Origin of the sequence: Staphylococcus cornubiensis, from assembly GCF_900183575.1 — a bacterium.
GTDB lineage: Bacteria > Bacillota > Bacilli > Staphylococcales > Staphylococcaceae > Staphylococcus > Staphylococcus cornubiensis.
Genome location: NZ_FXUZ01000009.1, coordinates 1 through 57,671, shown reverse-complemented (window position 1 = coordinate 57,671; position 57,671 = coordinate 1). Strand labels below are relative to the sequence as shown.

55 protein-coding genes and 1 tRNA gene (1 of these 56 running past the window's edge) are annotated in these 57,671 nt (G+C 38.0%); 8 read left to right on the top strand and 48 right to left on the bottom strand.

Annotated elements, in window-relative coordinates:
* From CCE82_RS09275 to bshC, 26 genes are all read right to left on the bottom strand, one after another.
* Positions 1-702, bottom strand: the 5' portion of a protein-coding gene (locus tag CCE82_RS09275) for a uracil-xanthine permease family protein (RefSeq protein ID WP_086429116.1). The gene continues 591 nt to the left of window position 1, outside the view; 702 of the gene's 1,293 nt are visible here — the first part of the coding sequence; it begins with the start codon at positions 700-702; the stop codon falls past the left edge of the window.
* Positions 703-878: 176 nt separating this feature from the next.
* Entirely contained in the window at positions 879-1,403 is a 525-nt protein-coding gene (pyrR, locus tag CCE82_RS09270; protein ID WP_086429115.1) for a bifunctional pyr operon transcriptional regulator/uracil phosphoribosyltransferase PyrR, read from the bottom strand.
* A gap of 292 nt (positions 1,404-1,695) precedes the next feature.
* Entirely contained in the window at positions 1,696-2,613 is a 918-nt protein-coding gene (locus CCE82_RS09265) for an RluA family pseudouridine synthase (protein ID WP_086429114.1), read from the bottom strand.
* A complete protein-coding gene (gene lspA / locus CCE82_RS09260) occupies positions 2,613-3,098 on the bottom strand; it encodes a signal peptidase II (protein WP_086429113.1) in 486 nt (161 codons plus the stop codon). Before lspA ends, CCE82_RS09265 begins: the two co-directional genes overlap by 1 nt.
* Positions 3,099-3,576: 478 nt before the next feature.
* The gene (gene ileS, locus CCE82_RS09255; RefSeq protein ID WP_086429112.1) at positions 3,577-6,324 is read right to left on the bottom strand and encodes an isoleucine--tRNA ligase; all 2,748 of its coding nucleotides are present in this window, start codon (positions 6,322-6,324) and stop codon (positions 3,577-3,579) included.
* Between the two features lie 202 nt (positions 6,325-6,526).
* On the bottom strand, positions 6,527-7,126 hold the full coding sequence (locus CCE82_RS09250; protein WP_086429111.1) for a DivIVA domain-containing protein: 600 nt from the start codon (positions 7,124-7,126) through the stop codon (positions 6,527-6,529).
* Positions 7,127-7,149: 23 nt separating this feature from the next.
* Positions 7,150-7,920, bottom strand: coding sequence for a YlmH family RNA-binding protein (locus CCE82_RS09245; protein WP_086429110.1), 771 nt, complete (start codon positions 7,918-7,920; stop codon positions 7,150-7,152).
* 295 nt (positions 7,921-8,215) lie between these two features.
* A complete protein-coding gene (locus CCE82_RS09240; RefSeq protein ID WP_086429109.1) occupies positions 8,216-9,328 on the bottom strand; it encodes a Gfo/Idh/MocA family protein in 1,113 nt (370 codons plus the stop codon).
* Between the two features lie 38 nt (positions 9,329-9,366).
* A complete protein-coding gene (locus CCE82_RS09235) occupies positions 9,367-9,819 on the bottom strand; it encodes a NanQ anomerase/TabA/YiaL family protein (protein WP_086429108.1) in 453 nt (150 codons plus the stop codon).
* A 20-nt stretch (positions 9,820-9,839) separates the two neighbouring features.
* Positions 9,840-11,381: a sodium:solute symporter family protein gene (locus CCE82_RS09230; protein WP_086429107.1), complete on the bottom strand. Its 1,542-nt coding sequence runs from the start codon at positions 11,379-11,381 to the stop codon at positions 9,840-9,842.
* 27 nt (positions 11,382-11,408) lie between these two features.
* Positions 11,409-12,332, bottom strand: coding sequence for a dihydrodipicolinate synthase family protein (locus tag CCE82_RS09225; protein WP_086429106.1), 924 nt, complete (start codon positions 12,330-12,332; stop codon positions 11,409-11,411).
* Between the two features lie 213 nt (positions 12,333-12,545).
* Positions 12,546-13,376: a MurR/RpiR family transcriptional regulator gene (locus CCE82_RS09220; RefSeq protein WP_086429105.1), complete on the bottom strand. Its 831-nt coding sequence runs from the start codon at positions 13,374-13,376 to the stop codon at positions 12,546-12,548.
* 244 nt (positions 13,377-13,620) lie between these two features.
* The gene (locus tag CCE82_RS09215; RefSeq protein ID WP_086429104.1) at positions 13,621-13,911 is read right to left on the bottom strand and encodes a YggT family protein; all 291 of its coding nucleotides are present in this window, start codon (positions 13,909-13,911) and stop codon (positions 13,621-13,623) included.
* An 11-nt stretch (positions 13,912-13,922) separates the two neighbouring features.
* Positions 13,923-14,483, bottom strand: a complete 561-nt coding sequence (locus CCE82_RS09210) for a cell division protein SepF (RefSeq protein ID WP_086429103.1) — start codon at positions 14,481-14,483, stop codon at positions 13,923-13,925.
* A 5-nt stretch (positions 14,484-14,488) separates the two neighbouring features.
* Positions 14,489-15,163, bottom strand: a complete 675-nt coding sequence (locus CCE82_RS09205) for a YggS family pyridoxal phosphate-dependent enzyme (RefSeq protein ID WP_086429102.1) — start codon at positions 15,161-15,163, stop codon at positions 14,489-14,491.
* Entirely contained in the window at positions 15,164-15,979 is an 816-nt protein-coding gene (gene pgeF, locus CCE82_RS09200; RefSeq protein ID WP_167370974.1) for a peptidoglycan editing factor PgeF, read from the bottom strand.
* A 147-nt stretch (positions 15,980-16,126) separates the two neighbouring features.
* Positions 16,127-17,296, bottom strand: coding sequence for a cell division protein FtsZ (gene ftsZ, locus CCE82_RS09195; RefSeq protein WP_086429100.1), 1,170 nt, complete (start codon positions 17,294-17,296; stop codon positions 16,127-16,129).
* Between the two features lie 29 nt (positions 17,297-17,325).
* Entirely contained in the window at positions 17,326-18,726 is a 1,401-nt protein-coding gene (gene ftsA / locus CCE82_RS09190) for a cell division protein FtsA (RefSeq protein WP_086429099.1), read from the bottom strand.
* 215 nt (positions 18,727-18,941) lie between these two features.
* A complete protein-coding gene (locus tag CCE82_RS09185) occupies positions 18,942-19,832 on the bottom strand; it encodes a cell division protein FtsQ/DivIB (RefSeq protein WP_086429098.1) in 891 nt (296 codons plus the stop codon).
* Between the two features lie 15 nt (positions 19,833-19,847).
* Positions 19,848-21,197 (bottom strand): UDP-N-acetylmuramoyl-L-alanine--D-glutamate ligase, encoded by a 1,350-nt coding sequence (gene murD / locus CCE82_RS09180; RefSeq protein WP_086429097.1) that lies wholly within the window; start codon positions 21,195-21,197, stop codon positions 19,848-19,850.
* Positions 21,198-22,163, bottom strand: coding sequence for a phospho-N-acetylmuramoyl-pentapeptide-transferase (gene mraY / locus CCE82_RS09175; RefSeq protein WP_086429096.1), 966 nt, complete (start codon positions 22,161-22,163; stop codon positions 21,198-21,200).
* A 179-nt stretch (positions 22,164-22,342) separates the two neighbouring features.
* Complete coding sequence (locus tag CCE82_RS09170) at positions 22,343-24,496, bottom strand: penicillin-binding protein (RefSeq protein WP_086429095.1); 2,154 nt, start codon at positions 24,494-24,496, stop codon at positions 22,343-22,345.
* Positions 24,477-24,863: a cell division protein FtsL gene (ftsL, locus tag CCE82_RS09165; RefSeq protein ID WP_086429094.1), complete on the bottom strand. Its 387-nt coding sequence runs from the start codon at positions 24,861-24,863 to the stop codon at positions 24,477-24,479. The genes CCE82_RS09170 and ftsL overlap by 20 nt, the downstream gene beginning before the upstream one ends.
* Positions 24,864-24,881: 18 nt before the next feature.
* Positions 24,882-25,817, bottom strand: a complete 936-nt coding sequence (gene rsmH / locus CCE82_RS09160; RefSeq protein ID WP_086429125.1) for a 16S rRNA (cytosine(1402)-N(4))-methyltransferase RsmH — start codon at positions 25,815-25,817, stop codon at positions 24,882-24,884.
* Between the two features lie 16 nt (positions 25,818-25,833).
* Complete coding sequence (gene mraZ, locus CCE82_RS09155; RefSeq protein WP_086429093.1) at positions 25,834-26,265, bottom strand: division/cell wall cluster transcriptional repressor MraZ; 432 nt, start codon at positions 26,263-26,265, stop codon at positions 25,834-25,836.
* A gap of 146 nt (positions 26,266-26,411) precedes the next feature.
* Positions 26,412-28,025 (bottom strand): bacillithiol biosynthesis cysteine-adding enzyme BshC, encoded by a 1,614-nt coding sequence (gene bshC, locus CCE82_RS09150; protein ID WP_086429092.1) that lies wholly within the window; start codon positions 28,023-28,025, stop codon positions 26,412-26,414.
* A 131-nt stretch (positions 28,026-28,156) separates the two neighbouring features.
* Between bshC and CCE82_RS09145 the strand changes: the two genes are divergently transcribed.
* A complete protein-coding gene (locus CCE82_RS09145; RefSeq protein ID WP_086429091.1) occupies positions 28,157-28,606 on the top strand; it encodes an N-acetyltransferase in 450 nt (149 codons plus the stop codon).
* Between the two features lie 268 nt (positions 28,607-28,874).
* Here the strand turns inward: CCE82_RS09145 and CCE82_RS09140 are convergent, their stop codons facing one another.
* Positions 28,875-29,561 (bottom strand): YjjG family noncanonical pyrimidine nucleotidase, encoded by a 687-nt coding sequence (locus CCE82_RS09140; RefSeq protein WP_086429090.1) that lies wholly within the window; start codon positions 29,559-29,561, stop codon positions 28,875-28,877.
* Positions 29,562-29,915: 354 nt separating this feature from the next.
* Complete coding sequence (locus tag CCE82_RS09135) at positions 29,916-30,047, bottom strand: beta-class phenol-soluble modulin (RefSeq protein WP_086429089.1); 132 nt, start codon at positions 30,045-30,047, stop codon at positions 29,916-29,918.
* A 433-nt stretch (positions 30,048-30,480) separates the two neighbouring features.
* On the opposite strand from CCE82_RS09135, the gene CCE82_RS13380 reads away from it, so the two are divergent.
* Together CCE82_RS13380 and CCE82_RS09125 are read left to right on the top strand one after the other, a co-directional pair.
* Positions 30,481-30,552, top strand: coding sequence for an alpha-1/alpha-2 family phenol-soluble modulin (locus CCE82_RS13380; protein ID WP_103214038.1), 72 nt, complete (start codon positions 30,481-30,483; stop codon positions 30,550-30,552).
* A 274-nt stretch (positions 30,553-30,826) separates the two neighbouring features.
* A complete protein-coding gene (locus CCE82_RS09125; protein ID WP_086429088.1) occupies positions 30,827-32,131 on the top strand; it encodes a TrkH family potassium uptake protein in 1,305 nt (434 codons plus the stop codon).
* Positions 32,132-32,254: 123 nt separating this feature from the next.
* Here the strand turns inward: CCE82_RS09125 and CCE82_RS09120 are convergent, their stop codons facing one another.
* Positions 32,255-32,698, bottom strand: a complete 444-nt coding sequence (locus tag CCE82_RS09120) for a VOC family protein (protein ID WP_086429087.1) — start codon at positions 32,696-32,698, stop codon at positions 32,255-32,257.
* A gap of 313 nt (positions 32,699-33,011) precedes the next feature.
* Here CCE82_RS09120 and CCE82_RS09115 point away from each other — a divergent pair.
* A tRNA-Arg gene (locus tag CCE82_RS09115) sits at positions 33,012-33,085 on the top strand.
* Between the two features lie 184 nt (positions 33,086-33,269).
* On the opposite strand, the gene CCE82_RS13275 is transcribed toward CCE82_RS09115, so the two are convergent.
* Positions 33,270-33,452, bottom strand: coding sequence for a hypothetical protein (locus CCE82_RS13275; protein ID WP_338062205.1), 183 nt, complete (start codon positions 33,450-33,452; stop codon positions 33,270-33,272).
* 134 nt (positions 33,453-33,586) lie between these two features.
* Positions 33,587-33,826, bottom strand: coding sequence for a hypothetical protein (locus tag CCE82_RS09105; protein ID WP_086429086.1), 240 nt, complete (start codon positions 33,824-33,826; stop codon positions 33,587-33,589).
* A gap of 574 nt (positions 33,827-34,400) precedes the next feature.
* Here CCE82_RS09105 and CCE82_RS13375 point away from each other — a divergent pair.
* Entirely contained in the window at positions 34,401-34,466 is a 66-nt protein-coding gene (locus CCE82_RS13375) for an epsilon family phenol-soluble modulin (protein WP_119184410.1), read from the top strand.
* Positions 34,467-34,661: 195 nt separating this feature from the next.
* Here the strand turns inward: CCE82_RS13375 and CCE82_RS09100 are convergent, their stop codons facing one another.
* The 12 genes from CCE82_RS09100 to CCE82_RS09045 form a co-directional block, all read right to left on the bottom strand.
* Entirely contained in the window at positions 34,662-35,171 is a 510-nt protein-coding gene (locus CCE82_RS09100) for a YfcE family phosphodiesterase (protein ID WP_086429085.1), read from the bottom strand.
* Complete coding sequence (locus CCE82_RS09095; RefSeq protein ID WP_086429084.1) at positions 35,168-35,752, bottom strand: XTP/dITP diphosphatase; 585 nt, start codon at positions 35,750-35,752, stop codon at positions 35,168-35,170. Before CCE82_RS09095 ends, CCE82_RS09100 begins: the two co-directional genes overlap by 4 nt.
* 11 nt (positions 35,753-35,763) lie before the next feature.
* A complete protein-coding gene (gene racE / locus CCE82_RS09090; protein ID WP_086429083.1) occupies positions 35,764-36,561 on the bottom strand; it encodes a glutamate racemase in 798 nt (265 codons plus the stop codon).
* A 236-nt stretch (positions 36,562-36,797) separates the two neighbouring features.
* Positions 36,798-37,613, bottom strand: a complete 816-nt coding sequence (gene sdhB / locus CCE82_RS09085; protein ID WP_086429082.1) for a succinate dehydrogenase iron-sulfur subunit — start codon at positions 37,611-37,613, stop codon at positions 36,798-36,800.
* Positions 37,613-39,379: a succinate dehydrogenase flavoprotein subunit gene (sdhA, locus tag CCE82_RS09080; protein WP_086429081.1), complete on the bottom strand. Its 1,767-nt coding sequence runs from the start codon at positions 39,377-39,379 to the stop codon at positions 37,613-37,615. Before sdhA ends, sdhB begins: the two co-directional genes overlap by 1 nt.
* 32 nt (positions 39,380-39,411) lie before the next feature.
* Positions 39,412-40,023, bottom strand: coding sequence for a succinate dehydrogenase cytochrome b558 subunit (locus CCE82_RS09075; protein ID WP_086429080.1), 612 nt, complete (start codon positions 40,021-40,023; stop codon positions 39,412-39,414).
* Positions 40,024-40,185: 162 nt separating this feature from the next.
* Positions 40,186-41,973 carry an excinuclease ABC subunit UvrC gene (gene uvrC, locus CCE82_RS09070; protein WP_086429079.1) on the bottom strand — a complete coding sequence of 596 codons (1,788 nt, stop codon included), beginning with the start codon at positions 41,971-41,973 and terminating at the stop codon, positions 40,186-40,188.
* Positions 41,974-42,239: 266 nt separating this feature from the next.
* Positions 42,240-42,554 (bottom strand): thioredoxin, encoded by a 315-nt coding sequence (trxA, locus tag CCE82_RS09065; RefSeq protein WP_019166355.1) that lies wholly within the window; start codon positions 42,552-42,554, stop codon positions 42,240-42,242.
* Between the two features lie 77 nt (positions 42,555-42,631).
* A complete protein-coding gene (locus CCE82_RS09060) occupies positions 42,632-44,980 on the bottom strand; it encodes an endonuclease MutS2 (protein WP_086429078.1) in 2,349 nt (782 codons plus the stop codon).
* Positions 44,981-44,995: 15 nt separating this feature from the next.
* Positions 44,996-46,705 carry a DNA polymerase/3'-5' exonuclease PolX gene (gene polX / locus CCE82_RS09055; protein WP_086429077.1) on the bottom strand — a complete coding sequence of 570 codons (1,710 nt, stop codon included), beginning with the start codon at positions 46,703-46,705 and terminating at the stop codon, positions 44,996-44,998.
* Between the two features lie 72 nt (positions 46,706-46,777).
* A complete protein-coding gene (locus CCE82_RS09050; RefSeq protein WP_086429076.1) occupies positions 46,778-47,299 on the bottom strand; it encodes a CvpA family protein in 522 nt (173 codons plus the stop codon).
* A gap of 1 nt (position 47,300) precedes the next feature.
* A complete protein-coding gene (locus tag CCE82_RS09045; protein WP_086429075.1) occupies positions 47,301-47,567 on the bottom strand; it encodes a cell division protein ZapA in 267 nt (88 codons plus the stop codon).
* 143 nt (positions 47,568-47,710) lie between these two features.
* On the opposite strand from CCE82_RS09045, the gene rnhC reads away from it, so the two are divergent.
* Positions 47,711-48,649: a ribonuclease HIII gene (gene rnhC / locus CCE82_RS09040; RefSeq protein WP_086429074.1), complete on the top strand. Its 939-nt coding sequence runs from the start codon at positions 47,711-47,713 to the stop codon at positions 48,647-48,649.
* A 1,024-nt stretch (positions 48,650-49,673) separates the two neighbouring features.
* Entirely contained in the window at positions 49,674-50,261 is a 588-nt protein-coding gene (gene merB / locus CCE82_RS09035) for an organomercurial lyase (RefSeq protein WP_086429073.1), read from the top strand.
* Positions 50,262-50,378: 117 nt separating this feature from the next.
* Here the strand turns inward: merB and pheT are convergent, their stop codons facing one another.
* The 5 genes from pheT to CCE82_RS09010 all read right to left on the bottom strand — a co-directional run bounded on the left by pheT (position 50,379) and on the right by CCE82_RS09010 (position 55,895).
* Positions 50,379-52,784 carry a phenylalanine--tRNA ligase subunit beta gene (pheT, locus tag CCE82_RS09030; RefSeq protein ID WP_086429072.1) on the bottom strand — a complete coding sequence of 802 codons (2,406 nt, stop codon included), beginning with the start codon at positions 52,782-52,784 and terminating at the stop codon, positions 50,379-50,381.
* Positions 52,771-53,841 carry a phenylalanine--tRNA ligase subunit alpha gene (gene pheS, locus CCE82_RS09025; RefSeq protein WP_086429071.1) on the bottom strand — a complete coding sequence of 357 codons (1,071 nt, stop codon included), beginning with the start codon at positions 53,839-53,841 and terminating at the stop codon, positions 52,771-52,773. Before pheS ends, pheT begins: the two co-directional genes overlap by 14 nt.
* 409 nt (positions 53,842-54,250) lie before the next feature.
* Positions 54,251-54,997 (bottom strand): TrmH family RNA methyltransferase, encoded by a 747-nt coding sequence (locus CCE82_RS09020; protein ID WP_086429070.1) that lies wholly within the window; start codon positions 54,995-54,997, stop codon positions 54,251-54,253.
* A gap of 129 nt (positions 54,998-55,126) precedes the next feature.
* Entirely contained in the window at positions 55,127-55,300 is a 174-nt protein-coding gene (rpmF, locus tag CCE82_RS09015; protein ID WP_086429069.1) for a 50S ribosomal protein L32, read from the bottom strand.
* 55 nt (positions 55,301-55,355) lie between these two features.
* Positions 55,356-55,895 carry a YceD family protein gene (locus tag CCE82_RS09010; RefSeq protein WP_086429068.1) on the bottom strand — a complete coding sequence of 180 codons (540 nt, stop codon included), beginning with the start codon at positions 55,893-55,895 and terminating at the stop codon, positions 55,356-55,358.
* Between the two features lie 126 nt (positions 55,896-56,021).
* Here CCE82_RS09010 and CCE82_RS09005 point away from each other — a divergent pair, with 126 nt between their 5' ends.
* Complete coding sequence (locus tag CCE82_RS09005; protein ID WP_086429067.1) at positions 56,022-57,158, top strand: nucleotidyltransferase; 1,137 nt, start codon at positions 56,022-56,024, stop codon at positions 57,156-57,158.
* Positions 57,159-57,671 lie beyond the last annotated feature (513 nt).

Here is a 57,671-nt window from a genome sequence, read left to right as displayed (position 1 = left end):
TGCAAATGGAATGTAAATGTCTGGGAACTGGAACCAAGCCGCTTCTGCTACAGGTTTGAAGTCTACGATGCCGAATAACACAGCTGTGATATATCCAACAACAATCCCTACAAGAACTGGAATGAGTGAGAAAAAGCCTTTCGCAAACCCTTGTACGATTAATGTGACAAGTAATGTAATCCCTGCAACTGCGACAAAGCTTAAGTTGTAGCCTTTCATCTCAGCTGAACTTTCAAACATCGCCATGTTCACAGCAGTCGGTGCCAAGCTTAAACCGATAACCATAATGACTGGGCCGACAACGACAGGTGGTAACAGTTGCATAAGCCAATTCGTACCACTGATTTTAATCGCAACACCGATGATGACGTACATCACACCACTCATAAATAATGCAACGAGCATGTCACCTAAACTGTTCGTACTCAAACCAGTAATAATCGGTGTAATAAACGCAAAACTTGACCCAAGATAAGCCGGAATTTTCCCTTTCGTAATCAAAATGTAGAGTAACGTCCCTATCCCTGATGCAAGCAATGCGGATGAAACGGGTAAACCTGTTAAGAATGGTACGAGCACCGTTGCCCCAAACATCGCAAATAGGTGTTGTAAGCTTAAAAATACCCATTGGCCTGCTTTTGGTTTTTCATTCACATCGAGTACAGGTTGGACCGTTCTCGTAAACATTTGTTCATTTTCCATTGTCTTCTTCCTTTCGCATAAAAAAAGTCTCTTCACCGATTAAGGTAAGAGACTGAGGTGATTCCAAACAGATTTGCACATATACGCCGACCATCATTAGCGGCAGCATCGTACATCATTCATTCTGTTTGCAATTATACCTTTGTCAGTCTCTCGTACTGAATTAAAAGGTGTTATTATGTGATGACAACCGCATTGCGATCGTCTATTTCTTCTAAGTAAACATTGACAGATTCTTCATGCGAGGTTGGAATATTTTTCCCGACGAAATCTGCGCGAATCGGTAACTCTCGGTGACCACGATCCACGAGTGTCGCTAAACCAATCTTTTTCGGTCTCGCATGTAACAAAATCGCATCAAGTGAAGCACGCACGGTACGTCCTGTGTAAAGCACATCATCCACGATAACAACCACTTGATGATTCAAGTCTGTGTCGATGTCAAAGCCAGGCACATCTTGCTGTTGACGAGAATCGATATCATCTCTAAAACTTGTAATATCGATGGCTCCGGTTGGCACTTGCACCTCTTCAATTTGTTGAATCTTTTGTTGAATACGTTGTGCTAAATATTCGCCACGCGTTTTAATACCGAGCAATACAAGGTTTTCTGTGCCTTTATTGTATTCTAATATTTCATGAGCGATGCGTGTTACTGTTCGTTTGATAGCTGCTTCATCTAATACAACACGTTCAGCCAATCATTTCACTCCTTACGTAAAAAAACTCATGCCTTCAAGGAGACATGAGTTTTTCCCAATTTATATTTAACACTCTCATCAACTGTACCATTACGTCTCTCGTACGTATTACGCGGTATCTGGATGATCGTTAACTAAATTGAATCATTGATATCATGTCTTTTGAGCCTCACGGGACTCCCTCTTAAAGACGATTCAGTTTTTATTCGTTTTTTACTTGTTCTTATGGTAACGTTTTTGCCACCAAAAGTCAAAGCAAATCTGGTATATCTTTGAAAAACTTTTAATCGGATTAAATTTCTTCCTTACGCACTTGTTCAATGACAGCTTCGAATTCAGCAGGAAGTGGTGCAGTACGTTCAATGTATTCACCTGTTTTGGGATGTTCAAAACCGATTAACCCTGCATGTAAAGCTTGACCACCAATATCTAATGTCTTTTTAGGACCATATTTCGGATCTCCAACAAGCGGATAACCGATATACTTCATATGCACACGAATTTGGTGTGTACGTCCAGTCTCTAGTTCACATTCAACAAGTGTATGGTTTTTAAATGTTTCGATGACATTAAAATGCGTCACAGCTTCTTTACCGTCATCAACGACAGCCATAGATTGACGATCGTTTTTATTTCGTCCAATTGGTGCCTCAATCGTTCCAAATTCATGTGGAATATGACCATGAACTAACGCAATATACTTTCTTTTCACTGTTTTCGCCATCAATTGTTCAACTAAACTACGATGCGCAACGTCATTTTTAGCGACCATGAGTAACCCTGATGTATCTTTATCAATACGATGCACGATACCTGGACGAATTTCACCATTGATGCCTGATAAGTTTTTGATTTGGTACATTAAACCATTCACGAGTGTCCCTGTATAATGACCTGGTGATGGGTGAACGACCATGCCTTTAGGTTTATAGACAATCGCTACGTCGTCATCTTCATAGTAAATATCTAAATTTAGGTCTTCCGGTTGAATATCCGCTTCCACAACTTCTTTTTCAGTGATTTCGATGCGATCACCTAACTTTAATTTATAGTTAGATTTGACCGCTTTCCCATTGACTTCAATTAAACCTTCTTTAATCCATTCTTGCAACTGACTACGCGACCATTCCGAATTGAACTCAGGCAAAATCTTATCAATACGCTGTAAATGATGCGCTGAGTCTTCAATATTAAATATATGTTTTTCCATTACGACACCTTACCTTTTTGATTCTGATCTTTTAACAATACAATGATCAATAAGATTACACCTATTGTCAAACTCGCATCTGCAATATTAAAAATAGGGAAATCATAACCGAAAATGACGGTATCTATAAAGTCTACCACTTCACCGCTACTTACACGATCAATAAAATTACCTAATGCGCCAGAAAATAACATACTAATCGCAATTTGCATCAGCATATTATGTTTCGCTTCTTTAATAAAAAAGACAATGAGCGCAACTAAAATAACTACCGTAATAATGTAGAAGAATGTCATCTTCCCACTTAGTATACCCCAAGCAGCCCCATTATTGCGATGAGAAGTGATATATAACAGTTTTGGAATAACCGCAAAAGATTCACCAATCGACATCTGCGTACGGATGATGAATTTTGTAAGTTGGTCGCCTATTAAAATAATCAAGGCTATAAAAACGGATAGGCCGATGTAATATTGTTGTTTCATACTTTTTGTCCTTTCTGTTAGTCACTGCTACATTATAACACGATATATTTTAACAATGTAATTATTTCATGATAACTACATTTGAAATACATAGTAGGATTGTCAGTAATACAGTATTGGACAGTTTAGAAAGGACATATTAAAGTAGTGTAATTTGTAATTTTACATAGTGTGAAATTTTCTTCTCATTTCGGGAGCATTTGTAGTTACAATAACTAGCTTGATAAACCAATTTTTCAATACTTCTAACTGCGATGACTTCCCTTTAGTCTCCCTTTCCCAGGGGCCTTGCCTTAACTAAATTTGGCTTGATTGTAATGCACACTCGAAAGAAGCCAAATTTAGTTGAGGCAAGGCCCTGGGAAAGCGCCGCACGGTTCTGCAATCTTAGGGTTAAGTATTCTCCATAAAAACACAAAAAGGCAACATCAGCACTTTCAAGCGCCAACATTGCCTTCTTCAATACATCACTATTCTATTAAACTAACGTTTTGACCACTTCTTGACAGCGCGGACATAAATCAACTAATTCACCAACACTACCTAATGATTCACTATAATTCCAACAACGTGCACATTTCTCACCGTCAGCTTGTGCGATTTCGATTGTGCCGTGTTGATACGCTTCACCTTGTGCATCCTCAACTAATTCAACTTGAGATACGATGAACAATTGATGTAAATCGCTAAAGCCTTCTAAAAATGCAAGCGTATCAAACGAAGGACTGTTACCGATTTTCACTTTGGCTTCTAAAGATTTACCGATAACTTTTTCATTTCTTGCTGCTTCTAATGCACGGTTAACATCATCACGTAACGCCATAAATGTGTTCCATTTTTCGATTAACGCTTGATCCACTTCTTCTTTCGCAGGCATGTTCGTTAAATGGACACTTTCTTCTTCAACTTGTTCGATGTGCGACCAAACTTCCTCTGCAGTATGTGGAATGATTGGTGCAAGTAATTTTGTCATGTTCACAAGAATTTCGAACAGTACCGTTTGCATGCTGCGACGTTTATGCGCATTCTTTTCTTCAATATACAGAATGTCTTTACCGTAATCTAAATAGAAGTTACTTAATTCAACATTGATAAAGTTTTGAACTTCTTGATAAATATCTAAATAATCAAATGACTCATAATGATCTAACGTGCTTGCTGTGAACTCGCGTAAACGGTTTAAAATGTAGCGATCGACCTCTAATAAATCCGCTTCAGCAATACGGTCTGTTGCTGGGTTGTAGTCGTTGATATTACCTAGTAAGAAACGTAATGTGTTACGGATTTTACGGTAAACGTCAGCCACTTGTTTTAAAATTTCATCCGAGATACGCACGTCAGCAAGATAGTCTACTGAGCTCACCCATAAACGTGCAATGTCTGCACCTTTTTGTTTCACAATCGTATCAGGCACGATGACGTTACCTAACGATTTACTCATTTTCTTACCTTCTCCGTCCATTACGAAACCGTGTGACAATAACATTTTATATGGTGAACGACCGCGTGTTGCAACTGATGTCGTAATAGATGAGTTAAACCAACCACGATATTGGTCACTACCTTCAAGATACATATCTGCTGGGAAACTTAACTCTGGACGTGTTTCAAGTACGCCACGATGTGATGAACCTGAGTCGAACCAAACGTCCATGATGTCTTGCTCTTTTGTAAATTCACCGTTCGGGCTACCTGGATGTGTAAAGCCTTCTGGTAATAAGTCTTTTGCGTCACGTTCGAACCAAACGTTAGAGCCATGTTTTTCGAATAAATCTGCCACATGGTAAACTGTTTCTTTCGTCATGATGATGTCGCCATTTTCAGCGTAGAATACTGGTAATGGAACACCCCATACACGTTGACGTGAAATCACCCATTCACCACGGTCACGAATCATGTTGTAAATACGTGTTTTACCCCAGTCAACTTTGAATTTTGTATCTTCAATCGCGTCTAAAATATCTTGTCTGACTTTAGAAATTGACGCAAACCATTGTGGTGTCGCTCTGAAAATAACTGGTTTTTTCGTACGCCAATCATGTGGATAACTATGCGTAATAAAGTCTAGTTTGAGTAAAGCACCTTTTTCAGTTAGCAATTCTGTCACAGCTTGGTTGGCTTTATCGTAAAACATGCCTTCAAATGGACCACCTTCAGCTGTGAAGACCCCTTTATCATCTAATGGGCTGATGACCTCTAAACCGTATTTTTGACCTACGATAAAGTCATCTTCACCGTGTCCAGGCGCTGTATGCACACAACCTGTACCAGCATCTGTTGTGACGTGCTCACCATTGATGATGAGTGAAATACGATCGATAAATGGGTGCTGTGCTTCGATATATTCTAATTCTGAACCTTTGAAATCTTTTTCACGAACGATTGTTGCTTTGTCCCAACCTAATTGTTCAGCCACTTCATCAACTAATGCTTCGGCGATAATATAACGTGTGCCATCCACATTCATTTGAACGTACGTTAATTCAGGATGTACTGTAATCGCAACGTTGGATGGTAATGTCCAAGGTGTTGTTGTCCAAATGATAAATTTCGCGTCATCCGCAACGATGCCTTTACTGTCTTTTACGTCAAATGCCACATAAATCGAAGCTGAACGTTTATCGTGATATTCGATTTCTGCTTCTGCTAATGATGATTCACTTGAAGGTGACCAGTAAACCGGCTTCTTCCCTTTGTAAATTAAGCCTTTATCTGCCATTTCACCAAATAAGCGGATTTGTGCTGCTTCATACTCAGGTTTTAATGTGATGTATGGATTATCGAAATCACCATTGACCCCTAAACGTTGGAAGTCTTTTTTCTGAATGTCGATTTGTTCCATCGCAAAAGCTTGACACTTATCACGGAATTCAGCAGTTGTCATTTCTTTACGTTTAACACCTTTTTTCGTTAAAGCTTGCTCAATCGGTAACCCGTGTGTATCCCAACCAGGTACATAAGGGGTATAAAAACCTTGCATCGTTTTGTAACGGTTGATAAAGTCTTTTAAAATTTTATTCAACGCATGTCCCATATGTAAGCTACCGTTTGCGTATGGTGGACCATCATGCAAGATAAAAGAAGGTTGTCCTTCATTTTTTTCTAACATTTTGCGATATAAATCTTTCTCTTTCCACTCTTGTTGAATTTGCGGTTCCTTCGTTGGAAGTCCTCCGCGCATTGGGAATTTTGTTTTTGGCATAAGTAACGTATCTTTGTATTCCATTTTAAACTACACTCCTTTAACTGAAAAAGAACTCTAAGCTCAGATATTCAGGGACGGACGTGCCGCGGTACCACCCTGCTTAACTCAGCTTAGAGTTCTCTCATTAATTATGGTTATATTCATGTCGAAACAGTGATATAAAATAAGGTCATCTGTTAGGCTCTCACCGTTTCCTAACTCGCTGTATGGATGATTATCTCGTTTACTTGTCTGTTTCGTTTTGTGTTGTTTCGTTTGATTGTGTATTCGCTTGTTCAGCTTGTTGCTTTTCTTCTGCGGTAATGTCTTGTTCATTTAAATGTTGAAAGTTTTCTTCTGTCACTTGTTGTGAATCTAAATCATAATTCAACAAGTATTCCCAGTCGTCACTTTTCAACAGGTCGAGCTGAGCTTCTAGAAGCATTTTAAAACGTGAACGGAACACTTTGGATTGACGCTTCATATCTTCTGTTTGGAATGATAAACGACGCGCCTTTTCTAAACCGTCATTCACAATTTGACTTGCTTCTGCTTGTGCTTTTTGAATAATCGCATCTCGCTCTTTTTGTGCGGCTGCTTTTGTTTCATCGGCAGCACGTTGGGCACTGACAATCGCTTCACCGACTGATTTTTCAACCTCTTTGAAGGATTGAATATGTGAATCACGCTCTTCTAACACTTTTTCTAATTGCTTTTTATCTTCTTTTAAACGCTCAATTTCATGGCTTAATTGTTCCAAATACTGTTCAACTTCTGTTGGCTCAAAGCCATTTTTAATACGTGTAAATGATTTATTTTTAATCTCGCTAGGTGTAAAAGCCATTCCTTGCCCTCCTCCATCATACACTATTTAAATAAAGTTTGATAGGTTATTCTTAATTTATCTTTCTTAGTACGCTCACCAATAGCAGTGATTTTAGCACGGCCATACCCTTGAATAGACAACAAGTCTCCTGCTTCAAGTTGGAAATCGGCCGCTTCAATGAGCGTATGGTTCACCTTGACACGCTTACGTTGAATATGTGTCTTCGCAATCGTTCGTGACTTACGAATCATTTCCTTCAATACAACGTCAAGTCTCGTTGCGCTCACTGTTGCTTCATGGGTCTCCCAATACTCTTCTGATTGTATCATATCTTCAAACGGGATAACATTAAGTTTAATTGTAGCCCCTTTAATACGTGTTAATTCTAACATAATATACGATTCAAGTTGCTTTGTCAAAACAAATTGAATCCGCTCAGCTACAATAATATCACCGACTTGTTCGCGTTCAATACCAAGTGACATCAGTGTGCCTAGTACATGTTGATGTTGTAGTGTAACAAACTTTGCTGGGTAATCAATTTCGATTAACGTTAACTCAAAGTCTTCACGTGTCGGTTCATAATAACTTGGCGCAATGACTGCACGACATCTTTCTGAATCACGTCCCCCATCAAAAGCCACATGCAAGTCATTGAAGCTTCCGACGATGACTTGCAACATGTATTGACCTCGTGGATCTAAAAAATGCGTCAATACAGGGGCATATTGCGCTTCAGCCTGACGCACTTTATCTAATAAATAATCTATCTGTTCATGCTCTTCAGGTCTAAAATGTTGATAAATATCCATGTTTGAACTCCTTATTTGCTCAATGTTCCATCGTCAATGAAAACATACATACTATTTCATTTCCACATTCGCGTTGCATTGAATGTCTAAACGCAATGTATACACCATATTAAGTTCAGTATACATGGCTTTGAATGAAGTTTAAAGCACGACACGATAACAAATTCCATACACAAATCGTAGTAAAGGGACCAGGTCACATTGCGTTTCCCAGCCCCCTCTCCTACGATAGACGAAAATCAAAATATAGAAATATAAAATCAATTAAGGTTGATAAACCTCAAACCTCTACGGATTATTTTGCTGATACAATTTCAGACAGGTTCACTTTGCGATCTTCTTTCAGTGATAACGTGCACGCATCCGCTGTCGCAATCGATTCAAGCGCTGCGATACCATTCGTCAGCTTCACATAATCTTCCTCTACTGTACCGCCCTGCATTAAGTGATGAAGATAAGCCATTTCTTTATCTATACACGTTTGTAACCACTGCGGCGTTCTCACACCAGGTTGACCATAGGCAATTGCGCCATCCATACCACGTCCGGTATAAATCGCTGTCCGTTCATCATCTTCTTGTTGTGTTTCATGAATTAAGAAATGGGATTCACCTTCACCTTTGACACGCAATGTCCCTGCAGTGTGATATAAGTCTAATTTAATGGCGCCTAATGTCCCTTCAATGAGGACATAGTGTTCTCCCCAACGAAACGCATTGCCATATTCTAATACTGCATAACGTTGATCTGCGTATTCTAACTGAATCAGCAACATATCATCTTCATCACCGAATTGTTCACCCTGATGATATACATTGCCGCCTACCATCGTTACTTTTTCAGGAAGTCCTCCCATCAAAAATTGAATGCAATCCAGTTCATGAATATGATGATACAAATGTCCCCCCGACTGATTACGCAATTTCTTCCAGGAGACAGTCGGCTGTGGTTCTTCCCAACCTGTTCTGGCTGCATGACAAAAGAGGACTTTTCCTATTTTACCTTGCATAATCAGTTCTTTCGCACGATGAACCCCATTGAAGAAATTCATAATGTGGCCCGCCATAAACAATACTTGATTTTCTTCACATGCTGCGACCATCGCTTGACAGTCTTCGTAATTTAACGCAATCGGCTTCTCACAAAAGACGTGTTTGCCGTGTTCAGCCGCTTTGATGACGGGTTCACGATGCAAATGACTCGGTGACGCAACAATGACACAATCGACATCCTCGCGAGACACCAGTGCGTCAAGACACTCGCAGTTATCCGCACCAAGCTCTGTCGCAATCGTTTCGCCATGTGCCGGGTCATATATCGCTGTGACATGCGCACCATCAATTTTCACGAGTGAACGCGCCAAATCTGCCCCAAAGTAACCCGCACCAACAATGCCATATTTCACCATTGTTTTTCCTTCTTTCACTCTATTTTGTAACTTCAATTCTATGCATTCAGTACTTTAAATACGAGCTTTTTCACCGGTTTGTCATCATGACCAATTTTCGGTTGATGCAAATCTTCTTCAAAAGTAATTAACAAATTCGTCGGTGTCATCTCAATGAGTTGATACTGTTCCCCTTTAAACAATGCAAAGTCATCCGTTTCATCATAGTCAGCTGTCTGTTCTGCAAATTTTGGGGATGTTACCGCAATTTTTTCTGCATGTTCTAACACTAAATGAATATCGATGTACTTTTGATGATTTTCAAACTGTTGGCCTGGAACACCATCTGCTACATATGACATACAATTCGCAAACACATTGTCGCCATCAATGTCCACTTTCCCTAACTCAAGCGTTGCCAAATCCGTTTGCTCTAGAAAATCAATCACTTTACTCAAATGTGGATTCACTCCCACATATCTTTTTAAATCTTCACGTTCTGCTACAATCATTCCAAACACCTCTCCTTGAATTAATGACGTTTTTCCCAACTTTTATCTGCAAGAATTTCTGGCATGTCATGAATCGTTGTAAATTGTGGTGCTGACACCTTATTGCCAGTTAATAATGACACGATATAGCCGACTACTAAAGAAACACTGATTGAAATAAATGAATATGCCCAGTAGTTGACCGCTTCTGGAGGCAATACATATTTAATGCACACCATCACAATGGTTGCAACAATTAACGCAGCATAAGCGCCTTGCTTGTTCGCTTTTTTACTCACAAATCCTAAAATGAAAATACCACCGAGTAAACCGAGTACAAGTCCCATAAAGCCGTTAAACCATTCGTAAGCAGATTTGATATCAGAGTGTGCCATCACAATTGCCACTAAAATTGAGAACACACCTACAAGTAATGAGACGATTTGCGCAATTCTTGTACGGATTTTATCTGACATTTGTTTCGCAACCACTTCTTGAATATCTAAAGTCCAAGATGTCGCCACTGAGTTTAAACCTGTTGAAATCGTCGACTGTGCTGCGGCATAAATCGCTGCTAAAATAATACCTGTTACCCCAACCGGCAATTGATACGCAATAAAGTAAATAAAGATTTGGTCACGTCGAATCGCTTTTGTCGCTTCACTCACATTTTGAAGTTGGTAAAACACGTATAAACCTGTTCCGATTAAATAGAATACTGTCGCTACACCTAATGATAACACACCGTTTGTGAACAACATTTTATTTAACTTTTTAATATTTTGTGTTGTCGTAAAACGTTGTACTAAGTCTTGAGATGACGCGTAAGATGAGAAAATCGTTAAACCAGAACCAAACACGATTAAGAAAATCGAACCTGATAAAATATTCGGATCAAACCATTTTTCTGTCGGTGCAATAAATTTACCGTGTGCCAATTGTTCTGTAATCGCACCTACACCGCCATCAATATCTTTAATCAACACGAATAACGCGATCAATGCCCCAGCTGATAAAATGACCCCTTGAATAAAGTCCGTCCAAAGTACAGATTTCAAACCACCTGTATAAGAGTACACAATCGCGATCACACCCATTAAGATGATTAAAATATTAATATCGATACCTGTTAATTTCGCTAAACCTACTGATGGTAAATACATGATAATCGACATACGCCCAAGTTGGTAAATGATAAAGAGTAACGCAGAAATGACACGTAATGATTTCGCTTCAAATCGACGCTCTAAATAATCATAAGCCGTATCAATGTCCATACGCGCAAATATTGGCAACACGTATTTAATTGCTAACGGTATTGCAATCAACATTCCTAATTGGGCAAACCATAAAATCCAGCTCCCAGCGTAAGAGTTCCCTGCAAGTCCTAAAAACGAAATGGGACTCAACATCGTCGCAAAGATTGATACCGATGTCACATACCACGGCACCGAGCCATCCCCTTTGAAGAATTCTTTCCCTTGCATCTCTTTTTTCGAGAAGTAAAGCCCGGCCACTAATACAGCAAGTAAGTATACAATTAATACAAATAAATCAACTAAAGTAAAACCAGTTGTATTCATCATCAACACTCCTTTATTATGCGTTCACTATGATGCTAAAAATTGTTGTCTTGCAGCTACAATCATTTGTGCCGCTTCTTGTGCAATGATTTTATCTTCTTCTGCTAATGGTTCTAACGGTGCGCGCACTGAACCTAAATCTACATTTTCATTGATTCTGAGCACCTCTTTTGCGACTGCATACATATTGCCTTGACCCGACACTAATTTGGCAATAATGTCATTAATCGCAAATTGGAGGACTTGTGCTTCTGCCATATTTTGATCAATGATAAGCTGATTCAATTTCACAAATAAATCAGGCATCACCCCATATGTACCACCAATACCAGCCTTTGCTCCCATTGTGCGACCACCGACAAACTGTTCGTCTGGACCGTTGAAAACAATGTAGTCTTCACCCGCCGCAGCAGCAAAAGTTTGAATATCTTGCACAGGCATAGAAGAGTTTTTAACACCAATGACACGTGGATTTTTACGCATCGCTTGATACAATTGACTTGTTAGTGCGACACCAGCTAATTGCGGAATATTATAAATCACAAAATCCGTATTGGGTGCCGCATCACTGATCGCATTCCAGTACTTTTCGATGGAATATTCTGGTAATTTAAAGTAAATCGGTGGAATGGCCGCAATCGCATCGACACCCAGTTGTTCAGAGTGTGCTGCTAAAATCGCGCTCTCTTTCGTGTTATTACAAGCGACATGGTTAATCACCGTTATCTTTCCTTTTGCGACATCCATCACTGCCTCAATGATTTGTTTACGTTCTTCAGTCGTCAAATAAATACATTCTCCGGACGATCCATTCACATAAAGGCCTTGCACACCTTTGTCAATCAAATACTGAACTTGTTGACGTACGCGTTCTTGACTCACTTCACCTTGCTCATCATAGCACGCATAAAATGCAGGGATAATCCCTTCATATCGACTTAAATCTCTCATAGTCATTCTCCTCTTCTTCATCAATATTGCAAAATACATTATCTTATTACATATAAAATTTTATTGTACAACGCTTATAAAACAGTATAAATGACCCTTTTTCACTTATCTATGGACTAGGACATCGTATGATTAAAGCTTATCTGATAATTAGAATGCGTATCAAATCAACACACAATTCTAAGATATAGCTCAGTACAACACATAAGGCTATCAAAAGTTTTTATATGTCAGCCCTGTTTCTTTATCAATAATTGTTCGATCATAATACATCCGTCTTTCTGGCTCCTCCAAATAATAAGAGAATAAACAATCGGTCATGAGTAATATTGGAAATTGCGGTGAAATCACATTGCCATACGATAAATGTTTACTCGCTGCTAACAAAAGAATTTCGTCACACCCAAAGTCGTGTGCGTTAAAATTTCTAGTCGTCATCAGTACAGTATGTGCACCTTGAGATTTAGCACGTTTGATCGCTTGTAAGACTGAACCCGTTTTTCCAGAAATTGAAGCACCGATTACAAGACAAGATGCGTCGACTAAAAGATTGTTCCATACAAACATGTCATTGTCTTCAATCACTTCACAAATAATGCCAAGTCTCATAAACCTCATTTTCATTTCTTTTAACGCAAGTGCCGAACTGCCTTTTCCATAAAGATACACGCGCTCAGCTTGATCAATCATCTCCTTAATATGCTCTAACTGGCTTTCATTGAGAATTGAATAATTTTTACGTAGCATTTCCTCATAATCAAACAAAACTTTTTGTGTTAAGTCTTTGTATGCCAGTATATCCTCTTTTTCACGCATCATTTCTCTATAATGAAACAAAAATTCTCTAAAACCTGTGAAACCACACTTTTTCGCAAAGCGTGTCAATGTTGCTTTAGACACATGCAGCTGTTGGCTAAACATTTCAGACGATAAATCCTCGACAGTTGTTTGTTTCAGAAAAAACTGCGCCACACCTTTTTCAGTTGTCGTCATATTTTCAAGATTCGATTCAATCATTGGAACGAGTACTTTATAAAACCTCATCGTTAACACCTCAATGTTGTAAGCGTTTACACAATTAATTGTATGCGGTGATGTTCTTTTTTTCAAGCACTCATATCATTTTAGAAACATGTTTCAGAGTAGAAATAATAACTTTTTATATCATTTCTTTTCATATGACATTTTCTCTTTATCTTAATGCATTTTCCGCTTATCAACGCCAAAAAAATAGACTGACAAAACGCCATTCCAACGTTTAACCAGTCTAATCATGGTATATGATTTTCTAATAAAGTTGTTTTAGAATCAATTTAAAGATTGCTACAAGTCCACGTTCAAACAAATTCAGTACTAAAAATGCCACGATAGGTGAAATATCAACAATACCTAATGGTGGAATAATACGTCTAAATGGTTCTAAAAATGGCTCATAAATTCTAGACATCCATCGCCCAACTGCACTCTCTCTTGCACCTGGTAACCATGACATGAAAATATAAATAATCATACCAAATGTGTAAACTTTGACAATGAATAACAGAAATTCAAGGATGGATGTTAATAACTCGATGTTCATAGCATGCTCCCTTATTTATAATGGTTTTCCATAGATTCGATATGATCTGTAATGCTTCCAGCGACCTCAACATTGTCTGGTGTACATAAGAAAATATCGGCACCGACACGTTGAATATCTCCGCCAATCGCATAAACTGTACCACTTAAAAAGTCGATAATACGTTTTGCAGAGACTTGATCAATCCGTTGAAGGTTAACAAGTGTCGCACGACGATTTTTCAATTCATCTGCAATATCTTGTGTATCTGAAAATACACGTGGTTCAAATAAACACATTTTAGAACTACCATTTTGATAAGTGTCTTGTGTTGGGCTCATATTCACCACATTCCCTTGCTCTTGTTTTTGGGCAACTTGCAATTGTTTATCTTGATGAGAAGATTTCGAACGTGTAGATTGGCGTTTCGGTACTGATTGAACTGCTCTTGGACGCTCAGTTTGTTGTTTGTTTGCTTGTTGTTGCGCCTGCTGTTGCTCACGTTCACGACGACGTTCTTCTTCTTGAATGAAATCTTCATCTTCCTCTTCTTCAATTGTGAAAAAATTGTTGAACAAATCTTTTATAGCCACTGGATTCACTCCTCTTTTCCTACAAGACGCGTTCCAATTCTAACAAATGTGGCACCCTTTTTCGTGGCAATGTGATAATCATTACTCATTCCCATTGAAAGTTCTGTACAAGGTGCATATGTAAGATTCAAAGATTGGACTTCATCGCGTTTATTTTTAAGTTTTTCAAAAATGTCTTCTAAATAAGCTTCATCATCTGTGTATGGTGCCATAGTCATGAGTCCTACGACACGGATATGATCATAGTTTGCTAACATTTCAATGAAAGGCACAACCTCTTCTAAAGCAATCCCATGTTTAGATGCTTCACCAGAAACGTTAACTTGTACGAAACAGTTAATATCGTGTTCGGCACGTTTACTAATTTCTTTGGCCAAGCTTTTACGGTCTAATGCATGTAAGTAATCAATCTCATTAATAACTTCTTTCACTTTACGTGATTGCAAAGAGCCAATAAAATGCATGTGTACATCATCTGGTAAAGCTGCTTTCTTCTCTAAAAAGCCTTCGATACGGTTTTCACCAAAATGACGAATGCCAGCTTCATAAGCTTCTTTTGCTCGATTAATTGTAACATATTTTGTGACTGCAATCACGCGAGGTCTTGTTTCATCTTCTCGAAAAGTAGCATATTTATTTATAGTTTGCTCTATTTCTTCTAAATTTGTCTTAACTGACATTTAATCATCTCCACTTTCATTCAATGATTGAGAAATAAATGCTAACATTCTTCCCGTATTTCCTTTTTCTAAACGATACGAGAAAAATAAATCCAAATCTTCTGAAGTCGCATATTCCGTACGATAAATATGTTCACGCGGTACGCCATACTGTTCAAGTAATAATTGGTTCGCATATTTCAAGTCAATACCATGACGGTCCTCGCCACGTGTTTCAATATAAGCTGCACTGTCAATCGGCAGCTGTTTAAATTGATTCAATATGTCATCATTGATTTCATAACTATCGGAAGTTGCAGGACCAATCACTACATATAAGTCATTATAGTCGTATGGAAATTGATCTAACACGCGGTGTACTATTGTTCCGACCGTCCCACGCCAACCTGCATGTGCTAAAGCAATAAAGTGATGTGAAGGGCTATAAAAATAAATGGGTACACAATCTGCATAACACATCGTCAACACCGTGTCATTGTCGTAAGTGTACATCGCATCTATCCCGTGAAGCGTATCTGGCGCAAGGGCGTCAATATTTTTACCACGATCCGCTTGCGTCACTTCTACTACATTGGCTTCATGTGTTTGTATTGGAAAGACCCACTGCGCTCGAGGAAAACCAATTTCTTGCGCCAAAACTTCTTGGTGATGGGTAATATTTTCCGGCTGATCATCAATATATCTTGCCATGTTGAATGCTTGAGTTGGATACGCACTCACACCATCGCCTCGTGTCGTGATACCGATGTGAACACCTTGCGCTAAACTCGGTTGATAAGACAAATGATGCGCCTTTTTCGTAAATAATTCCATCATAACCCTCCCTTTTATCTTAGCTATTAAAAACTGCTAGGACATTGATGAAGTGACAATTGTCCTAGCAGTTCATGACATCCTATGTAAGATAAGTATGATACTTTATCCAGTTGATAGGTGTACTTTATATTTCAACATATCACACGATTAACGACGTGTTCTTCTTGAGCGTCTTTCTTCTCTGTTACGAATAAAGCTTGGAATATCGTCGTCAGCTGTTGTATGGCTACGTCCACCTTCAACTTCTTTCTCTTGCGTTGAAGCTTGACCTGCATGACCGCCGAAGCTTGATTCTTTTGAGCTTGTTGGCGCGGCACTTGTACCAAAACCAGAATGACCTTGTTTACGTGCTTGTGAAGAAGGTTTGTCTTCAAAACCCGTCGCAATCACTGTAACAACAATTTCATCTTGTAATTCTGGGTTGATTACTGTACCGAAAATCATGTTCACATCTTCATCTGCAGCATCTTGTACAATGTCAGCAGCTTCTTGTGCTTCGAATAAAGATAATGATTCGCCACCAGTGATGTTCATTAACACACCTTGTGCACCAACGATTGATGTTTCAAGCAAAGGAGAAGAAATGGCTTTTTTCGCCGCTTCAACTGCACGGTTTTCACCAGATGATACACCGATACCCATTAATGCAGAACCTTGGTTTGACATGATTGTTTTAACGTCAGCAAAGTCGAGGTTCACTTCACCAGATACTGCAATTAAATCAGAAATACCTTGTACACCTTGACGTAATACGTTGTCAGCTTCTTTAAATGCTTCCATCATTGGCGTAGATTTATCTACAATATCTAACAAACGATCGTTAGGAATGACAATTAATGTATCCACAGCGGCTTTCATTGCTTCAACACCAGCAGCAGCTTGTGTTTGACGTTTACGACCTTCGAAACTAAATGGACGTGTGACAACACCCACTGTTAAAGCGCCCATTTCTTTTGCGATTTTGGCTACAACAGGCGCTGCACCAGTACCTGTACCGCCACCCATACCTGCAGTAACGAATACCATGTCTGCACCTTGGATAGCATCTTCAATTTGTTCACGTGACTCTTCCGCAGCTTTTTTACCAATTTCAGGGTTCGCACCTGCACCTAAACCACGTGTTAATTTTTCACCAATTTGGATTTTAGATTCCGCTTTAGATAAGTTTAAAGCTTGCCCGTCTGTGTTAATTGCAATAAATTCAACATTGTTCATACCGTGGTCAATCATTCGGTTAACAGCATTATTACCGCCACCACCGACACCGATGACTTTAAGTGTCGCTAAATGATTAAATCCTTGTTCAAATTCTAACATTTAAATTTCCTCCTAATCTTTGTAGCCAATCAATCAAACAGTGATTTCATAATCTTCTTGAACTTACTTTCTTCTTGTTTAGGTTCTGCATGTTCATGTCGATCAATGTCTTCATATACCTCTTCCGAAGTATCATCGTCGACAAATTCTGAATTTGCCGTGTCTTGTGATTGTTGTTTTTTTGGTTTTTTCTTGAAGAATGACTCAAAACCACCTGATTTATGTTCTTGTCGTTTTGAATCGCTTTCAATGATTTCTTCTTCAATTTCTTCATTATCATGATTACTAATTGTAACATAATCCAACAGTTCATCGAAAGCAATACTACTAGAAATTGTGGAAATTGCTGAAGAAAATTCTGGTTTTCTTACTCCCATTTGTGAAGGTGTATGAATGCGTACTTTTTCATTCACCATATCTTGGAGCAATTCTTTCACGCCGAGTAAGTTAGCGGAACCCCCTGTTACCACAAATCCACCATTGACTTTCGTTAAACCTAACTCTTGTAAAACATCGAACACTTCAAAGAGAATGTCTTCTACACGTGCTTCAATCACGTCACTGAGCTCTTTTTGAGTAAATTGTGCAGGTTCTTCAGAATCAAGTTGGTTCACTGTGAAAACATCTTGGTCTGAAGCTGAATCATAAAATGCATGACCATATTGTTGCTTAATCTTCTCTGCTGTATCGTATGTAGTATTTAAAAATTGTGCAATGTCTTCAGTGATATGACGGCCTGCCATAAAGACCACATCAGCGTCTACTAACTCACCACGTTCATAAAACGCAATCTGAGTTAAATCTTCACCAATGTCAATCACACATGCACCAAGCTCTCGCTCAGTTGCGGTTAATACTGAACGGTAATTCAAGGCATCAGAATAAACATCTAACACATCGACACCACAAGCTTCTACACATTTAATCATGTTAATCAAAATAGATTGATTAATCGCAATGACCCCTGCGTCCACTTGTAAAGAGTGACGTGCCACAAGTTCTTTTGGATCTGACACTTCATTGTTGTCATCTACAACGAAACGAATTGGGAACGTATCGATGACTTCCGTTTCAGGTTCCGTATTTTTTTCACGAATCCCTTCAAGAACCTCTTCAATATGTGTGCCATTAATTTCAGTATCTTGATGAAATTCAATTTTATTGGTTTCATCATAGACTTCGGTACTAATAATTGGTAATTTTAAAAACACTTCTTTAATATCCACACTAGATGCGATTGAAGCTTTCTTTATCGTATCTTTAATGGCCTGTTTAGCAAGGTCGAAATCATCAATCAAGCCATTCTTGATTCCATTTGTATAGGTCTGCCCTGTACCTATCACATTAATTCCGTTATGAAATTTTTCACCAACAATCGCTTTCACGCTTGATGAGCCGATATCTACACTAACATAATAATGCTCTTCCATAGATAGGCACCTCCTGACATTTCTTTACATAATTAAGCTATTTTAAGTTTACAATAACACACTATCAATGTGAACTATAAACACATTGGAATTTCAACTTTTTATCGCATTTCAATACCAACGTAATCTTTTTGTAATGCGCAACCATCTATATTCGAGGGTCATTGGAACGAAAAATCATTATAATATAAAAATATTTTCCTTTCTCAACCTCTCTATTCGGATGATTCTTCATCTTTAATCTTGTTTAAAGCCTTTTGTAAATCATCTTTTGCTTTATCTTCGCTCGCTGTACCACTTTGGACTTCTTTTGCACTCGCTGAACTTGATTGTCCATTGTTCACATTGTCATAAGGAATAAACGTCGCACCGACCGACAAATCTATAAAGCCTGATTTTTTCAATTTACCTGTCTCATCTTTTTCTAATGCTTGAGACATACTTGGATAGTACTTCAACTTTTCAGCAATGGTATTCGTATTACCGACGACTTCAATCCCATCACGCATAAAAAGTTTAATTAAATGCGGTTGATCTTTTTGCGGCGCACTTACAATTTCTGAAATTTGTGCACGCGTTGTCCGATCCATTTTCTGAAGTGCATCGACAAGATGACGTTTTTCAGCCCCTTTAAATCCTTCGATATAAGGCGCTTCGTTCGGTACTCGCTGTTTATAATCTTTTAACACTTTGCCATTTTCAATCATAGGAACGACACGTGATTTTTCTGTCGTCACTGCGATGATGTCATGTTCTTTCACGTTGACTTCAATAGGATTAAACAAGCCTTTTTCGATCGTCACTTGATCAATCAATTCATTCTTTTTCAAACGTTCCTCGGCATCATCAGAACTGTATGCGTAAATGCGTGGATGGTTTTGAATATCAAGTTCTTTCATGATTTCCTGTTTAGACACAAAATGATTCCCTTTAATGTCAGCACTTTTAATACGACTGATAGGGGTAAACATATAAACCAGGATTAATATAACGATTACAACGAGGACGGCTACAATAATCCGTTGAATGCGTCGCTGCTGAATACGCTGTTTTTTTCTCTTTTCTTTTAAATACTCATTATCAATCTTGGGTATTTCTTTTGTCATTAATCGTCACATCCTTTAATGTGATGGCAAATGTGCTCTGAAAGCTTCAATAAAACGTTCTCCACGTTGTTCAAATGTGTCATATTGATCCCAACTTGCACAAGCAGGAGATAATAATACAACATCATTCGGTTCGATAATCTCTTGAACTTTTGCAACAGCATCCGTCACATCGTTAGCGCGAATGACATACTTCCCTTGACTCTCACCGAGCTTCACAAATTTATCTTGCGTTTCACCAAAAGTAACCATGACCCGTACATTTGTCATGTATGGAATCAGTTCGTCAAAGCCGTTACCCCTATCTAAACCACCACATAACCAAATGACAGGTTGTTTAAATGAGCTTAACGCAAATTGTGTTGCCAGTGTATTCGTTGCTTTAGAATCATTATAGTACTTATTCGTTTTGTTATTGCCAATGTATTGAAGGCGATGCGCAATTCCTGAAAAAGTAGACAATGATTGCACGATTGCACTAATGGAAATACCTGCTAAAATTGCCGCCATGACAGCCGCTAAAATATTTTCCAAATTGTGTTCGCCAGGTAAAACAATATCATCTAAGTGAATGATACGTACACCGTTATATACAATGTACTCTTTTTCCACATAAATACCGTCTACACGATGCTGCGTTGAAAAGTATAAAATTTTAGCTCTAATTTTTGACGTATCAATGAGATGCTTCTGTTTGTCGTTAAAGATTAAATAGTCGCTCTCAGTTTGATTTTGGAAAATACGCTTTTTCGCATTTTGGTAGTTTTCAAGATTTTCGTGATAATCTAAATGCGCAGAATAGATGTTCGTAATAATTGCGATATGCGGGCGATAATGTTCGATACCAAGTAATTGAAATGAAGAAAGTTCAGTAACTAAATATTCGTCTGCCTTTACTTCTTGTGCAACCTTTGATGCAACGAAACCAATATTCCCTGCTAAGCGACCATTTTCACGACTTTTATTAAACATATCACCAATGAGTGAAGTGACTGTCGTTTTACCATTCGTACCAGTAATCCCAATAATCGGTGCCTCAGAAATTAAATAACTCAACTCAACTTCTGTTAAAATTTTTAAACCTTGCTTTTGTGCTTCTTGAATAATAGGCACGGTGTAGGGGATACCAGGGTTTTTGAAAATAATAGGTGCTTCATCTAATAAGGCTAACGGATGTGCACCACTGACGACATTAATGCCCAAATCCTCTAAATCTTTCGCATGGGCATCTTGGGATAAATCATTGCCGTCATTCACCGTAACCTCAGCACCTAGACGATGTAATAATTTTGCTGCTTCGTAACCACTTTTCGCCATGCCGATGACGAGTACTTTTTTACCTCTAAGCCCTGTATAATGTATCAATTAGTTCACTCCCATCCATAAACCGATTAAACCGGTAATTAATCCTACTGACCAGAATACAGTGACAACTTTCCATTCACTCCAACCTACTAATTCAAAATGGTGATGCAATGGACTCATTTTAAAGACACGTTTTCCAGTTAATTTGAAAGAAGTCACTTGAATCATGACTGACAATGTTTCTAATACGAAAACGAGTCCAATCAATAACAATGAAATTTCTTGATTTAACATAATTGAGATTGTCGCAAAGATACCACCGAGCGCTAAACTACCTGTATCCCCCATGAATACTTTCGCAGGGTTAATATTGTATGGTAAAAAGCCGGCTAAAGCTGCGACCATAATAATACAAAATACACCTACTGCAGGTTGTTCAAGCGCAAAACTCATAATCGCATACATAGTAAAACCGATAATCGATAAGCCCGTCGCTAAACCGTCCAGGCCATCTGTTAAATTGACCGCATTTGAAAAACCGACTTGCCAAAAAACAATAAAGATGACATAGCCAAATGATAACGGAATACTTACATCTGTAAATGGCAAGTGAATGTCTGTTGAGAAATCAAATGCGTTAAAACCTTTGGCGACAATAAAGAAAATCACTGCAATCGCAATTTGTGCTAAAAACTTTTGTTTACTCGTTAGCCCTTGGTTATTTTTCTTCACAACAATAATATAGTCATCAATAAAGCCAATCAAACCAAAACCAATTGTGACAAAGAGCAGTAACAGCAAAGGACTTGCTGGTTCTACAAAAATACTTGCGATTATCGTTGTAACAATTGCACCAATTAAAAATGTTAATCCACCCATCGTTGGTGTACCTGTTTTCTTCATATGACTTTGTGGACCTTCTTCTCGAATGCTTTGACCAAATTTCATCCTTTTCAATGTTGGAATTAAAATTGGTACTAAAACTGCTGTAATGACAAATGCGATAATTGCGCTAATAAACCCCATAATATTCTCCTTATCTTCTATTCTTTTTGCTCACATTCATATTCTTTCTGCACATGACGCTATCACTTCAATTCGAGCATACGCATGCCACAACTGAAGTGATAGCATCTGTAGCAGTTCAATTCATCAAGATGAACAGCTGTGTGGTGCATGATGACACTTGAAATCCAACCTCACACTTATTCTGTCTTTTCAGAATCTAACGTTACTTCAATTTTGGTGTTTTTATCTATCGCTGACTGTGGTGATTTCGATTGTGATTTTACAAAACCACTGCCTTTGACCTCCACTTTAATATCAGTCAATGATTCAAAGGCGACAATGTCATCTCTTGTCCAACCTGTCATATCTGGCATTGTTAAATCGCCTTCAGTTAACAAGAGCACATTACTATTTGGCAATAATTGCGCGTTTGACGAAGGTGTTTGACTGACGACTTTTTTACCGTTGCCGATGACGATTGGGTTCAGTTTTTTACCTTTAATTTCGTCCTCAGCACGTTGTACAGTACGGTTTTCAACATCTGGAACATTGCTGATTTTCGTCTTGCTATCATCCACTTCATTATCGCCTACATTTAAATATTGTAAAGTGTTTTTCATAATAGGATTAAATGCTTTACTTACACCCATTTCATAAGCTTCTTGGTCATTCTTTTGGGCTAAGCTCATGCCTGCATAGACGACCACGCGTGGATTGTTACTTGGTGCATGTCCCATAAAGCTTACAAAGTATGGGTTCGGTCCTTTTACATAACCGCCATTATCAGGGTCAGCTACTTGCGCTGTACCTGTCTTACCCCCAATACGATAACCATCTACACGATAGTTTTTCGCATGGCTATCTTCACTATTAACAACTTCATCCAATTGCTTATCCACTTTCTTCGCTGTATCATTTTTAATCGGTTTTCCTACAACTTCACGTTTGCCTTCATAATATGTGTTTTTCGTCACAGGGTTCACGACTGATTGGATAAAGTATGGACGTATCATTTCACCCTTATTGAAAAATGCAGATTGTGCTTGCAACATTTGTGCTGGTGTTACCGTTGTCGATTGACCAAACGCAGATGTTTTTTGCATCAATTCATTTTCCCAGGCAATATTCCCTGATTGTTCACCATCAAACAGGCTACCTGTCGACTTGCCAAAACCGAATTTTTCATACCAAGATTTCATTTTATCCGCACCGACAAGGTCTTGCAGGCGCATCATCAAGGTGTTAGATGAATACGTAAATCCTAGCCCCATGTTGATTTCGCCCCAACCTTTTTTATTCCAGTCGTAAATGCGGGACCCTTGAATATCTCGATAACCTGACTGATACTTGCGATCCGGTTTAAATTCGCCTTCTTGAATCGCAGCAGCCAATCCAAAACTTTTGAATGTCGAACCAGGCTCATACGTGTTTTGATATAAGTCGTTCGCCCATTTTTTACCGAAGTCCTCTCCCGTATCTGGATTGAACGTTGGTCGTTGGCTATATGCTAAAATTTCACCTGTTTTCGCATCCATCACGACAGCAAAAAGGTCTTTTGGTTCATAATGCTCAACCATTTTATCTAATGCATCTTCAACAAAAATTTGGATATTTGAATCAATCGTTAAATGTACGTCGTCACCACGTTGAGGCGCTACTTCATTTTTGGAATTTGGAATAATATACCCCCAAATATCTTTAGTAAATGAAGTATGTCCAGCTTTACCAGTCAGATAACTGTCAAAAATCTTTTCAACGCCTAAAGCGCCTTTTAACTTACCTGTATCTGGATCTTTTTGTGCCATTCCAATTAAATGCGAGGCGAACTTGCCATTAGGGTAAAAACGTTTCACTTCAGGATAAAGCGTTATCCCAGGTAAATTGGCTTTCTCGATTTTTTCTTTATCTTGATACGTTAAATTTTGGCCCGGTTTACCAAACTCAACTTGGAACGCTTTTTTCGTATTGAGTCGTTTTTCAATATCCTTTTCAGACATATCGATAATTTTAGCGAGTGCTTTAGCTGTTTTTTTCTTATCCACCACATGTCGAGGCTTATCTGAATCTTTGCTGGCTTGAGGATCTATGACTGCTGCTAAACGAAAGCGGTCGACATCTTCCGCCAAAATTTTACCGTTGCGATCGTAAATCTTACCGCGTTCAGCATCTTCATCTAAATGTGACAAGTACTTTTCATTGGCTTTTGCGATTAAATCTTCTCCTGACGAATGCCCCGTCAACATCACAAAACCATATCTTAAAACCAAAAGAAAAAAGAGCAGCCCGAAAACACCCATCAGGAGGACTGCTCCTAGCTTATTTTTTTTAATTTTAATTTTTCGTTTCGCCATCTTTACGCACTACCTTTACATTGTCGTTCTTCAAGCTCATGCCTTGATCTTCAGCTTTTTTATAAATGCGTTGATATGAAGCATTCTCCATTGTTTCAGACTTTAATGCGCTATTTTGACTTGATTGTTTTTCAATTTTTTGATCTAAATCTGCAATTTTCCCTCTTGTATCATACGCATCCATTTTTAAAGATAGCATATAAATACTGATGACAGCAATAATCGTAACTAGCGTTATGTATAACATTTTTTCAAACCGAGTTAATTTTACGACAACTTGTTTTTTGATGGTTTGCTTTTGCGTCGATTGCTTTTTCTGTGGTTCGACTTGCGGTTGATAGGTATCATAAATTTTTTCTACAGCCATAGTCTCTTTTTCGCCCCTCTATTTTAATATTTCCGCTACTCGAAGTTTTGCACTTCTTGCACGATTATTGTCTTCTAAGTCTGATGCATCAGCGACGATAGGTTTACGATTGACACGTTTTAATTTAGGTGTGTATGCCTCTGGAAGTACGGGCAATCCGCGTGGAACGTCCGGCCCTTTTTCATATTCTTGAAACATTTGCTTACATAAACGATCTTCTAATGAATGGAAAGTAATAACCGAAATACGACCATTCACTTTAACATGTTCAATCGCTTGTTCCAATGAATCTTCAAATGCTGCAAGTTCATCATTGACTGCAATACGAATCGCTTGAAAGACACGTTTTGCAGGATGGCCACCTTTACGTCGTGCTTTTGCTGGAATGCCCTCTTTAATGCATTCCACTAAGTCAAAAGTGGTTTCAATCGGTTGTTGCTGACGCCTTGCTTCAATTTTTCGTGCGATTTGTTTCGAAAATTTTTCTTCCCCATATCGAAAAAAGATCTTCACGAGTGCTTCATAAGACCACGTATTGACAACTTCATAGGCTGAAAGGGGTTGGGTTTGATCCATTCTCATATCTAATTTGGCATTATGTTGGTAACTAAACCCTCGTTCTGGTACATCAAGTTGAGGGCTCGAAACACCTAAGTCGTATAGAATGCCATCCACCTTGTCTATGTTCAACTCAGCTAATATTTGGGCTAAATTTCTAAAGTTGTTATGTATAAACGTGACTTTATGTAAATCTTGTTGCAACTTTTCCTTAGCATGATTGATTGCTGTCATATCTTGATCAATCGCAATCAATCGACCTTCATCCGATAATTGATTCAGAAGATATTGCGAATGTCCTGCGCCACCTAACGTGCAATCAACATAGACGCCATCTTCTTTAATATTCAGTTGGTCTACAGTCTCTTTTAATAACACGCTAATGTGATGAAACACCGCTAACCCTCCATTTTTAAAAATCAAAATCAATTAAGTCTTCTGCAATCTCTTCAAAGCTCTCTTCAGATTCATCATAGAAATCATTCCAAGTATTTCGGTCCCAAATCTCGATACGATTAGAAACACCGATCACCGTACATTCTTTGTCAAGATGTGCATACTCTCTTAATTTAGCTGGGATGTTAATTCTCCCTTGTTTATCGATTTCCACTTCAATTGCACCTGAGAAGAACATGCGCACAAACTTACGTGCATCACGTTTCGTTAAAGGTAAGGTTTTCATTTTCTCCTCAATCGTTTGCCATTCTTCAAGTGTGTAACCAAATAAACATTTATCAAGGCCTCGTGTGAGAATAAAACGTTCATTTAAGTCATAACGAAATTTTGATGGTACTATCATACGGCCTTTAGCATCGAGTTTATTTTCGTATTCACCCATGAACATTCTATTATCACCTCACCTTTACTATAATTTACCACATCTCACCACTATGCTCCACTAATTCTGTAAAAATCTCCAATATTTATCAATTTAGACACAAAAAAAGAGCTCTTCCTATATTTAGAAGAGCTCTCAAACCACTGATATTATCATGTTTTAATGACATATTGATCAAAAGTGTAACGAAGTGGAGGGAAGGTGGAGGACGTGTACATATCTATCCCAAATTCATTCAATAACTGGAGAGGGTTCCAAATACGTTCTTGTAACCCACCCATAGGATGCAATGTTTGTGATAACAAATGGAAGTGACGCATGCTGACCTCATTTTCACGCTCAATATTTTTAAGATAACGCGACTGCAAATATTCATATTGATGTGTTTGGATCTGATGATTCTTTTTCAATAATTTTCGTTGATCTTCAGAAGCATTTAAATGTGCTTCTAAACGTTCATAAAATGCGTGTTGCTGCTCTAGCATATGTTGCATTTCCGCAAGCACCTCGTCAGAAGCTTGTGCTCGAACAAAACGTTGGCGCTCGGCTTCTGTCCCGTTTGCAATTATATCTGCTAAATCTAAATCATATGTCGCTAACAATTTCTCAATTTTTGGCGTCACATAAGTGAAACGCAATCGTGGCAACACAATCGGCATTTCAATGTCCATTTCATGAAAGACTGTTTGCAATTCCGCCCAGTATTTAATTTCACTTGGGCCACCAACAAATGCTACCGTATTAAACACCCATTCTTCAGTTAACGGTCGCGTCACAACATTATTCGAAAATAACGCTGGTTCTACTTCAATTTTTTCTAATAACTCTGCTTGAGTATATGTGACATCCGTTTTACTCAAACGATACACGCCATTCTCGTATTTTAATAACTGACGTTGCCCCTCTTCATGCATAAAGAGATGCACATTCGTATCCGTTTGAATCATCTGTGTTAATCCGGCAGTCACCGTACGCTGTTGTTGTGTTCGAAACGCGTTGTCAATCTGTTCATGCTTTTGAATGATTTGTTTGAACAATGGCACTTCTAATTCACGTAACGCTTCAAATTGCGCATCAATCAATAACAAGCCTGAGTGTGCGAAACATTCATGAACAATTTTTTTGAATAACGACGTCCAATTATCTGATTCATCAATAAAATGAGCAATTTGTTGAAACAAAGCTTTGGAATGAGATGTTTCAGGTAAAGCCGCAAAATAGTCAGTCAATGCCTGTTTCAATGCATCCTTATCCGGTTCATAGCGTGACACATTAGATTCCGGTGGTGTCATCGTATGATATTTTACCTTCTGCAATGTTCCTGTACGTTGTTGCATCACATACGTATGATTCACTTCATCAAAATCATGGTCCTCACCCGCAATCCAAAATACTGGAACGACAGGTGTATCATATGTAGATTCTAACTCGTTCGCTTTGACAATGATTGAGATGATTTTATGGAAAGTATAAAGCGGCCCTGTAAACAACCCTGCCTGTTGTCCACCTACCACGACTTTTGCCCCATTTTCTAAAGCATCGAGTGCATGATGTTGGGCTTCAGAAAGGTTTAAATCTGCCATATATTGACGCACAACTTTCGCGATTTCACGTTCTCTACCGTTATTAGGTTGTTGCATACGGCGCGCATAACTTTCCTCTTTCACCGGATCATAATCATAAAATTGTAATACATCTGGATCTTGTTGTTTTAAACGATTAATAAATTGATCCGATTCATTGACTGTAATATTTAAACAATCCATGCTCATTTCTCCTTAAACAGTATTCCATAACAGTATAAAGGTTCCAATCTCTGATGACAATCTAACGGCTTGCTTCAAAATTGAAAATAAATAAGCTATAATTAAATTAATAAAGACAAGGGGGTAATCACATGACAAAAGTTGAACACCTTGACATTAACTACAAAACAGAGGAACTTTTTGAAGACTTTCGTCAAAATTTTGGCAACAAAGATTTATACATGGTGAATGAACTACATGGTGAAATGATTGATGCAAGTTCTGAATCACCATTTTACGGGATTTATGTCGGGGAAAGAATTGGTGCGCGTATGGCACTTTATCGTAAAGGCGAAGTAGAAGAAACATTTTTCCCGAAGTTTGACGATTATCTCGTCGTTTGGAAACTTGAAGTACTTAAAAAGTATCAAGGTAAAGGTTACGGTTCTGCATTAGTTGAATATGCAAAATCTTTCGACCTCCCTATTAAAGCGATTGCGAGGAATGAATCTAAAGACTTCTTTATTAAAAATGGCTTTAAAGATTTAGAAGTAAAAAACGATGAAGGTCACGATATCCTCGTTTGGGAACCGCAACAATAAGCATTAAGGTTGATAGCAGTGTACTATTTTGATTTTCATCCATTGTAGGAGAGCGCTGGGAAACTTAATTGTGCCCCAGCCTCAAATTTAGTTAAGGAAAGCTCCTGTGACAGTGATTCTAGAAATAGCAATCTTAAAAATACAACATGCTATCTGTGTATCCTATACCGTCTCTAAAAAATGTTGGCCTACTTTTCAGACATTCAATCTCCTAACACTTGAATGTCGCTTTCCATTACACATTCTGATGCTGATCAATATTCCAGCGTTATTCAAGAATCTCTTTCAACGCTCCAATCTTTTCAATTGTATAAGTCGGTTGAATGTCAGTCTGATTTTCCAGATGACGATGATTAAACCAACATGTATCAATACCCGCATTTATCCCGCCTTGAATATCAGAAGTGAGTGAATCTCCTACAATTAAGAAATCTTCTTTTTCATATTGATGGAATACCTCAAACACCGCTTCAAAAAATCCTACATGTGGCTTTTGTACGCCCACTTTATCTGAAATAAAAACATGATCTATTACTGAAAGCAAATCCGTCTGAGCTATACGTCGCTCTTGCGTATCCGTTACACCGTTTGTCACAATCGCTAGAGCATACTGTGAATGTAGCGTTTTTAACATTGGTGTAATCCCTGCTAGCCATTTAATAGGTGCACGTGCGAGCCCATCACGAAAGATAATATCTGCTTCTTGACCATTGACTGCCATACCATATGTCTCAAAAGTCTCTATAAAGCGGTGACTTAACACTTCTGCTTTTGTTATTTCTCCACGTTGAAATGCTTCCCAATGATTTTGATTTATTTCCTTAAAACGGCGATAATCATGTAAATGTGACGGCACCTCATAGTGACGCATTAAATGTGCATAAGCTTGAACCTCTGCATCATGAAAGTCTACAAGCGTATCATCAAAATCAAATAAAATTACTTTATAACGCATACTTTGCCTCCCTTATGTCAAATACATCTTCCTTAGCTTATCAAAATATGCATCCACTGTCATGACAGTTTCATTCGATTGCACTTTTCCATATTTCAGCCCATTTAATCAACATAATGGGCGAACTCATTACAGGTGATATTGTCTCAAATAACTAACTCTGTAGAATCATTTCAAAAAAAGAGATGACACGTTCATGCACTCACGTTCTCCCCACGTGCACGAAACATATCATCTCTATCAAAAGCGAGTGGGTCATCTTAACCGTATTCGACTAAGATATACTCGACAATTTGAAAATATTTATAGTTAAGGAAAGTTGTTTATCATTTTGTCAGAAATGAAAACGTTGAATTAACCAAAGAAGCCGCTAACGACACTGATACCATTTGCAACGATGTCAGCAATACTTGTACCTAAAGTTACCCAATCGTGGTTAATACCTGCCTCGATTGTATTTTTAATTGCATCGAATAATTCTGTCATAATAGAACCCCTCCGTAAAAGATATTTTTAGATTACAAAGCAGTGATGTGTTTGCTTTGTTGACTCAACTATAACGTATTTTATAAATATTGCCGTCAATATTTCTCAACTTATTAGTTAGCGTTCCTAACCGTCTAAAATATTTAAAACGTAGTACAGTTACGATGCCCAACTGTTTTCTAAAAAATAATAATTACATTTTCAAAACTACTATTAAATAAAAACATTTAATTTTTAAAACTTAACCAACAAATAAACACACTTACTTTAACAATATAGACAATTTGGCAACCATGAATTGCCTAACTGTCAAAAGATCACCTTCAACTTCACACTTAAGCATTCAAATAAGCGAGTTAGGCTATAATCCCCTACATGCACAATTTGTAGTTTAAAATGTAGTTACAAGATAAATAAAGAGGAGGTCATCACTATGATGTGGGCAGATATCATCTTAGGTATTATTAAATTAATTAAAGGATTAATCGATACATTCAAAAAATAATCCTACGTTTTAAAGGACTGAGGCATCCCATTGTCTCAGTCCTTTATTTTGTGTGTCATCACATCAAGTTAAAAAACATTAAAAATCCGACAGTTACCGTTATCATTTACAGTAGCAAGGCATAAGTCCTCTCGACTTCTTAATAAAGATAGTACGCACACCACATGTAAAAAATCCCCGTGCTCAACTTTTTTATATACTTTTGAAAAATAGTGATTTGTTTTTCTAACATAACATGATATTATAGCTTCAAAAAGGAACCGAGGCGTAAAAGATGTATAGCAAAAGACAACCTATCTTGTTTTATCTTATTTTATTTTTAAGCACTACTTTCATTGGTAGTCTTCTTCTTTACTTACCTTGGACCGGTCAGAAACCGATTTCTTTTATCGATGCCATGTATGTAGCGACGAGCGCTTTTACAGTGACCGGCCTGACAACGGTGGATATTACAGAACAGTTTAACGTTTTAGGTCATACCGTCATCATGCTCCTTATTCAAATTGGTGGCATGGGAATCGTCGCTGTTTCTTTATTAGCACTTATGATTTCGCAAAAGAAAATTACATTTCAAAACAATCAACTTTTTAAATTAGAACTCAATATTGATGAAACATTAAATGTCGTCGATTTCGCAAAATTTATTTTTATTTTCACGATTGTATTTGAAGCGATAGGCGCAATGATACTCGCGACAGTATTTGTTCCTGAATTTGGATGGTCGAAAGGAATGTTCATTAGCGTCTTCACTTCCATTTCAGCACTGAACAATGCAGGATTTTCTTTATTTAGTGATAATTTAGTTTCTTATGCGAATGACCCTGTAGTTAATTTGATGGTCGCTATATTAATCATCGTGGGTGGTATTGGGTATATCGTCCTATTCGATCTCCTGACAACACGCCAGTTAAAGCGACTACACGTTCATACGAAGGTCATGTTATTTGTCACGTTCATACTAATTGTTGTCGGGACACTAGGCTTTCTCATTTTAGAACATCATCACGCATTAAAAGGGATGTCATTCCCACAACAAGTATTAGTCTCATTTTTCCAATCCGTCAGCACACGAACAGCGGGTTTTAACACGATAGACTTTTCACATTTAGCACCTGGAACACTAATGCTGACAATGATTTTAATGTTTATTGGTGCTGGCCCTATTAGTGCAGCGGGTGGTATTAAAGTGACGACATTTACACTTGTACTTTTATATGTGATTACGTCATTGAAAGGTCACCGGTACACACAAGTCTTTCATCGCTCTATTGATCAAAAACAAACACAAAAAGCGGTTGCGATTACATTAACAGCGATGATGTTCATTATTTTTATTATCTTTTGGTTTGCAGTGGCACAACCGAACTTACAATTTGAGGCGATCGCTTTTGAAGTCATCTCAGCGTTTGGAACAGTTGGGTTATCAACAGGTATTTCTGCAGAGTACGATACATTTGCGAAGGCACTGATTATCATTACAATGATTGCAGGTAAAATTGGTGTGCTCACATTGTTAGGCTTATTACACAATCGTACGAGAGAAACATTCCATTACGCGAAAAGCCATTTATATTTATAAAAATAAAAACACGCCATCACACCTTTTAACTTGTGATGACGTGTTTTTATTACATACACATTCAAATTTCAGCATTGAATAACATCAAAATCATCAAGCCCTACTTGTTATCGCTACTTGGAACTACTGCGCTGTCGTATCCTGACCATGAATCATCCAACGAATACCGTAACGATCTGTAAATACGCCCATTTTCCCGCCCCAGAACTGTTCTTCTAAAGGCATTTCTACAGTAATACTCTCATGGTCTTTCACACGGTCGTATAACGCTTCAATTTCTTCTGCATCTTTAGCAACATTCACATCATAGTCTAACATGAGCGAAATCGCGCCGTTAATTGTTGCAGCTTTACCAAATGAATCAGACGCAAAAAGTTGTGTAGCGGCAATCGTAAATTCTGCATGCATCGTTGCATCAGTCGCTTCCTCTTGTGAAAGCCCAAAATGACCTGCTTGCTCTTTCGTCACAGGTAAACGATTAATCTCAGTCGCACCGAAGACTTGTTCATAATATTCTAACGCTTCTTTTGTATTTTCAAATGCAATATATGGATATAATTTTGTCATTGTCCATCTCCCTTTCGTATTCACTTACTTCATTACTATATACCTTTTAGGGAAATAAAAGAAACAAAGTGTACGATATGATGAAAAATCATCAGTAGCATATTGATAAATCTTATCGTAATAATTTTGAATAATTAACTATAAACCATTTCGTTAATATATTGAAGGAACACATTAATTTTTAGTAAATCTATAAATGCAACCACCTATTTGTTGTAAAATTTTGTATTAGGTGTTAAATGTTTAATTTTTTTCTTAAGCTTATATTGATTTATAATGACCAATTCGTTATAATTATCCTTGTGTTGAAAATGTCCTGGTAGCTCAGCTGGATAGAGCAATGGCCTTCTAAGCCATCGGTCGGGGGTTCGAATCCCTCCCAGGACGCTAATTAGTTTTAAATGACATCATCATTTCGAAGTAACGTTCGATATGATGGTGCTTTTTTGTTTATTGTTATAATACTATCAAAATACTTATACTACTTGATACCTTGTTCGTCATTCATCTTTCGTAACTTATGAGCTTCTTTTTGCTTCTCAGTCAATTCATCTTGAAACTGTTGACACATCTATTTTGTACGTCGTTGCATCTCATCATTCACTATCTTAAGTTGCGCTTCAGTCAAGTGTTCCGTATCTTTTAATTCCTCATTCGAATCGCTATTCTCTACAGTATTATCTGTTTCGGTATTTTCTTCAGTACCCGCCTCATAAAATAACTGTAAGCTTAAATTTAACCATGATCCTTTCATATTTCACGCCTCATTTAAATCTATGCTTGCAAGTTTTATGTCATTGCATGGTGGGACTACACTTGCACTTTCCAACGCCATAAGTACGGTTGGGCAATAAAAAGTGCATCTCAACCTTTAAATTGGTTGGCACCTCACCACCAAGCTACAAGTTCAGTTTCAGAAAACTCTTTATTTTTGATATTTTCAGTAACTCTATAAATTGCATGACCTATATATATGCTATTATCCCTATCATATTTCGATTTTTTTGCATACAGTATTTCAAAATCAACAATACTTATAGTAATTCTCCCTGATTCTTTTTGGCCGTTAGGATAATAGTCATAAGTCACACTTTTTTCATCTTTACTCACTAACTTCAAATCTAACATATTTCGCTACCTCCCATTTACTGTATGAATTTTTCCCTTCCTCCACCTATTCTTTTTTTAATTTCAACTTTAATAAACCTTTTGTGTTCATTTTTTATTCTTTCAAGCTTTTCATAATCAAGTTCCTCTTTGATATAATTACCTCTTTTATCAAAATTAATTCTGTTTTATGAAGACCTAAATGATACTTCTCACTATTTAATACTTAATATATAAGGTTATAGTGATATTTCAACCTCTTCATTATTCATATTTGATACTCTAGCGTTCTCTATTTTTTCAATGCTTTATCTTCCAAAAGCCTATGCGCAAAAAAGGGATACGTTGTCTCCTTAAAAGTTCATCTTTTAAAAATTTTATATTCCTTATCGTTTTTTCAAGCCTTCACAACGATAGAGCGATTTGAGTTAAACGGAAGCCTTATATTTATCAGACAATTTGGCATGCACAACTGTCTGAAATGTATATTATTTAGACAGTTGCGAATGTATTTAAACAACTTAAGGACTTTTCCAAAATTTATGAAGTACGTGTTTTATAATGACATTAATCAAACATTAGGAGGTGAATCGACATGTTTATCATCGACTTAATTAAAAAAGTTATCGAATTCTTCAAAGGTTTATTCGGTAACAAATAAGTATCCGTTTGACTGAGTTTGAGGCTGAATCATACTTATGGGGATACATATCTTCATTTCGATTCACCTCTCTATCGATTACCCTACTTCTTTCATCATGTATGAATAGACAGTAGGGTATCTTTTTGTTGATTGAATTATCAAAAAAGCAGTACAGAACTGGATTAATCCTCCAACTCTGTACTGCTTATCTATTTATGCTTCAATTTGAAACGTGACTGTATCAATGATTTCATGATTGCGATTCCGGAAGTTCACTCGACTGTTCGCACCATCTAACACGATTTCAGCATAAGTTTCTTCAATTTCGCTTCGTGATTGCGAAATGCTTCCTGGATTAATCACATGAACACCATGAATATGTTCATATTTTGCTACATGTGTATGCCCATATAACGCGATTACTGCATCATGAGCGACTGCAGCTTGAGCGAGTTGTTGACGAGAGCTATTCACACCATAAAGATGACCATGTGTGAAAAATATACGATCATCACCAACTGTTGCGACTTGATTCGTTGGAAATTCAGGATAAAAATCCATATTCCCTTTTACACGCTGAAACAAGCTCAACTCTGTATCATCATACTTAAATTCCGAATCACCTAAATGAAAAAATGCGGCAGCGTCTTCATGCTTTTGATACACATCATATAAAATGCCAGTTTCTGAATGATTGTCACTCAGTACGATGAATTTTTTCATTTTTCTTCACCCTCAATGTACGCTTTTAATAAGTCTATAGCTTTGCGACGGTGACTGATTTCTGATTTTTCTTCAGCAGTGAGTTGTGCCATCGTTTTTTGGCGTTCAGGAATTAAGAAAATAGGGTCATAACCAAAGCCATTTTCGCCGATTTGACTTAAAGTGATTTCGCCTTCAACCGTTCCTTTAAACGTTTTTGTTTCTCCATTTGCTGTTGTCATACTAATCACACAAACAAATCGTGCAGCGCGGTTGGTTTCGTTTTCTAAACCTTTAAGTACTTTTTCAATATTTGCTTCATCACTTTTTTGTAATCCTGCATAACGTGCTGAGTAGACACCTGGTTCCCCATTTAAAGCTGCTACTTCTAGACCACTATCATCGGCAATGACAGTCGCATTGAGTCGTTTTGCTGCTGCTTCTGATTTTAATCGCGCATTCTCTTCAAATGTCGTCCCTGTTTCTTCTACATCGAAGTCTTCAATCATCTCGTTAATGCCTATCACGTTATCTTCTGCAAAAATCACTTTAAAATCATTAATTTTTCCTTGATTCGATGATGCAATGACGATATCTGCCATATTAACCTCTCCTATCCTAACTGAATTCTTTCAACTTCAGCATCAATTTTGAGCCACTCTTGAATAATATAAGTCATATGTCTTACTTCACCATTCGCAAAAAAACGATGTTTCGGCTGTGGTGTGTAATGGGCATGTTCATGACTAAATGTAAGTAACGCACTCACTTCTCTCGCTGTTTCTAACCCTGAAGAAATGACTGTTTTCGTTTTTCCAAAGTAATCAAATATCGGTTGGTACAGTAACGGATAATGTGTGCACCCTAAAATGACCGTATCCGCTTCTGTTTGACGCCAACTTTTTAGTGTTTGATGAATCACGATATTCGTAATAGTAGGATCTTTATACTTCATTTCTTCTACTAACGGCACGAATCCTGGACATGCGACACCGTATACATCAACATGAGGGTTAATTTTTTTAATATGCGTACGATAAGCTTCTGATTTGATTGTGCCTTCTGTTCCAAGTACGAGTACATTTTGATTTTTAGTCGTCATAATGGCTGTTCTTGCACCTGGTTCAATAACGCCTATCACCGGTATTTTCAACTGTTCTTGTAATGGCTCTAATGCGACAGCAGTTGCCGTGTTACACGCAATCACAAGCATTTTAATATCATATTGCACTAAATAATTCGCCATTTCAATGGTAAATTTTTTAACTTCTTCTTGATTTCTAGGGCCATATGGGCAACGACCAACATCCCCTAAATAATAGATTGTTTCATTTGGAAGTTGTCTCATGATTTCTTTCGCAACCGTTAGACCCCCTACACCTGAATCCATAACTCCAATTGGTCTATCCATCTCTTTCATCCTATTCGTGTTCATTATTGCTTTTTATTTTATCACATCTAATATGAAGTTGAACAATCTGGCATTTCGTAAATATACACTGAAACATACCATTTTAAATATTTTATGATATTGAATACATATTTAATCAAATATCCATTCTCTTTTTGTTGTTCAATTCAACCCTCATATGTTTCCTCATAAAAATAACGCATGCTCTCTACAGAACATGCGCCATTTAAATATCACTATTCTACTTCGTGGTCAGAACCAAAGAATGATTTGAACATATGAAATGATGTTTCACGGTTCATTGCCGCAATAGAAGTTGTCAACGGAATTCCTTTTGGACAAGCTTGTACACAGTTTTGTGAATTACCACAAGCTTGTAAACCACCTTGATCCATTAACGCATCTAAACGTTCGTCTTTTGTCATTGCACCAGTCGGATGTAAATTAAACAAACGTACTTGTGAAATGGCTTGAGCCCCAACGAAACTGTTTGTTTTTGTCACGTTCGGACATACTTCTAAACATACCCCACACGTCATACATTTTGACAATTCATATGCCGTTTGACGTTTTTTCTCAGGCATACGTGGACCAGGACCTAAGTCATACGTACCATCAATCGGTACCCATGCTTTCATACGTTTCAAGTTATCAAACATACGTGTACGATCTACTTGTAAGTCACGAATCACTGGGAATGTCGTCATCGGTTCAAGGCGAATCGGTTGTTCAAGTTGGTCGATAATCGCTGAACATGATTGACGCGCTTTACCGTTAATGACCATTGAACATGCACCGCAAACCTCTTCTAAACAGTTCATATCCCAAGTCACTGGCGTTGTTTTTTCACCCTTTGTATTAATTGGATTACGACGAATTTCCATTAACGCCGCAATCACATTCATATTTTCACGATAAGGAATTTCAAAAGATTCTTCATATGGTGATGAATTTTGATCCTTTTGTCGCTTAATAATTAACTTGATTGTTTTATTTGAAGTGCTGTTTTGAGCTTGTTGTTGTGTTTGTTGTTTCTCTTGTGTTTCTGCCATTATTTTTTACCCCCTTTTGACTTACTTGTGTAGTCACGTTTACGAGGTGGGATTAAGCTGACATCAACAGGTTTGTAAGTAAACGCTGGTGGTGCATCTGGACCTTTATATTCAGCCAATGTGTGTTTTAACCACTCATCGTCATTTCTATCTGGGAATTCTGGCTTATAGTGCGCACCACGAGATTCATTACGATTATAAGCACCGATTGTAATTACGCGCGCTAACACAAGCATGTTCCACAATTGACGTGTGAAGAATACAGCTTGGTTACTCCATTGTGATGTATCTTCCATGTCAATATCTTGGTAACGTTTCATTAATTCAACAATTTTCTTGTCAGTTTCTAACAATTTATCATTATGACGTACTACAGTAACGTTCGCTGTCATGATTTCACCAAGTTCACGATGCAATTTATATGCATTTTCAGAACCTTTCATGTTCAACAACTTATCAAAACGTGCTTGTTCTTCATCCACACGTTTTTGATACATGCTGTCATCCATATCAACATATGATTTTTCAATATTTTCAACATATTTAACAGCATTTGGACCTGCGACAGTACCACCGTAAATCGCTGATAATAATGAGTTGGCACCTAGACGGTTACCACCATGTTGTGAGAAATCACATTCCCCTGCCGCAAATAAACCATCAATGTTCGTCATTTGATCGTAATCCACATATAGACCGCCCATTGAGTAGTGTACCGCTGGGAAGATTTTCATTGGTACTTTACGTGGGTCGTCACCTGTGAATTTTTCGTAAATTTCGATGATACCACCTAATTTAACGTCTAATTCATGTGGATCTTTGTGTGATAAGTCAAGGTACACCATGTTTTCACCGTTGATACCGAGTTTTTGATTCACACAGACATCGAAAATTTCACGTGTCGCAATATCACGAGGGACTAAGTTACCATAATCAGGATACTTCTCTTCCAAGAAATACCAAGGCTTACCGTCTTTATATGTCCAAATACGTCCACCTTCACCACGAGCTGATTCACTCATTAAACGCAATTTATCGTCACCAGGAATCGCAGTTGGGTGAATTTGGATAAACTCACCATTACCGTATTTTACCCCTTGTTGATACACGATAGATGCAGCTGAACCTGTGTTGATCATAGAGTTCGTCGTTTTACCGAAGATGATACCTGGACCACCTGTTGCCATAATCACGGCATCAGAACCGAAAGATTGAATTTCTGAAGTTGTGATGTTTTGAGCGACAATACCACGTGCTGCATTGTCATCATCTTTAACGATACCTAAGAATTCCCATCCTTCATATTTTGTTACTAGTCCGTCTACTTCATAGCTACGTACTTGTTCATCTAATGCGTATAATAATTGTTGACCTGTTGTTGCCCCTGCGAATGCAGTTCTATGATGTAATGTTCCACCGAAACGACGGAAATCTAAAAGTCCCTCTGCTGTACGGTTAAACATTACCCCCATACGGTCTAACAAATGGATGATTTGTGGTGCTGCTTCAGTCATTGCTTTAACAGGCGGTTGATCTGCTAAGAAGTCTCCACCGTATACTGTGTCATCGAAATGAACCCACGGAGAGTCACCTTCACCTTTTGTATTTACCGCTCCGTTAATACCGCCCTGTGCACAAACTGAGTGAGAGCGTTTTACTGGAACAATCGAGAACAAATCAACATGTGCCCCTTGTTCCGCTGCTTTAATTGTTGACATTAAACCGGCAAGACCGCCTCCGACAACAATAATTTTCTTCTCTGCCATAGAATTGTCACTCCCCTGAAATGATTAAACGTTTATACGAAAGCTAAAATTGCACTCACACCGATATATGAAACCACAATGAAAATTACAAGTGATACCCAAGTAAATACTTTTTGTGATTTTGGTGATTGCAAAATGCCCCAAGTTACTAAAAATGACCATAAACCATTTGAGAAATGGAATACCACTGCAATGATACACACGATGTAGAACACTAACCAAAAAGGATTCGATACGATGTCATGTACCATGTCATAATTCACTTCTTGGCCAAAAAACTTTTGAATACGTGTTTGCCACACGTGAATCATTACGAAAATAAACGTTAAAATGCCCGAAATACGTTGAAATAAGAACATCCAATTTCGCATATACGAATGATGTCCGATGTTGTGACTCGCTGTGAACGCAATATGTACGCCGTAGACTGCATGATATAAAATTGGAATGTATATCATGATAATCTCTAAAGCATATAAAAATGGTAGCGACTCCATCATACTAGCCGCCTTATTAAATGCTTCCACCCCTTGTGTTGCTTGATGGTTAACCAGTAAGTGAACGAGTAAAAAGCCACCTAATGGAATGACACCAAGTAACGAATGTAAACGTCTAAGGTAGAATTGGTTCTTTGAATGTGCCAAAGGAAGTCCCCCCTGCGATACTTTTAATTTTTTGATTTCTTTCATTATTGTCTATTCAGAAAACGTTTGCATATCATATTAAAAAAAGAAATCAACTCTCTATTATTGTAACATTAATTGTGACAAATTTGGGTATGAGAATGATTCTCATACCAAATTTATCTAGTCTTCCTCTTGCAATGTTTTAAAAAGAACCTCAGCTGTTTTTTTCGGTAATCCTGCTTCTTGCAATGTCTCTACAGAAGCTTCACGCATTTTTTTAATCGATCCAAATGTGCGCAATAATTTTGTCTTTCGTTTGGGGCCGATGCCTTCCACTTGATCTAATATAGAACGTAATCCTGTCTTTTGACGTGTTTGACGATGGAAAGTAATCGCGAATCGATGCACTTCATCTTGAATGCGTTGTAATAAATAGAAAGCTTGACTGTTTTTCTTTAGTGGAACTACTTGTGCAGTCTCTCCATATAATAATTCTGAAGTTTGGTGTTTATCATTTTTGGCTAGACCTGCAATCGTAATATCTAACCCAAGTTCGTTTTCAAGTACGTCCGCCACACTCGACATATGCCCTTTCCCACCGTCAATGATAATTAAGTCTGGCAGTGGTAACCCTTCATTTAATACGCGTGTATAACGACGACGCACCGCTTCTTGCATGGATTTATAATCATCCGGGCCTTCAACAGATTTAATTTTATATTTACGATACCCTTTTTTATCAGGTTTACCATCAACAAAGCTGACCATTGCGGATACCGGATCGACACCTTGAATGTTTGAGTTATCAAATGCTTCAATACGAATAGGCGTCTGAATACCCATCGCATCACCGAGTTGCTCAATCGCTTTAATCGTACGAGATTCATCACGTGCGATTAATTCAAATTTATTCTCTAATGATATACGTGCGTTTTTATTTGCCATATCGACTAATTGTTTTTTCTGTCCACGTTGAGGCGTGAGAATGTTCGTATCCACAACGGAATGGACCATTTCTACGTCGAGTTGTTTCGGAATATGCACTTCTTTTGGTAAAAAATGTTGATTCAATTGATAAAATTGACCAATAAACGTATAGAACTCTTCTTCAGGCGTTTGTTGTAATGGAAACATCGTCGCCTCACGTTCAATCAAATTCCCTTGTCTAATAAAGAACACTTGAATACACATCCATCCTTTATCGACATAATACCCAAAAACGTCACGCACTGTTTGATCGACAGACATAATTTTTTGTTTTTTCGTCAAATTATTCACATGCTGTATGAGATCACGATATTCCTTTGCTTGCTCGAACTCTAGATTTTCACTTGCCTTCATCATTTTCTCTTCTAAGTTTTTTAAGATGGTTTTATCTTCACCATTTAAAAACTCAGTAATCTCTTTTGTCATACGCTCATATTCCGTTTGTTCAACAGGATAAACGCACGGCCCTAAACACTGTCCAATATGATAGTACAAACATAAACGATCCGGCATTTTATCACATTTTCGAAATGGATAAATGCGATCCAACAACTTCTTCGTTTCATGTGCCGAGTAAGCATTCGGGTATGGCCCAAAATATTTTCCGCTTCCTTTACGTACTGTACGCGTCACAATCAACTTGGGATGGCGTTCTTTCGTAATTTTAATAAAAGGATAGCTCTTGTCATCTTTTAATAAAATATTGTATCGCGGTTGGTATTTTTTAATTAAGTTTAACTCAAGTAATAGTGACTCTGTTTCACTCGATGTCACGATATACTCAAAATCAACAATCTCTCGAACTAAACGTGTTGTTTTTGTATCGTGGGCGCCTGTAAAATAAGAACGGACACGATTTCTTAACTTTTTCGCTTTCCCTACATAAATCACTTGGTTTTGTCGGTCTTTCATTAAATAGCAACCTGGTTCCATAGGTAAAACGGACAACTTTTGTTTAATTCGACTTTGCGTTTCCTCCATGCATCATTCACCTTCTTTACGTCTCCTACCTTCAGTGCGTCAAATCTTATCGTAACATCATAGCTGTTTTAAACAACGAAAAGGAGTGAAACGAACGTCATATCAATGCTTCAATGACTGTTTCACTCCCGCAACGGTGATTCATTTCATATTTACAAGCACGCGGAGTCACTTATCACCGACTGCGCTTTTCATTCAATCAAATAACTGTAATTGTATATTCTAACTTTTTAAATTCATCTATTTTAATAAAAGTGAATATGTGATTATACGTGTTTATCTAATACTTGTGCTAAGTTTTCTTTTGGTTGGAAGCCAACAACTTTGTCTACAGGTTGACCATCTTTAAATACGATTAAAGTTGGAATGCTCATTACTTCAAATTTTGCTGCAGTCGCTTGGTTTTGGTCAACATCTAATTTTAAAATGTCAGCTTTACCTTCGTAGTCACTTGCTAAATCTTCTAATACAGGCGCAATCATTTTACAAGGGCCACACCAAGTTGCCCAAAAGTCTACTAGTTTTACACCTGATTGGATTTGTTCGTCAAAATTAGAATCTTTCACTTCTATTATTGCCATAGGAAGTTTCCTCCTTAAATTTCGTCTGATATTAAAATTATATCAAATCGTGCACATGATTTCACTTATCATGCTCACTATTTCAACGTCACGACCGTTACACCAAATCCACCTTCACTCGGCATTCCACCTCTGAAGTCCGCTACACTTTTATGACGTTTCAAATGTTGCTGCACGCCTTTTTGTAATGCGCCCGTTCCTTTACCATGAATGATATAAACATCTTCATAGTTACTGAGTACCGCTTGATCAAGATACTGATCGAGTGCGACCATCGCTTCATCATAACGATATCCTCTTAAATCCAGTTCCATTTTAACTGTTGAACGATTCGTACGTGTGACGACTTTTTTCGGTTGCTCTTTTGCCTTTTCTTTCTTCTCAAGGTCACTTAATGGCAATTTCATTTTAATAATGCCCATTTGAACGACCGCTTCGTCATCATCTAATACTTCAAGCACTTCCCCTTTTTGACCATAAGAAAGCACTTTAACTTCGTCACCCGCTTTAATTTCGTCCCATTTTTGCTTTTTCACATTTTGCTTAATTGATTTCGCTTCATATTGGTCTTCTAGACGTTTCCGTTGATCAATCAGCTCGTGTTCTTTCACTTCTGCGCCTTTTTGGTCACGCATATCACGTAATGATTTCAATATGTCATCTGCTTCTTCCATCGCCGCTTTGACACGTTGATTGGCTTTATCTTTCGCTTCCTCTATTAAACGAGATTCCATATTTTGATATTGCTGATATGCACGTGACAAGTCATTATGAATTTGTGACGCTTCACGGACGAGGCGATCGAGTTCAATACGTTGGTCATCTACACGTTTCGCATTTTTTTCGAGGGACGCAATCATCTCGTTAATTTCTTGCTCGTCTTGACCTATCATAGATTTCGCATGGTTAATGATTTTCAAGCCAAGACCTAAACGTTTCGAAATATCAAACGCATTCGAACGACCTGGTACGCCCATCAATAATTTGTACGTCGGACTTAATGTATCAACGTCAAATTCAACACTCGCATTCATGACACCTGCACGATTGTAACTGTACGCTTTCAATTCAGGATAGTGCGTCGTCGCCATGACAAGCGCGCCCATATCATGCACATGGTCTAAAATACTCATTGCGAGTGCTGCACCTTCACTCGGGTCTGTACCGGCACCAAGTTCATCAAATAAAATCAAACTCTTATCATTCGCTTCTTCTAAAATATTTACAATGGTTTTCATATGAGAAGAGAACGTAGACAACGACTGCTCAATCGACTGTTCATCACCTATGTCACAAAAGACGTTGTCAAACACACTCAGCTGACTGCCATCCAACGTTGGAATTAACAAGCCTGATTGCGCCATAAGAATAATTAAGCCTAACGTTTTTAATGTGACTGTTTTACCCCCTGTATTTGGACCGGTAATAATCACTGTTTGAATAGAAGACTCAAATTCAATCGTATTTGCTACTACAGTTTCTCGGTCGAGTAACGGATGAAATGCTTTCGGTAAATACACGTGTCGCTGTTCTGAAAATGTCGGTTTAGTTCCTTTAATTTTTGCACCATAACGTGCTTTACCAATTAAAAAGTCTAAATGCCCCATCACACGTTCGGATATCAAACACGCTTCAGCTTCTTCTGCCACTTCAGCTGTTAACTCAGCAAGAATGCGTTGGACTTCTGTTGCTTCCTCGCTACGTAGACGACTAATTTGATTGTTCAACTCAACGACTGCAGAAGGCTCGATGTAAAGGGTTTGACCTGAGGCAGACTGATCATGCACAATCCCGTTAAAATCTTGACGGTACTCTGCTCGTACAGGAATCACGTTACGTTCATTTCTCACCGTCACAATTGCATCAGATAATTTTTTCTGATTGCTCGTTGATTTCACCATACGATCTAATTGTGCACGGACACGTTGATTCGTTTTAGAAATACGGCTTCGAATCGATTGTAGCTCCATACTCGCTGAATCATACAAGTCTTGTGCATCACATTTTTGATGAATCGATTGGTATAAATGGGTCAATACAGGGAGCTGTTGCATCTGCTCATCCAAAATTTCATAATTGACCGCTTCTTCGTCTTCCACGAGTTGATTATAAAATGTCTTAAATTGGTTTTGGACTTGAATCAGCGCTTTAATCGCATTGAGCTCTTGTACGTTCAATGTGCCACCAATTTGTGAACGCTTCACATAAGGTTGTATGCGTGACAAACCACTCATACTTGGTAAGCGGTATTGATTATAAATTTGAGCGATTTCGTCCACTTCATTCATTTGAAAAACCACTGCGTCATAGTCAGACGATGGTTCTAATTGTTGTACCTTTTCAATCGCCAAATCACTGATGACCTCTTGCTCAATCAATGACTTGACTTTATTAAATTCCAATATTTCTAAAGTTTTTTGTTTCATCCAATCCCTCAATTTCTATTCAACAGTTTTGGGTTGTGTAATAAATTTCTTAAATGCTTCACGAGACATCGCATTCACAACATCTTCTTTTTTGACGAAGCCTTTTTGCGCTGTCGCAATACCATAATCCATGAAGTTCAAATGATCGACGTGATGCGCATCCGTATTAATCGCGACTTTCAAACCTGGATTTTGGCGCAACACTTCAGCACTCAAATCTAAACGTTTCGGATTTGCATTAATTTCAAGCACTGTGCCCGTTTCACGACATAGCTCAATCAACTGTGACATATTCGGTTTATAACCATCACGTCGTCCGATAATACGCCCTGTTGGATGTGCAATATGGCGAACATAAGGGTTACGACATGCTGCTTCTAATCGCTTCATGATCTCTTCTTCTGATTGATTAAAACTTTGATGAATCGCAGCAATGACATAATCCAACTGAGCCAGCACCTCATCATCGTAATCTAATCGACCATCCGGCAAAATATCCATTTCTGTACCTGAGTAAATATCAATTTCTGAGTATTCTTCATTTAATTTTTTAATTTCTTCATTTTGTTTCAATAAGCGTTCAACAGACAAGCCATTCGCGACACGCAAACTTTGAGAATGATCCGTAATACACATAAATTTGTAGCCTTTTTCAATATTTGCTTCGACCATTTCTCTTAATGAAAATGCCCCGTCACTCGCAGTTGTATGCATATGAATATCACCATTAATATCATCGAGTGTGATGATTCCAGATAAATCTTTATCAAATTCCGAACCATCTTCACGCATACTCGGTTCAATCCACTTGGCACCAAAATGTTCATAAATCGCCGCTTCACTATCGAGTTGCAACAAAGTGCCATCCGGTTGTTCGATACCATATTCACTCACTTTTTCGTTCGTTTGTTTTGCAATTTGACGAATACGAATATTATGATCTTTAGAACCCGTGAAATGTTGCAACGTATGATAAAATGCAGCAGGTTCAATCAAACGAAAATCGACGCCAATGGTTTCGTCATCAAAACTCAGTTCAAGTGAGACTTTCGTTTCTCCTACAGCTACCTCTTCCACCTTTTCAGGTATCGCTAAAAGTTGCTTTTGAACTTCAAGTGGTTCATTTGTACTAATAATGTAATCTAAATCTTTACTCATTTCTTTCTTACGACGAAAACTTCCCGCCACTTCAAAACGTTCAATCGCTTCAATCGACTGTAAATGCTTTGTAATGAGTGCGTTTAGTCCTTTCATCGTATCAATAGGATAAGCTTCTTTTTTAGCCCCTAACTCACGAACAGCTTCTAAATATTTTTCTTCTGTTTTCTTGCCAAAGCCATCTAAAGCACTAATTTCATGGTTTTCACATGCTTTTTGAAAGGATGCTCGATCAGTAATGTTTAATTCTTTATAAAGACGTGCAATACGTTTACTTCCGAGCCCTTTAATTTTCAATAACGGAATTAAACCACTTGGCACTTCTTCTTTTAATGTATTAAGCGTAGGCGATTCACCTGTTTCTAAAAATGTATTGATGACCTCTCCTACACCTTTACCTATATTTTTCAACTCTGTTACATCTTCAATTTGATCCATTGTACGTTCATCTGCTTCTAAACTTTGTACAGCTTTACGATATGCAGAGACTTTGAACGTATTTTCTCCCTTTAACTCCATATAAGTCGCGATTTCTTCTAATAAACGAATTACATCTTTCTTAGTCATCTCATCACCTCATTAAAAAAGAGGGTGAAACCATGTGACAACACATATCAGTCTCAGCCTCGTTCGTCTGTTTTATTTCAAATTCAATGTAAACTCAGATAAAAATGGGATATGGCTAATGAACCATTGTGCAACTTGTGATTGTGCGAGTGCATACTGTATCGTCTCATTCGGATAAAGTGCGGTAACATAACAACTAAAATGTAGAAAAATGATACCCGAACAACAAGCGAGACATGCGCCTATTATTCTACTGGACCATCCAAGTCGTTGCAATGTAAATACACTATTAAAACTGCCAATCGCAAAGTACAACATCGTTTTCACGACGAGCACGAGTAACAAAAATACGATCACATGATTGAAGCGCATTTCTGGTTGCTCGATACTTATAGCGAACTGGGTATCAAATGCGATGGTTCGCGGATACGGAATAAACAATCTAAAATAATGACTGAGTGGCTGATAAAATTGAGCTGCAACCCATAAAGAAAAATATGTACTCCCCAAATGTAAGGCACTGACCTTCCAACCTCTATGAAACCCTGTCATTGCAAAAAACAGCATGACGATTAAAATGAATAGTAGATACACATTAGTGGCCCCTATGTTTTAAACGTTGGATTTCTTCTCTAAGTAGTGCATTTTCTTCTTCTAATAACACGAGCTCATGCATGACGTTTACCGCAGTAAGTACAGATTTACGTACAGAATCTAGCCCTGCATTTCGACGTCCTAACTCTCGAATTTTACCATCTACTAAGTCAGCGACATAACGAATGCGTTCAGGATCGTCTTCCCCTAAAATCGTATAGTTTTGATCATTAATCGTTACATTGATTCGGTTTTTAAACTCACCCATCTTCACTCACCTAGCCTTATTATCTTTTTTATTTATCATGGTTCATTATACACGAGTTAGTAACATTTGTGTATCATTCATTGTTTCCGTCTTATTGATTCTATGTTACGATTTGAAAGTGAAAAAAGAAGCGAGGTGATCACATGTCAACGATCGTTAAAAAGCTGAACACAACTGAAATTGACGGACTCATTAAACGACTGCAAGCTGACACAGAAGGATTACCTACTGGCATGCAAGCACGAAAGAAATATGAGGGAGTCACAATCAGTATTTACCGTTCACAAAAAGTGATGTTTCAAGGTAAAAATGCAGAAGCTGTATGTACAAAATTGTTGGGCGCATCTGACGCGGCATCGGACACGACAAACATACCTAAAAAGAAAAAATCAACTGAAACACATACTATCGCATATAATGCCCATAGTTGTATTGGGAGTGATGAAGCAGGCAGCGGCGATTATTTCGGACCTTTAACGGTTTGTGCTTGCTATGTCTCTTCGCAACACATTCCTGTTTTAAAAGAATTAGGTGTAGACGATTCCAAGCGTTTAACCGATAAAAAGATTGTTGAATTGGCGGAACAACTCGTCACATTTTTACCCCATTCTTTACTTGTTTTGGACAACCCGAAATATAATGAACGTCAACGTTTAGGGTGGTCACAAGTGAAAATGAAAGCCGTCCTACATAATGAATGTATTAAAAATGTATTAAAGAAAGTCGATGCAGATGTGGTCGATTACATTGTGATTGATCAGTTTGCCAAACGTGAGGTTTACGAACATTATGTTTTAGGTGAAGTGCCGGAACGTCAGAAAACGAAATATGAGACGAAAGGTGAATCGAAGTCATTGGCGATTGCGGCGGCAAGTATTATTTCACGATATGCTTTTGTGAAACATATGGATCAGTTGTCGAAACGTTATCGGATGGAGATTTTGAAAGGTGCGAGTCATAAGGTGGATGTGGCGGCGGCAAAGGTGATTGAGAAATATGGCGTTGAGGTGCTTGATGGAATAAGTAAAAGTCATTTTAGTAATCGCAATAAAGCATTGGCACTAGTGAATTCAAAACGTTGATTGTTTTTTGATTTAGTAACATTTCAAGTAACAATGACAAGCAATCCTTTGGTTGCAAAACTGTGCGGCGCTTTCCTAGGGGCTGGCCCTTCAACTCAATTTGGCTTGATTAAAGTATACATTGTTGGAAGCCAAATTGGATTTTCCGGGCCAGCTGATCCCTCAGGAGTCTTGCACAGTTCTTGCAACTTTTGGAGCTTTTCTGTTTTTTCGACATGTGGATGACTCTAATCCTTACCCCTTTGATTCGCTGTGTATCTGCTTTTTCGATTACTATTTCCCTTGCACTACCCTACTTTTTCTATTGTAGACACCATCTCTTTTATTGAATATGATTCGTGCCTTTTACATCTTTTTGATTTTTGAATCATTTTTATATTTGTCGTCGTTTTTCTGTTCACTCGAATTGTCGTGGACTTCAATCCTTCTCACTTTGACTCAGTGCACATCTGCTTTTCTTAGGTTACTTTTTCTCAATCAACGCCTTTTTTCATTGAATCCCCAACTTCTTAATATTGATGATTCATGTGTTTTTCTGAACTTATCTCAGGAGTCTTGCGTGATTCTTGCAATCATTGGTGCATTTCTGATTTATCAACATGTGGATGACTCTAATCCTTACCCCTTTGATTCGCTGTGTATCTGCTTTTTCGATTACTATTTCCCTTACACTACCCTACTTTTTCTATTGTAGACACCATCTCTTTTATTGAATATGATTCGTGCCTTTTACATCTTTTTGATTTTTGAATCATTTTTATATTTGTCGTCGTTTTTCTTTTTGGTCAACTTGTGGATAACTTCAATCCTCACTCCCTTGATTTACTGTGTATCTGCTTTTCTTTAGCTTTCTTTGATCTATTGCTTCACTCTTACGTTTTGATAGACGATTTTTCAATTTAATTCATCTCTACTTTTTGCGCATCAAAATTTATACTGTATTTGTTCTTTTGGACTTTTACATTTACTTCAAAGTATATTCCATGTATAATAAATCGAAATAATTACGATTTGAGGGATTGACTTGAATTTTACTCACGGTTTAACTGAAGCAGAAAATGACTTAAGACTTGAAATCATTCATCAAATTTGTGAAAACCCGAGTGCGCGCATCAACGTAAAAGCTGAATACCAAACGCTCATTGATAAAAATGTTGCGGTTGCGGAAAATGGTGAGCTGATTTCTATTTATCCGATATCACTTAAGGAAACGAATAAAAAAGTGTACACAACGGAAAGTACAATGCCAGTATTTGCGATGTGTGCAATTGATGCGATAGGTATACACTATACGCTTAATTCGAATATTACGATTGAAAGTGAAGATGAATTGACACACACGCCTATTCACCTTGAAATGAAAGACGGATACATCATCAATCGAAATGAACAAGATATTTTTGTATTATATAAAGATGTGCTGAAAAGAGAAAATTGCAATCTTGAATGTTGTCCTTATATTCACTTTTTTACAAGCGCGCAAAACATCTTAGATTATCTCCAGCAAGTTCAATACACAGGACCTTATCAAATATTAAACTTAGACGAAGCGAATCAAATCGCAAAGGCATTATTTCGTTATCAGCCAGTGCAATGTGGTAGCTGTTGTTAATCATGACATGTACAGTTAAGGTTATCGGTTGAAGTATATCAATTTTCCATATAACAAAACAGCTCAAAAAACACCAAGCAACTTTGCGCGTTACTTGGTGTTTTATCTTATCGTTTCTTAGCCACGTAATGTTGCGCCTTGAGCTTCTAACGCTGCAAGAATCGCTTCATGAACTTTTGTGACTTGCTCTTCTGTTAATGTATTACTCTCATCTAAGTAAGCTAAACGAATCGCAACAGATTTTTTACCCGCTTCCATATGTTCGCCTTCATACACATCAAAGACATGCGCATCTTTTAAAATAGAACCGCCATTTTGATGAATTGTTTGAATAAGGCTTGCGGCACGTACTTCTGAATCTACTACGAGTGCAATGTCACGTGTCACACCTGGGAATTTAGGAATCGGTTGATAATTAATATAGCCGACTGATTGTTGCATGATTTTTTCGTAGTTGAGTTCAAAAATATACGTACGACCTAAATCATAAGTTTTAGCTACAGTTGGATGTAATTCACCAATAAAACCAATCGCTTCTCCATTTAATGTGACTGCAGCTGTACGACCAGGGTGCAATCCATCGATTTGTGTTGTTTCATAGTCAAAGTGTAATGCAAGTTGATCTGCAACATGTTCTACCATGCCTTTAACAAGATAAAAATCAACCACTTCTTTTTTACCTTGCCATGGATTCGATACGTATTCTCCTGTCATAATTCCACTTAAATATTCCACTTGTTCTGGTAATGTTTCGCCTTCTTGACCGAAAAAGACATTTCCTAATTCATATAGCGCAATATCCTGATTTTTACGTGCAACATTATATTGTGTTGCATCAATCAAATGTGGAATTAAACTTTGACGCAATGTTGAATGGGCTTCACTCATTGGCATCAACAACTCAACTGTGTCATGTGCTGCTGTTGTAAAGGCTGTCGCACGTTCACGATCTACCAATGAGTATGTAATCGCTTGTGATAAACCTGCCCCTTCTAATGTACGTTTCACGACACGTGTTTTACGTTGACGGTCAGTGAGTGCGCCACTTGTCACATCTTCAAATACAGGTAATGTAGATGGAATATTGTCATAACCGTAAATACGTGCGATTTCTTCAATTAAATCCGCTTCAATTGTAATATCGCGACGACGTGATGGCACTTTCACATGAATGTCGTTATTCGTTGTCTCCGTATCAAAGCCGAGTTGTTCAAATACACGCACGATATCCTCTTCTGTCAATTCAAAACCGACCGTACGATTCACTTTATCCGCCGTAATCGTAATGTCCGTCACCAATTCACCTAAATCACCATCTGTCACGCGACCGTCTAACACTTGACCTTGTGCTAATGTTTCGAGTAAATAACATGCACGGTCTACAGCTTCATTTAAAAATTCTGTCGCAATGCCTTTTTCAAAACGACTAGAAGATTCACTGCGCAAGTTCAAACGTCTTGATGTATGACGGATTGCCACTGGGTTGAAAATCGCACCTTCCACAACGACATTTTTCGTTTCTGGTGTTACTTCAGAGAAATCGCCGCCCATAACTCCACCAAGTGCAATCGGTTGTTGACCATTCGTAATGACGATATCGCTTGATAATAGTTCACGTTCTTGATCATCTAATGTTGTCATTTTCTCGTTTTCATGTGCGAGTCGAACGACAATCTCGTTTGAACCGATATGGTCTTTATCAAACATATGCAACGGTTGGCCGTATTCTAACATCACATAGTTTGAAATATCGACCACGTTATTAATTGGACGAATGCCCGCTTTCATTAAACGTGCTTGCATCCATTCAGGCGATGGTGCGATGTGTACATTTTCAACGACACGTGCACTGTAATATGGTACTTGCGTTGTATCTTCTACTTTTACTGATAATGTTTCTTGTGCTTGCTTGGATTGTGCAGTCACAGTTGTTTCTGGTTTTTGAACTTTTTTATCGTACAATGCAGCCGCCTCATAAGCTGTACCAATCATACTTAATGCATCTGCTCGGTTCGGCGTTAAGTCAAATTCCATCATTTGGTCATCCAAATACAACGCTTTTAACGCATCTGTGCCTGGTTCAATGGCAGTCGCAAATTGATAAATGCCATCTTCAAATGCTTTCGGTACCACATTACTTGGCAGACCGATTTCTTGAAGTGAACAAATCATACCTTCAGACACTTGACCACGTAATTTGGCGCGCTTGATTTTAATACCACCTGGTAAACGCCCACCTACTTTTGCGACGATTACTGTTTGACCAGCACCTACGTTCGGCGCACCACAAACAATTTGTACAGGGGCGTCTTCACCAATATTCACTTGGCAAATGTTGAGCTTATCCGCATCTGGGTGTGGTGCGATGTCTTCAACATAACCGACAACTAAATTTTTAATGTCTTTCGTAAAGTCTTGAATATCATCGACTTCAATTCCGGTACGTGTAATACGTTCAGCCAATGCTTCAACTGAGACATCTAAATCTACATATGTTTCTAACCATTCTTTAGATATTAACATGTTGTTCACCTCTATCTTCTACAGCTTTAAATTGATTTAAGAAACGGATATCATTCGTATAGAAATGACGAATATCTTCAATGCCATATTTCAACATCGCGATACGATCTGGTCCCATACCAAACGCAAATCCTGAATATTTTTTTGAATCAAATCCAGCCATTTCAAGTACGTTCGGATGTACCATACCTGCACCTAAAATTTCAATCCATCCTGTATGTTTACACACGTTACAGCCTTTCCCTTTACATTTGAAACATGATACGTCAACTTCAACAGATGGCTCTGTAAATGGGAAATAACTTGGACGTAAACGAATTTCGCGATCCGCACCAAATAATGATTTCGCTAATAATTCGAGCGTGCCTTTCAAATCACTCATTTTAATATTTTCATCCACCACAAGGCCTTCGATTTGTGTAAATTGATGGCTATGTGTCGCATCATCCGAGTCACGACGGTATACTTTACCCGGACAAATGATTTTCACTGGACCTTGACCATTACGTTGCTCCATTGTACGTGCTTGTACAGGAGATGTGTGTGTACGTAATAATACTTCCTCAGTAATATAAAAACTGTCTTGCATATCACGCGCTGGATGTGATTTCGGTAAGTTGAGCGCTTCGAAATTGTAATAATCTTGTTCCACTTCATAGCCTGTCACAATTTCATAACCTAAACCTAAAAACAAGTCTTCAATTTCTTCCACTGTACGTGTTAAAGGATGCTGTGCCCCTGTTGCCACTGTACGGCCAGGAAGTGTCACATCAATTGATTCTTCTGCAAGCTGTTGATTCAATTGTGCTTCAGCAAGAATTGTTTGACGTTCAGTAATTGCCCCTTCAATTGCTTGACGTACTTCATTCACACTTTGCCCATAAGCTGGTCGATCTTCTTTCGGCAAGTCTTTCATTTGTTTCATCAGACCTGTCACTTGACCTTTTTTCCCAAAATATTTGACCTTTACATCTTGTAACGCTTTTTCATCTTGTGCTTGTTCAATATCAGTCATTGCTTCATTTTTGATTTGAATCATTGCTTCATTTTGCACCATTGTCATTCCTCCTTTTAATCTTTAACGCCATTCATACGCAAACGCTTTTATCAACTTTCATCACGCGATATGCTTGGTGAGCAATTTGTTACATATCTCTTTTTACACAAATAAAAAAGACTCCGCCCGCACTATTGGGACGAAATCTCTCTTCCGTGGTACCACCCAGTTTTATGTATCCAAGACACATACACTCTGAATTTATGTTGATAACGGATCATACTTCCGACTTAAATCTCTTTAAGTAGCTAAAAAGGTGAAAAAAACTATGTAGATTGAGTCCGATTCGCAGTTCATGTCAGACTTCCCTGTACAATCTCGATAATAGTTTACGTCTTTTTATTAGCAGTTTGTTGAATTGTTAATACGTCTATTATATACATGCGTACTCTAAGGGTCAACCCACAGTCTATCCCTTTAAATAAAACATTAAAATACCAGCTGCAACCGCGACATTTAAACTTTCAGCTTGACCATAAATAGGGATCGTCAAGTTTTGTGTCGTATGCGCTAATAACTCTGGCGCAACCCCTTCACCTTCATTGCCAAGTATGAGCGCAAATGTCTCTTGTTGGCTTGCGACCTGATGATACGTCGTCGCATCTTGTAATGCTGTACCGTAAATTGGTCCTTCAAATGCCGACATCCACGCTGACATATCTTCTACGTATTGAATTGGAATGTGGAATACACTCCCTTGACTAGCACGTAGCACCTTATCTTGGTAGACATCTGCAGTCCCTTTCGTCAGCACAATTAAATCTAAACCTGCTGCATCAGCTGTTCGAATCATGGTACCGAGGTTGCCAGGATCTTGAATACGATCTAAAATCAACACTTGTTTTGCAGTTGTGACGTCCACTTGTGGTTTTTCAATGATCGCAAATATTCCTTGAGGTGTGACTGTACCTGATAATGCTTCGGCTACTTTTTGTGTAATCTCATACACTTCCTCGGCCGCTTCAATCAGTTCTGCTGGGACACGGTTCGGCTCAATCATAAACAATTGCGTTACTTTAATTTGACTTCGGACTGCTTCTTCAACTAAATGAAACCCTTCAACAATCGCTAGACCTTGCTTATCACGTTCTTTTTTCTTTTTTAATTTATTATAGTTTTTAATTTTCGGATTCTGTACCGATGTAATAGCTTCCATTATAGCCTCATCTCACTTTATTTTATGTTCACACACGTTTATTGTCATCGTTTGGATTAAAAATAGGACTGGAACAATGATTGTTCCAGTCCTATTTTACATTAATATCAATTTACTGTAAAAAGTCTATTATTTAGAAACGACTTCTTCACCTTTGTATGAACCACAGTTTGGACATACACGGTGAGATAATTTAAATTCACCACAGTTCGGGCATTCTTGCATACCTGGTACTGATAATTTAAAGTGTGTACGGCGTTTGTTTTTTCTTGTTTTAGAAGTTCTTCTTTTTGGTACTGCCATGGTTAGTTAATCCTCCCTTTTATTCGATTCATTTGACGCATCGTAGTTCAAAAACTTAGCGTGCATGATTACTATCATCGTATAATTGTTGTAATTTCTGAAGCCTTGGATCGACATTCACATGTGATTCATCTTGAGATGGGTCGTTATCCAAATTATCTTCGTCAATAACTTCCCAACCTTGACCACCAGTAAGCATTTGATCGCTGTCATCCGCAACGACACGCATTGGTTTCTCAAGCATAACAATCTCCTCAGCAATTTCGCGAAGATCAATCATACCATTTGTGACAAGATGATAATGTTCATCGTCCTCATCCTCATACAAACCATCTAAATCAAACACTTCCGTTGTTGTTGCATCTAAAGGTACATCTACAGGCACTAACGTACGCGCACACGCCATCGTATATTGCCCAGTTAAATGCATTGTTGCAACAACCTCATTCGATTTAACAATCAACTCACCCTCGATCTGAATCGGTGATAAGTCTAAAAGATCCAAGTTTTGAATCAGATGGTTAAACGTTACGGTCTGATTAAATTTAAAAGGTTGTCCTTGGTATTTTCTCAATTGTGTTATTGACCACTTCATATGGCTTCACCTCTAACAAGCACAAAATTTATTTTAACTATTGATAGTTAAGTTGTCAAGATTTTTTCTTAACATCTTAAGTTCTGATACAATATTCATAATGAGACACGAAAGGACAGAATGCAAATGAAAAGTGTCGCAATAATCACAGAATATAATCCTTTTCATCACGGCCATCTCTATCACGCACAACAAAGTAAAGAAGCTTCTCAAAGTGACGTCTCCATCGCCATTATGAGCGGTCAATTTATGATGCGAGGAATGCCTGCGATGTTTAACAAATTCAAACGTGCACAAATGGCAACTGAAGGTATAGATTTAGTAGTAGAAATGCCCTTAGTCGGTTCTTTATCGTCCAGTGATATTTTCGCTAAAATGGGGGTTAAAGTTGCTGATTACTTACAAGCTGATGTTTTAAGTTTTGGAAGTGAGAGCGGCGAACTGTCTCAACTTGAACACGCTGCGCACCAACTCATTCAACTCGAAAAAGCGCCTACCTTTCAAACAGCGATCAAGTCGGGTAAAAGTTACGCAAGAATCGCAGCAGAAACATTGCAAAGCGATCTATTAAGTCGGCCTAATAATATTTTGGCCATCGCCTACTTAAAACAATTGCAACTTCAACAAAGTACGATTCAACCGATGACGATTGCGCGAACAGAAGCGCAACATCACGATACCGAAATACAACATGCGTCCATCGCAAGTGGTACAGCGATTCGTAAAGGAATTACAGATGGCAATCAGGCTTGGCAAATGATGGTGCCCGAAAAAAACATTCCTTTAATGAGAACACCTTTTAACGACCAACAGCGTTTATTCGACTTCATTAAATTTACGATTTTACAACAGACACCTGAAACATTAAAAAACATTTATACGATGAGTGAAGGTTTCGAAAATCGATTATACCGTGCAACATTGTCAAACACGGACTATACGTCATTCATGCAAAAATTAAAAACGAAGCGTTATACTTATACCCATATTCAGCGTATTTTAATGAATGTGTTGTTGAACTTTCAATATGCAGATGTATCCGATGAAATCCGTGCGGTAAGAGTGCTAGCCATGACGTCTCAAGGTCAGCGCTATTTGAAATATTTAAAAACGCATTTTCCTGAACGCCGGATCATCACCAACATCAATCGTGAGACGGCAAAGTTATTTAAAAATGAAGTGAAAGCAACCGAGATTTACAATGTATTGACAGGTGATGATATGACAGATTTTAATACGCCTGTTTTTATGCGTGGTCGTTGAATGTTAGAGTTAGACAACATATGGACCCTTGACAAATCGTAGGAAGGGACTGGGACATTAGTTTTCCCAGCCCCTATTCCTTATTATGGACAGATACCGATTAATGATGATAAAACAGCCAAGAATGAGGATGAATGAGACATCATCATTGGATCTTATGGGGTTGCCTTCATTAATTTATGATTTTGATATTCAATTGCTAAAATGGGTGAGACTCCCGAGGGGTGAAGTTGAAAACAAAATGACATCTTCTAACTTTGATAATAGCTAGTGTTTAACGCAGTAGCTGTCTGGGACTGGGACATTATGAAATGCCCATCTCTATTTATCATGAAGCTATATCTACAGTTGATGATAATAACGACGAAAATGAGGAAGAGTTGGACAATCGAGTAGGAGAATAGTCATTAATTGACTATTCGTCCTCTCACACCACCGAGCGTACGGTTCCGTACTCGGCGGTTCAATATCTTGCGTAAGCCAACTCTGCAAGCTGGGCTAATGGTATCAGCC

Coding starts and splice junctions, on each gene's coding strand:
- pheT (WP_086429072.1), bottom strand. CDS start 52,784: ATGTTAATATCTAAAGAATGGTTAGAAACATATGTAGATTTAGATGTC.
- sdhB (WP_086429082.1), bottom strand. CDS start 37,613: ATGGCAGAAACACAAGAGAAACAACAAACACAACAACAAGCTCAAAAC.
- CCE82_RS09060 (WP_086429078.1), bottom strand. CDS start 44,980: ATGAAACAAAAAACTTTAGAAATATTGGAATTTAATAAAGTCAAGTCA.
- CCE82_RS09140 (WP_086429090.1), bottom strand. CDS start 29,561: ATGCGTTATAAAGTAATTTTATTTGATTTTGATGATACGCTTGTAGAC.
- CCE82_RS09105 (WP_086429086.1), bottom strand. CDS start 33,826: ATGTTAGATTTGAAGTTAGTGAGTAAAGATGAAAAAAGTGTGACTTAT.
- mraZ (WP_086429093.1), bottom strand. CDS start 26,265: ATGTTCATGGGTGAATACGAAAATAAACTCGATGCTAAAGGCCGTATG.
- uvrC (WP_086429079.1), bottom strand. CDS start 41,973: ATGGAGGAAACGCAAAGTCGAATTAAACAAAAGTTGTCCGTTTTACCT.
- racE (WP_086429083.1), bottom strand. CDS start 36,561: ATGGATAGACCAATTGGAGTTATGGATTCAGGTGTAGGGGGTCTAACG.
- ileS (WP_086429112.1), bottom strand. CDS start 6,324: ATGGAATACAAAGATACGTTACTTATGCCAAAAACAAAATTCCCAATG.
- lspA (WP_086429113.1), bottom strand. CDS start 3,098: ATGAAACAACAATATTACATCGGCCTATCCGTTTTTATAGCCTTGATT.
- ftsL (WP_086429094.1), bottom strand. CDS start 24,863: ATGGCTGTAGAAAAAATTTATGATACCTATCAACCGCAAGTCGAACCA.
- CCE82_RS09125 (WP_086429088.1), top strand. CDS start 30,827: ATGTATAGCAAAAGACAACCTATCTTGTTTTATCTTATTTTATTTTTA.
- CCE82_RS09225 (WP_086429106.1), bottom strand. CDS start 12,332: ATGAGAGATTTAAGTCGATATGAAGGGATTATCCCTGCATTTTATGCG.
- CCE82_RS09010 (WP_086429068.1), bottom strand. CDS start 55,895: ATGAAGTGGTCAATAACACAATTGAGAAAATACCAAGGACAACCTTTT.
- CCE82_RS09005 (WP_086429067.1), top strand. CDS start 56,022: ATGAAAAGTGTCGCAATAATCACAGAATATAATCCTTTTCATCACGGC.
- CCE82_RS09185 (WP_086429098.1), bottom strand. CDS start 19,832: ATGACAAAAGAAATACCCAAGATTGATAATGAGTATTTAAAAGAAAAG.
- CCE82_RS09100 (WP_086429085.1), bottom strand. CDS start 35,171: ATGAAAAAATTCATCGTACTGAGTGACAATCATTCAGAAACTGGCATT.
- ftsZ (WP_086429100.1), bottom strand. CDS start 17,296: ATGTTAGAATTTGAACAAGGATTTAATCATTTAGCGACACTTAAAGTC.
- CCE82_RS09235 (WP_086429108.1), bottom strand. CDS start 9,819: ATGATTGTAGCAGAACGTGAAGATTTAAAAAGATATGTGGGAGTGAAT.
- polX (WP_086429077.1), bottom strand. CDS start 46,705: ATGACTAAGAAAGATGTAATTCGTTTATTAGAAGAAATCGCGACTTAT.
- pheS (WP_086429071.1), bottom strand. CDS start 53,841: ATGGTGCAAAATGAAGCAATGATTCAAATCAAAAATGAAGCAATGACT.
- CCE82_RS09220 (WP_086429105.1), bottom strand. CDS start 13,376: ATGAGGTTTTATAAAGTACTCGTTCCAATGATTGAATCGAATCTTGAA.
- CCE82_RS09145 (WP_086429091.1), top strand. CDS start 28,157: ATGACAAAAGTTGAACACCTTGACATTAACTACAAAACAGAGGAACTT.
- CCE82_RS09230 (WP_086429107.1), bottom strand. CDS start 11,381: ATGAATACAACTGGTTTTACTTTAGTTGATTTATTTGTATTAATTGTA.
- CCE82_RS09245 (WP_086429110.1), bottom strand. CDS start 7,920: ATGGATATTTATCAACATTTTAGACCTGAAGAGCATGAACAGATAGAT.
- CCE82_RS09240 (WP_086429109.1), bottom strand. CDS start 9,328: ATGGTGAAATATGGCATTGTTGGTGCGGGTTACTTTGGGGCAGATTTG.
- bshC (WP_086429092.1), bottom strand. CDS start 28,025: ATGGATTGTTTAAATATTACAGTCAATGAATCGGATCAATTTATTAAT.
- ftsA (WP_086429099.1), bottom strand. CDS start 18,726: ATGGAAGAGCATTATTATGTTAGTGTAGATATCGGCTCATCAAGCGTG.
- CCE82_RS09020 (WP_086429070.1), bottom strand. CDS start 54,997: ATGGAAGCTATTACATCGGTACAGAATCCGAAAATTAAAAACTATAAT.
- trxA (WP_019166355.1), bottom strand. CDS start 42,554: ATGGCAATAATAGAAGTGAAAGATTCTAATTTTGACGAACAAATCCAA.
- CCE82_RS13275 (WP_338062205.1), bottom strand. CDS start 33,452: ATGAAAGGATCATGGTTAAATTTAAGCTTACAGTTATTTTATGAGGCG.
- CCE82_RS09095 (WP_086429084.1), bottom strand. CDS start 35,752: ATGGCAGATATCGTCATTGCATCATCGAATCAAGGAAAAATTAATGAT.
- CCE82_RS09135 (WP_086429089.1), bottom strand. CDS start 30,047: ATGACAGAATTATTCGATGCAATTAAAAATACAATCGAGGCAGGTATT.
- rnhC (WP_086429074.1), top strand. CDS start 47,711: ATGTCAACGATCGTTAAAAAGCTGAACACAACTGAAATTGACGGACTC.
- CCE82_RS09170 (WP_086429095.1), bottom strand. CDS start 24,496: ATGGCGAAACGAAAAATTAAAATTAAAAAAAATAAGCTAGGAGCAGTC.
- pgeF (WP_167370974.1), bottom strand. CDS start 15,979: ATGATGGAATTATTTACGAAAAAGGCGCATCATTTGTCTTATCAACCG.
- CCE82_RS09265 (WP_086429114.1), bottom strand. CDS start 2,613: ATGGAAAAACATATATTTAATATTGAAGACTCAGCGCATCATTTACAG.
- CCE82_RS09045 (WP_086429075.1), bottom strand. CDS start 47,567: ATGGGTGAGTTTAAAAACCGAATCAATGTAACGATTAATGATCAAAAC.
- CCE82_RS09215 (WP_086429104.1), bottom strand. CDS start 13,911: ATGAACATCGAGTTATTAACATCCATCCTTGAATTTCTGTTATTCATT.
- sdhA (WP_086429081.1), bottom strand. CDS start 39,379: ATGGCAGAGAAGAAAATTATTGTTGTCGGAGGCGGTCTTGCCGGTTTA.
- rpmF (WP_086429069.1), bottom strand. CDS start 55,300: ATGGCAGTACCAAAAAGAAGAACTTCTAAAACAAGAAAAAACAAACGC.
- CCE82_RS09120 (WP_086429087.1), bottom strand. CDS start 32,698: ATGACAAAATTATATCCATATATTGCATTTGAAAATACAAAAGAAGCG.
- CCE82_RS09205 (WP_086429102.1), bottom strand. CDS start 15,163: ATGTCAGTTAAGACAAATTTAGAAGAAATAGAGCAAACTATAAATAAA.
- mraY (WP_086429096.1), bottom strand. CDS start 22,163: ATGGGGTTTATTAGCGCAATTATCGCATTTGTCATTACAGCAGTTTTA.
- CCE82_RS09250 (WP_086429111.1), bottom strand. CDS start 7,126: ATGGCTTTTACACCTAGCGAGATTAAAAATAAATCATTTACACGTATT.